At 68.0% G+C, this 52,356-nt stretch carries 46 protein-coding genes (1 of these 46 cut by a window edge); 15 read left to right on the forward strand and 31 right to left on the reverse strand.

Annotated elements, in window-relative coordinates; genetic code table 11:
- From GSQ95_RS02525 to GSQ95_RS02535, 3 genes are all read left to right on the forward strand, one after another.
- Positions 1 to 205, forward strand: the 3' end of a protein-coding gene (locus GSQ95_RS02525; RefSeq protein WP_133860378.1) for a carbonic anhydrase. Its footprint begins 503 nt before the window's first position; the window shows 205 of its 708 coding nt (coding positions 504–708); the start codon falls outside the window, past its left edge; it ends in the stop codon at positions 203 to 205.
- A 211-nt stretch (positions 206 to 416) separates the two neighbouring features.
- Positions 417 to 1,976, forward strand: coding sequence for a SulP family inorganic anion transporter (locus GSQ95_RS02530; protein ID WP_158889646.1), 1,560 nt, complete (start codon positions 417 to 419; stop codon positions 1,974 to 1,976).
- A 411-nt stretch (positions 1,977 to 2,387) separates the two neighbouring features.
- Positions 2,388 to 2,663 carry an HU family DNA-binding protein gene (locus GSQ95_RS02535; RefSeq protein ID WP_017639309.1) on the forward strand — a complete coding sequence of 92 codons (276 nt, stop codon included), beginning with the start codon at positions 2,388 to 2,390 and terminating at the stop codon, positions 2,661 to 2,663.
- A 92-nt stretch (positions 2,664 to 2,755) separates the two neighbouring features.
- Here the strand turns inward: GSQ95_RS02535 and GSQ95_RS02540 are convergent, their stop codons facing one another.
- Complete coding sequence (locus GSQ95_RS02540) at positions 2,756 to 2,923, reverse strand: rubredoxin (protein WP_158889645.1); 168 nt, start codon at positions 2,921 to 2,923, stop codon at positions 2,756 to 2,758.
- A 173-nt stretch (positions 2,924 to 3,096) separates the two neighbouring features.
- Here GSQ95_RS02540 and GSQ95_RS02545 point away from each other — a divergent pair, with 173 nt between their 5' ends.
- The 3 genes from GSQ95_RS02545 (at position 3,097) to GSQ95_RS02555 (ending at position 5,941) form a co-directional block, all read left to right on the forward strand.
- Complete coding sequence (locus GSQ95_RS02545) at positions 3,097 to 4,236, forward strand: MFS transporter (protein ID WP_158889792.1); 1,140 nt, start codon at positions 3,097 to 3,099, stop codon at positions 4,234 to 4,236.
- 107 nt (positions 4,237 to 4,343) lie between these two features.
- Entirely contained in the window at positions 4,344 to 5,669 is a 1,326-nt protein-coding gene (locus GSQ95_RS02550; protein ID WP_158889644.1) for a type II toxin-antitoxin system HipA family toxin, read from the forward strand.
- Positions 5,666 to 5,941, forward strand: coding sequence for a helix-turn-helix domain-containing protein (locus tag GSQ95_RS02555; protein WP_158889642.1), 276 nt, complete (start codon positions 5,666 to 5,668; stop codon positions 5,939 to 5,941). Before GSQ95_RS02550 ends, GSQ95_RS02555 begins: the two co-directional genes overlap by 4 nt.
- Positions 5,942 to 5,993: 52 nt before the next feature.
- On the opposite strand, the gene GSQ95_RS02560 is transcribed toward GSQ95_RS02555, so the two are convergent.
- The 4 genes from GSQ95_RS02560 to GSQ95_RS02575 all read right to left on the reverse strand — a co-directional run bounded on the left by GSQ95_RS02560 (position 5,994) and on the right by GSQ95_RS02575 (position 9,345).
- On the reverse strand, positions 5,994 to 6,770 hold the full coding sequence (locus GSQ95_RS02560) for a MetQ/NlpA family ABC transporter substrate-binding protein (protein WP_158889640.1): 777 nt from the start codon (positions 6,768 to 6,770) through the stop codon (positions 5,994 to 5,996).
- 68 nt (positions 6,771 to 6,838) lie between these two features.
- Positions 6,839 to 7,621, reverse strand: coding sequence for a MetQ/NlpA family ABC transporter substrate-binding protein (locus GSQ95_RS02565; RefSeq protein WP_371913873.1), 783 nt, complete (start codon positions 7,619 to 7,621; stop codon positions 6,839 to 6,841).
- A 51-nt stretch (positions 7,622 to 7,672) separates the two neighbouring features.
- The gene (locus tag GSQ95_RS02570) at positions 7,673 to 8,338 is read right to left on the reverse strand and encodes a methionine ABC transporter permease (RefSeq protein ID WP_017639302.1); all 666 of its coding nucleotides are present in this window, start codon (positions 8,336 to 8,338) and stop codon (positions 7,673 to 7,675) included.
- Positions 8,338 to 9,345, reverse strand: coding sequence for a methionine ABC transporter ATP-binding protein (locus GSQ95_RS02575; protein WP_158889638.1), 1,008 nt, complete (start codon positions 9,343 to 9,345; stop codon positions 8,338 to 8,340). Before GSQ95_RS02575 ends, GSQ95_RS02570 begins: the two co-directional genes overlap by 1 nt.
- Positions 9,346 to 9,628: 283 nt before the next feature.
- On the opposite strand from GSQ95_RS02575, the gene katE reads away from it, so the two are divergent.
- Positions 9,629 to 11,758 carry a catalase HPII gene (gene katE, locus GSQ95_RS02580; protein WP_158889636.1) on the forward strand — a complete coding sequence of 710 codons (2,130 nt, stop codon included), beginning with the start codon at positions 9,629 to 9,631 and terminating at the stop codon, positions 11,756 to 11,758.
- Between the two features lie 110 nt (positions 11,759 to 11,868).
- Here katE and GSQ95_RS02585 read toward each other — a convergent pair whose 3' ends face one another.
- The 8 genes from GSQ95_RS02585 to glcD form a co-directional block, all read right to left on the reverse strand.
- Positions 11,869 to 12,249, reverse strand: coding sequence for a RidA family protein (locus GSQ95_RS02585; RefSeq protein ID WP_007161463.1), 381 nt, complete (start codon positions 12,247 to 12,249; stop codon positions 11,869 to 11,871).
- A 202-nt stretch (positions 12,250 to 12,451) separates the two neighbouring features.
- Positions 12,452 to 14,611 carry a bifunctional GTP diphosphokinase/guanosine-3',5'-bis pyrophosphate 3'-pyrophosphohydrolase gene (gene spoT, locus GSQ95_RS02590; protein WP_133860374.1) on the reverse strand — a complete coding sequence of 720 codons (2,160 nt, stop codon included), beginning with the start codon at positions 14,609 to 14,611 and terminating at the stop codon, positions 12,452 to 12,454.
- Between the two features lie 3 nt (positions 14,612 to 14,614).
- The gene (gene rpoZ / locus GSQ95_RS02595) at positions 14,615 to 14,887 is read right to left on the reverse strand and encodes a DNA-directed RNA polymerase subunit omega (protein WP_017639297.1); all 273 of its coding nucleotides are present in this window, start codon (positions 14,885 to 14,887) and stop codon (positions 14,615 to 14,617) included.
- 154 nt (positions 14,888 to 15,041) lie between these two features.
- Positions 15,042 to 17,216, reverse strand: coding sequence for a malate synthase G (locus tag GSQ95_RS02600; RefSeq protein WP_158889634.1), 2,175 nt, complete (start codon positions 17,214 to 17,216; stop codon positions 15,042 to 15,044).
- 37 nt (positions 17,217 to 17,253) lie between these two features.
- A complete protein-coding gene (locus GSQ95_RS02605) occupies positions 17,254 to 17,658 on the reverse strand; it encodes a heme-binding protein (RefSeq protein WP_158889632.1) in 405 nt (134 codons plus the stop codon).
- 14 nt (positions 17,659 to 17,672) lie between these two features.
- Positions 17,673 to 18,905, reverse strand: a complete 1,233-nt coding sequence (gene glcF / locus GSQ95_RS02610; RefSeq protein ID WP_158889630.1) for a glycolate oxidase subunit GlcF — start codon at positions 18,903 to 18,905, stop codon at positions 17,673 to 17,675.
- Positions 18,906 to 18,917: 12 nt separating this feature from the next.
- Complete coding sequence (gene glcE, locus GSQ95_RS02615) at positions 18,918 to 19,964, reverse strand: glycolate oxidase subunit GlcE (RefSeq protein WP_158889628.1); 1,047 nt, start codon at positions 19,962 to 19,964, stop codon at positions 18,918 to 18,920.
- Entirely contained in the window at positions 19,964 to 21,463 is a 1,500-nt protein-coding gene (gene glcD / locus GSQ95_RS02620; protein WP_158889790.1) for a glycolate oxidase subunit GlcD, read from the reverse strand. The genes glcE and glcD overlap by 1 nt, the downstream gene beginning before the upstream one ends.
- A 208-nt stretch (positions 21,464 to 21,671) precedes the next feature.
- Here glcD and glcC point away from each other — a divergent pair, with 208 nt between their 5' ends.
- Together glcC and GSQ95_RS02630 are read left to right on the forward strand one after the other, a co-directional pair.
- Positions 21,672 to 22,439: a transcriptional regulator GlcC gene (glcC, locus tag GSQ95_RS02625; RefSeq protein WP_158889626.1), complete on the forward strand. Its 768-nt coding sequence runs from the start codon at positions 21,672 to 21,674 to the stop codon at positions 22,437 to 22,439.
- A 146-nt stretch (positions 22,440 to 22,585) separates the two neighbouring features.
- The gene (locus tag GSQ95_RS02630; RefSeq protein ID WP_158889624.1) at positions 22,586 to 23,950 is read left to right on the forward strand and encodes a hemolysin family protein; all 1,365 of its coding nucleotides are present in this window, start codon (positions 22,586 to 22,588) and stop codon (positions 23,948 to 23,950) included.
- A 12-nt stretch (positions 23,951 to 23,962) separates the two neighbouring features.
- Here the strand turns inward: GSQ95_RS02630 and GSQ95_RS02635 are convergent, their stop codons facing one another.
- Together GSQ95_RS02635 and GSQ95_RS02640 are read right to left on the reverse strand one after the other, a co-directional pair.
- Positions 23,963 to 25,864 (reverse strand): diguanylate cyclase, encoded by a 1,902-nt coding sequence (locus tag GSQ95_RS02635; RefSeq protein ID WP_158889622.1) that lies wholly within the window; start codon positions 25,862 to 25,864, stop codon positions 23,963 to 23,965.
- Positions 25,865 to 26,051: 187 nt separating this feature from the next.
- Complete coding sequence (locus GSQ95_RS02640) at positions 26,052 to 26,939, reverse strand: M23 family metallopeptidase (RefSeq protein WP_158889620.1); 888 nt, start codon at positions 26,937 to 26,939, stop codon at positions 26,052 to 26,054.
- A gap of 349 nt (positions 26,940 to 27,288) precedes the next feature.
- Here GSQ95_RS02640 and GSQ95_RS02645 point away from each other — a divergent pair, with 349 nt between their 5' ends.
- Positions 27,289 to 28,089, forward strand: coding sequence for an AraC family transcriptional regulator (locus GSQ95_RS02645; RefSeq protein WP_158889618.1), 801 nt, complete (start codon positions 27,289 to 27,291; stop codon positions 28,087 to 28,089).
- A 216-nt stretch (positions 28,090 to 28,305) separates the two neighbouring features.
- Here GSQ95_RS02645 and GSQ95_RS02650 read toward each other — a convergent pair whose 3' ends face one another.
- The 7 genes from GSQ95_RS02650 to GSQ95_RS02680 form a co-directional block, all read right to left on the reverse strand.
- Positions 28,306 to 29,205 carry a M23 family metallopeptidase gene (locus GSQ95_RS02650; RefSeq protein ID WP_158889616.1) on the reverse strand — a complete coding sequence of 300 codons (900 nt, stop codon included), beginning with the start codon at positions 29,203 to 29,205 and terminating at the stop codon, positions 28,306 to 28,308.
- Between the two features lie 76 nt (positions 29,206 to 29,281).
- Positions 29,282 to 30,202: a response regulator gene (locus tag GSQ95_RS02655; protein ID WP_158889614.1), complete on the reverse strand. Its 921-nt coding sequence runs from the start codon at positions 30,200 to 30,202 to the stop codon at positions 29,282 to 29,284.
- A gap of 72 nt (positions 30,203 to 30,274) precedes the next feature.
- On the reverse strand, positions 30,275 to 31,000 hold the full coding sequence (phoU, locus tag GSQ95_RS02660; protein ID WP_007161478.1) for a phosphate signaling complex protein PhoU: 726 nt from the start codon (positions 30,998 to 31,000) through the stop codon (positions 30,275 to 30,277).
- Positions 31,001 to 31,058: 58 nt separating this feature from the next.
- On the reverse strand, positions 31,059 to 31,886 hold the full coding sequence (gene pstB, locus GSQ95_RS02665; RefSeq protein ID WP_158889612.1) for a phosphate ABC transporter ATP-binding protein PstB: 828 nt from the start codon (positions 31,884 to 31,886) through the stop codon (positions 31,059 to 31,061).
- A gap of 15 nt (positions 31,887 to 31,901) precedes the next feature.
- Positions 31,902 to 33,614 (reverse strand): phosphate ABC transporter permease PstA, encoded by a 1,713-nt coding sequence (gene pstA, locus GSQ95_RS02670; protein WP_158889610.1) that lies wholly within the window; start codon positions 33,612 to 33,614, stop codon positions 31,902 to 31,904.
- Entirely contained in the window at positions 33,601 to 35,886 is a 2,286-nt protein-coding gene (locus GSQ95_RS02675) for an ABC transporter permease subunit (RefSeq protein ID WP_178118354.1), read from the reverse strand. Before GSQ95_RS02675 ends, pstA begins: the two co-directional genes overlap by 14 nt.
- 95 nt (positions 35,887 to 35,981) lie before the next feature.
- A complete protein-coding gene (locus tag GSQ95_RS02680; protein ID WP_158889608.1) occupies positions 35,982 to 36,953 on the reverse strand; it encodes a PstS family phosphate ABC transporter substrate-binding protein in 972 nt (323 codons plus the stop codon).
- A 276-nt stretch (positions 36,954 to 37,229) separates the two neighbouring features.
- Between GSQ95_RS02680 and GSQ95_RS02685 the strand changes: the two genes are divergently transcribed.
- From GSQ95_RS02685 to GSQ95_RS02695, 3 genes are all read left to right on the forward strand, one after another.
- Positions 37,230 to 38,537 (forward strand): MFS transporter, encoded by a 1,308-nt coding sequence (locus tag GSQ95_RS02685; protein ID WP_158889606.1) that lies wholly within the window; start codon positions 37,230 to 37,232, stop codon positions 38,535 to 38,537.
- An 11-nt stretch (positions 38,538 to 38,548) separates the two neighbouring features.
- Entirely contained in the window at positions 38,549 to 39,730 is a 1,182-nt protein-coding gene (locus GSQ95_RS02690; protein ID WP_158889604.1) for a M20 aminoacylase family protein, read from the forward strand.
- Between the two features lie 101 nt (positions 39,731 to 39,831).
- Positions 39,832 to 40,698: a hypothetical protein gene (locus tag GSQ95_RS02695; protein WP_158889602.1), complete on the forward strand. Its 867-nt coding sequence runs from the start codon at positions 39,832 to 39,834 to the stop codon at positions 40,696 to 40,698.
- A 20-nt stretch (positions 40,699 to 40,718) separates the two neighbouring features.
- Here GSQ95_RS02695 and GSQ95_RS02700 read toward each other — a convergent pair whose 3' ends face one another.
- The 9 genes from GSQ95_RS02700 to arnB all read right to left on the reverse strand — a co-directional run bounded on the left by GSQ95_RS02700 (position 40,719) and on the right by arnB (position 51,177).
- Positions 40,719 to 42,278, reverse strand: coding sequence for a glycosyltransferase family 39 protein (locus GSQ95_RS02700; protein WP_158889786.1), 1,560 nt, complete (start codon positions 42,276 to 42,278; stop codon positions 40,719 to 40,721).
- 107 nt (positions 42,279 to 42,385) lie between these two features.
- Positions 42,386 to 43,783, reverse strand: coding sequence for a UDP-glucose/GDP-mannose dehydrogenase family protein (locus GSQ95_RS02705; RefSeq protein ID WP_158889600.1), 1,398 nt, complete (start codon positions 43,781 to 43,783; stop codon positions 42,386 to 42,388).
- On the reverse strand, positions 43,780 to 44,181 hold the full coding sequence (gene arnF, locus GSQ95_RS02710; RefSeq protein ID WP_158889598.1) for a 4-amino-4-deoxy-L-arabinose-phosphoundecaprenol flippase subunit ArnF: 402 nt from the start codon (positions 44,179 to 44,181) through the stop codon (positions 43,780 to 43,782). Before arnF ends, GSQ95_RS02705 begins: the two co-directional genes overlap by 4 nt.
- Positions 44,178 to 44,519: an EamA family transporter gene (locus tag GSQ95_RS02715; RefSeq protein WP_017639273.1), complete on the reverse strand. Its 342-nt coding sequence runs from the start codon at positions 44,517 to 44,519 to the stop codon at positions 44,178 to 44,180. The genes arnF and GSQ95_RS02715 overlap by 4 nt, the downstream gene beginning before the upstream one ends.
- The gene (gene arnT, locus GSQ95_RS02720) at positions 44,516 to 46,159 is read right to left on the reverse strand and encodes a lipid IV(A) 4-amino-4-deoxy-L-arabinosyltransferase (RefSeq protein WP_256664455.1); all 1,644 of its coding nucleotides are present in this window, start codon (positions 46,157 to 46,159) and stop codon (positions 44,516 to 44,518) included. The genes GSQ95_RS02715 and arnT overlap by 4 nt, the downstream gene beginning before the upstream one ends.
- Complete coding sequence (gene arnD / locus GSQ95_RS02725; protein ID WP_158889781.1) at positions 46,156 to 47,037, reverse strand: 4-deoxy-4-formamido-L-arabinose-phosphoundecaprenol deformylase; 882 nt, start codon at positions 47,035 to 47,037, stop codon at positions 46,156 to 46,158. The genes arnT and arnD overlap by 4 nt, the downstream gene beginning before the upstream one ends.
- Before the next feature lie 11 nt (positions 47,038 to 47,048).
- Entirely contained in the window at positions 47,049 to 49,028 is a 1,980-nt protein-coding gene (arnA, locus tag GSQ95_RS02730; RefSeq protein WP_372240036.1) for a bifunctional UDP-4-amino-4-deoxy-L-arabinose formyltransferase/UDP-glucuronic acid oxidase ArnA, read from the reverse strand.
- Positions 49,029 to 49,042: 14 nt separating this feature from the next.
- Positions 49,043 to 50,032 carry an undecaprenyl-phosphate 4-deoxy-4-formamido-L-arabinose transferase gene (gene arnC, locus GSQ95_RS02735; RefSeq protein WP_158889596.1) on the reverse strand — a complete coding sequence of 330 codons (990 nt, stop codon included), beginning with the start codon at positions 50,030 to 50,032 and terminating at the stop codon, positions 49,043 to 49,045.
- A complete protein-coding gene (gene arnB / locus GSQ95_RS02740) occupies positions 50,029 to 51,177 on the reverse strand; it encodes a UDP-4-amino-4-deoxy-L-arabinose aminotransferase (protein ID WP_158889777.1) in 1,149 nt (382 codons plus the stop codon). Before arnB ends, arnC begins: the two co-directional genes overlap by 4 nt.
- Before the next feature lie 300 nt (positions 51,178 to 51,477).
- Between arnB and GSQ95_RS02745 the strand changes: the two genes are divergently transcribed.
- Positions 51,478 to 51,753: a hypothetical protein gene (locus GSQ95_RS02745; RefSeq protein ID WP_133860353.1), complete on the forward strand. Its 276-nt coding sequence runs from the start codon at positions 51,478 to 51,480 to the stop codon at positions 51,751 to 51,753.
- A complete protein-coding gene (gene zapA / locus GSQ95_RS02750) occupies positions 51,750 to 52,034 on the forward strand; it encodes a cell division protein ZapA (protein ID WP_158889594.1) in 285 nt (94 codons plus the stop codon). Before GSQ95_RS02745 ends, zapA begins: the two co-directional genes overlap by 4 nt.
- Positions 52,035 to 52,356: the final 322 nt, after the last annotated feature.

The following is a 52,356-nucleotide window of genomic DNA, read 5'->3' on the forward strand; positions in this document are numbered from 1 at the left end:
CGTGGTGGCCCAACTGGTCCACCTGCGTACTCACCCCTCGGTGGCGTCGCGTCTGGCCAGCGGTCAGCTGCAGATCCATGGCTGGGTCTATTCCATCGAAACTAGCGAGATCAAGGCGTACGACGCCCAGCAGGAGCGCTTCCTGCCGCTAGATGGCGAAAACATGCCGGTCGCCACCCCGCGTCCGCGCCTGCAACCGGCCTGATCCACCGCGGCCAGCCGGTTCGCCGGCTGGCCGTCCCGAGAAGGGTCGCTCGGCCCCTCGCCATAACAGCGCACTGCGCCGGACGATCCCACCTGGGGCTCCAATCGGGATCGCCCACCCTAGCCGCTAGCCGCCTGAATCCCGAACCGTGTCATATGACGTGATATGACGCGCGGGCACCCTTTTTCCTAGTCGCTGGAGGACCAGGACCATGCTTGGCAATCAACAGACCCCGGGGCGCAACCTGTCGCGCGACGCCCTGGCCTCACTGGTAGTGTTTCTGGTCGCCCTGCCGCTGTGCATGGGGATCGCCATCGCCTCCGGCATGCCGCCGGCCAAGGGCATCATCACCGGCATCATCGGTGGCCTGGTGGTCGGCTTTCTTGCCGGCTCGCCGCTGCAGGTCAGCGGTCCGGCCGCCGGCCTGGTGGTGCTGGTGTTCGATCTGATCAACCGCCATGGCATCGAGGCGCTGGGCCCGGTACTGCTGCTCGCCGGCCTGCTGCAACTCATCGCCGGCTTCACCCGGCTGGGCGCCTGGTTCCGCGTCACCTCACCGGCGGTGGTCTACGGCATGCTCGCCGGCATCGGCATCCTCATCGTGCTCTCGCAACTGCACGTGATGCTGGACGCCAAACCGGCGGCCTCGGGGCTTTCCAACCTGCTGGCCTTCCCGGGCGCCGCCCTCACCGCGGCGGGCCAGTGGAACGGCAGTGGCAGCGGCGCCCAGGCGGCGCTGATCGGGCTGCTGACCATCGCCTGCATGTGGCTGTGGGAGAAATTCCGCCCGCAGACGCTGCGCTTCCTGCCCGGCGCCCTGATCGGCGTGACCCTGGCGACCCTGGCCAGTCTCTGGCTGGCGCTGGACATCCGCCGGGTGGAAGTGCCCAACAACCTGGCCGACGCCATCGACTGGGTGACCTTCGCCGACCTCGGCATGCTGGCCAATGCCGAGCTGGTGGTGGCCGCCCTCGCCCTGGCCTTCATCGCCAGCGCCGAAACCCTGCTCTCGGCCGCCGCCGTGGACCGCATGCACAACGGGCCGCGCTCGCACTTCGACCGCGAACTGGGTGCCCAGGGGATCGGCAATCTGCTCTGCGGCGCCGTCGGCGCGCTGCCCATGACCGGGGTCATCGTGCGCAGCTCGGCCAATGTCCAGGCCGGCGCCACCAGTCGCGCCTCCGCCATCCTGCATGGCCTCTGGCTGCTCGCCTTCGTCGCCGCCCTACCCTTCGTGCTCAAGCTGGTGCCGGTGGCGAGCCTGGCCGGCGTGCTGGTGTTCACCGGCGTCAAGCTGGCCGATCCCAAGTCGTTGACCGGGCTCAAGCGCTATGGGCGGACGCCCATGGTCATCTACGCCCTGACCGCCCTGATGATCGTCGCCACCGATCTGCTGACCGGAGTGCTGGTGGGCTTTGGCCTGTCGATCGCCTTCCTGGCGGTCAAGGCGGCGCAGCTCAAGGTGAGCCTGAGCTATCGCGAAGACCAGCCGGACCAGGCCGATCTGCGCCTGGTGGGCGCCGCGACCTTCCTGCGCGTACCCCAGCTGACCAAGGTGCTGGAGCAGGTCAAGCCGGGCACCACCCTGCACGTACCCCTGGAGCGCGTCTCCTATATCGATCACGCCTGCATGGAACTGCTGGAAGACTGGGGCCGGACCCAGGCCAGCAATGGCATGCGCCTGGTGATCGAGCCCAAGGCCCTGGAGCGGCGCCTGGAAGGCCAGGCCCCGGCGGGTCAGCCGGTCATGCCGACCCAGGCACCGGCCTGATCCAGGTGGCGGAGCAGCCAGGGGGTGCTCCGCCACGCTTCAGCCAGCACTGGGGTCCGCCAACGGAAGGCCGGACCGCCGCATGATCGCTGATCGCGATACTGGCTTGCCAGAGCCTCGCGGCGTCCTAATGACATGCAAAGGCCACTCCATAAAGTGGACATTCTGTCCACAAAAAGCGCTGGATTTGACTGATAATTGTCCAAGTTGGCGTCGGTCATCCTACCAATGGCTAATAGTCTGCTAATTAACTTTCGCTCTTCTCGGGTTTGCCTTATAACGCTATCTGGTTCGACTTTTGTCGCACCAACGATCTTTGTGTCGGGCCACCCTCTATCTCGGGGGTAATCGCTTTGCCAGGAAAGCCATGCGACGCCCACACGGCTAAAAATGACCCCACGAGAGGTAGCTATGCGCAAGCCTGAATTGGCGACGGTGATCGCTGAAAAAGTCGGACTTCCAAAGGAACAGGCCAACGTCGTGCTCAACACGCTGTTGGACGAGATCGCGAATGCGCTGCACCGCAAGGACAGCGTTACCCTGGTCGGCTTCGGCACCTTCCTGCCGCGTCACCGCGGTGCCCGCATGGGGAAGAATCCCCAGACTGGCGAGCCGGTCAAGATTCGTGCGAGCAACACGGTGGCGTTCAAGCCCGGCAAGGCCCTGAAGGACAGCATCGAAGGCTGAACATGAGGCGGCACGGATCGCCGCTGCAGCCAAAAGGCATCGCCTCTGCGATGCCTTTTTTGTGTCCGCGTGGAGGACGCGGAGCGGGGCGATCAGCCGATGGCGATCATCTCGAAGTCGCCCTTGCCCACGCCGCAATCCGGGCACAGCCAATCCTCGGGCACATCCTCCCAGCGCGTCCCCGGCTCGATGCCGTCGTCAGGCCAGCCCAGGGCTTCGTCATAGATATAGCCGCACACGATGCACTGCCATTTCCGCATGTTCTGTTATCTCCCAACCGGCTTCAGGTAGCGCGCACGCTACGCGAAAGCCTGGCAAAGGCCAACCGTGCCGGAGCCCGACTGATACCCAGAGCGCCCTGGTTGCGCCTGGCGACTGTCCACCCCCTGTCTCCATCAGCTAGGCTGCGCCCATGAATTCCTCGTCAGCGCCCATGCCCTGGGCCATCTATTTCGCCGTGCTGGGCAGCGTCATCAGCGTCGGCCTGGCCATCGGCCTGTCGATGCCGCTGGTCTCGCTGCGGCTGGAGGGCTGGGGCTATGGCAGCTTCGCCATCGGCGTCATGGCCGCCTCGCCGGCCCTCGGCATCCTCACCGGCGCCAGCCTGGCCGGACGCCTGGCCGCGCGAGTCGGCACACCGCGGCTGATGCAGCTGTGCCTGGTGACGGGCGCCGCCTCGCTGATCCTGCTGTCGCTGCTGCCCAGCTATCTGCTGTGGCTGCTGCTGCGCCTGGCCCTGGGCGCCATCCTCACGCTGATCTTCGTGCTCGGTGAAAGCTGGATGAACCAGGTCATCACCGATCGCTGGCGCGGCCGCCTGGTGGCGCTCTATGGCAGCAGCTACGCCCTGAGCCAGCTGGCCGGTCCGTTGCTGCTGGGGGTGCTGGGGACCGAAGGCGACCAGGGCTTCTGGCTCGGCGCCCTGCTCATGCTCGGCGGCGCCACCCTGCTGCTCGGTCGCCGGGGCGCGCCAGCGGCCGGCGGCCATACCGCGGCCTGGCGGGCGCTGCTGGACTTCTGCCGCGGCGCTCCGGCCATCGCCTGGGCGGTGGCGCTGTTCGCCTGCTTCGAGGCGATGATCCTCACCCTGCTGCCGGTCTATGCCCTCAACCAGGGCTTCGGCCAGCAGCTGGCCTTGTACATGGTCAGCGCCGTGGTGGTGGGCGATGCCCTGCTGCAACTGCCGCTGGGCCTGCTCGCCGACCGCCTCTCGCGCCAGGGCCTGTTTCTCGGCTGCACCCTGGGCCTGCTGGCGGTCAGCCTGGCACTGCCACTGCTGCTGCACACCCCGGGCGTCTGGCCGCTGCTGGTGCTGTTCGGCGCCACCGCCGGCGGTCTCTTCACCCTGGCGCTGATCCTGGTGGGCGAACGCTATCGCGATGCCGAACTGGTCAGCGCCAATGCCTGCATCGCCCAGCTCTGGGGACTCGGCTGCCTGATCGGTCCGCTGGTCACCGGCGCCGCTAGCCAGTGGCTCACCGGCCATGCCGTGCCGCTGCTGATGGCCGTCGGCGCCGCCGTGCTGCTGGTGATCGTCAGCCGCCGGGGCAGCATGCCGGTTACGGTCAAATAGGCAATTTAATGCCTATATTCATCACTTAGAACTGTTTTGCGGCATTACATTGCCGATAATACGTCAAGAGCCGATACTTGCCGGCAGTATATTGCCGGAGGTCGCCCGTGAGTACGCTGGTGGTTCAAACCTATCTGACCGGGCATTGGCGGGATGCCTTGCGCCTGGTTTTCGATGATCCCAGGCAAGGCGCCCAACAGGGCGCCTGCACCCTCAGCTATCTGGCTGCCTACCTGAGCGATCATCTCGACGATTTCGGCACGCCTACGGCTGCCGCAGTGAGCGCTAACCTGCCTTTGAGCTGGGAGGTCGAGCGCCTGCCCCATTGGCCGGCGTTTCTCCATGACATTCTCCCGGCCGGCGCCGCTCGCCGTTTTCTGCTCCCTCGCCTCGGACTGAGCGCAGAGCAAGCTGCTCAGACCGACTTTCAGCTGTTATCCCGCTGCACGCCGGCGCCCATCGGCCATCTGCGAATTCGTGAGTCGCTAGATGAGCCTGCGCAGACACTCTCCGTGGGCTTTACCCGTGAACAGGTCGTCGCTCGCGATCAGGGCTTTCTGGAATATGCCTATGAGCAAGGTGCCGCCATCGGCGGTGCAACCGGCGCGGGTGGCGATGCACCCAAGCTGCTGCTGGCGGAAGATCCTCAGGGCTTGCTCCATCCGGATGCCACCCTGCCCGATGACCTGGCCTGCCGACATTGGCTGGTGAAATTCCCACGCAACAGAGCCAGCGCCACCGACCAGGACATCCTGCGCAGCGAGCACTGCTACTATCAAGCCCTGAACGCCCTAGGACTGGAGACTGTTTCCGCCAGCGGACTCGCCCTGGAAGAAGGCCGACGTCCCAGCCTCTGGATGCCACGCCTCGACCGCTGCACCAGCCCCCGAGGGGTGGAGCGTCTGGCCGTTGAATCCCTCTATTCCCTGACTCACACCCTGGTACCCGGTAGCTATCTGAATCATCTTGACGCCATCGGTGCCCTGACCAGGGTTTGGCGCGCAGCCAACCAGGACCAGGGGATACCGGCGCTGCTGGATGATTACCTGCGGCGTGACCTGCTCAATCAACTGCTGGGCAACAGTGACAACCACGGTCGCAACACCGCCATCCTGCGCGATGAGCGTGGTGTTCGTCTGGCCCCCCTGTACGACCTCGCCCCCATGGTTATGGACGAACAAGGCATCACTCGAACCAGCAAATGGCCCATGCCCGTCGAACAGGCCGGCGTTGTCGATTGGCATGCAGCCTGTCGGCTACTGGCCGAATGGGACGATCCGGAACGGCTGTGGGATGCCCTCAAGAAGAGCGCCGAGGTGCTCCGTGCCCTGCCGGACCTACTGCAACCGGTATTGCCGCAGACTACCTGGGAGCATCCGCAAATTCCGCTGCGGCGCCTGGATAGCCATCTGCGCGAGGCAGGGCTGCTATGAGTCTTGACGATCAGGAACGGCGGCAACGTACGCTGGATGATATCCGTGAGGGATTGCAGAGTGGACGCCTGAGCCTGGGCGCCGGTGTCCGGCGCCTGCGCCGCGAGGTCACTGGCCTTACCCAGACCGACTTCGCGCGCATGGCCCGTATCTCGCTGCGCACCCTACGACAATTGGAGCAGGACGAAGGCAATCCCACCCTGGCGACGCTGCAGGCGGTCTTTCGGCCCTTTGGTCTGGGAATGGGCGTCATACCCCTGAAACGCCGCTGAGCCCCATAAAAAACGCCGGCACTGGGCCGGCGTTTTTTGGCTCAGGCAGTCCTTAGAACGCCGGCACCACGGCACCCTGGTACTTCTCTTCGATGAACTGCTTCACCGCCGGGGTGTTCAGCGCCTTGGCCAGCTTCTGCACGGCGTCGCTGTCCTTGTTGTCCGGGCGGGCGACCAGGATGTTGGCGTAGGGCGATTCCTTGCCTTCCAGCAGCAGGGCGTCCTGGGTCGGATTGAGCTTGGCTTCCAGGGCGTAGTTGGTGTTGATCAGCGCCAGGTCAACCTGGTTCAGCACCCGCGGCAGGGTCGCGGCTTCCAGCTCCTTGAACTTGAGCTGCTTGGGATTCTCGGCGATGTCCTTGGGCGTGGCGAGGATGTTGGCGCTGTCCTTGAGCTTGATCAGCCCGGCCTTCTCCAGCAGCAGTAGGGCGCGGCCGCCGTTGGTGGCGTCGCTGGGGATGGCCACGACGGCGCCTTCGCGGACTTCGTCGAGCTTCTTGATCTTCTGCGAGTAGATGCCGAAGGGCTCGACGTGCACCTGGGCGACGGTCACCAGGTCGGTGCCACGGCTCTTGTTGAATTCATCCAGGTAGGGCTGGTGCTGGAAGAAATTGGCGTCCAGGCGCTTCTGGGCCACCTGCAGGTTGGGCTGCACGTAGTCGGTGAAGACCTTGATCTGCAGGTCCACCCCTTCCTTGGCCAGCTGGGGTTTGACGAATTCGAGGATCTCGGCGTGGGGCACCGGGGTGGCGGCGACGCTGAGGGTCTCGGCGGCGTGGGAGGTCAGGCTGGCGGCCAGCAGGGCGGCGGTGGCGAGCAATTTCTTCATGGCAGTTTCCTAAAGCGGGGTGGAACCGTCGGCGCCTCTGCGGGCGTCGACGGCGGTGGAGCTAAGGCTCAGAAGGCGGGAACGACGGCGCCCTGGTACTTCTTCTCGATGAATTGCTTCACCTCGGGGGTGGTCAGGGCCTTGGCCAGCTTCTGGATGGCCGGGTCATTGGCCTTGTCGGCGCGGGTGTAGAGCAGGTTGGCGTAGGGCGACTCGCCGCTCTCGATGAAGAGGGCATCCTTGGTCGGCACCAGCTTGGCTTCCAGGGCGTAGTTGGCGTTGATCAGCGCCAGGTCGACCTGATTCAGCACCCGCGGCAGGGTCGCGGCTTCCAGCTCCTTGAACTTGAGGTGCTTGGGATTCTCGACGACGTCACGCGGGGTGGCGGTGACGTTGCTCGGATCCTTCAGGGTGATCAGGCCCTGTTTGGCGATCAGCAGCAGCGCGCGACCGGAGTTGCTCGGATCGTTGGGGATGGCCACAGTGGCGCCGTCCTTGAGTTCCTTGATGTCCTTGATCTTCTGCGAGTAGGCACCGAAGGGCTCGACGTGCACCGCCACCACCGGCACCTGGTCGCTGCTCGGATTGCTCTTCTGGTAGCTGGCGTAATAGGGCTTGGTCTGGAAGTAGTTGGCATCCACCTGCTTCTGATCGGTCTGGCGATCGGGCTGGATGTAGTCGGTGAAGACCTTGATCTTGAGGTCCACGCCTTCCTTGGCCAGCTGCGGCTTGATGAATTCCAGGATCTCCGCATGGGGAACCGGATTGACCGCGACGGTCAGGGTCTCGGCGGCCTGGGCGGCGGTGGCGACACCCAGGCCGAAGGCCAGGGACAGCAGGGTACGTTTCAGCGACATCGGGGATTTTCCTTGTGCAAAACCTTCGAGTGGATGAGGCCTGAATCAACGACGACTGAAATGGGCGACGAGGCGATCGCCGACCATCTGCAGTACCTGGACCAGCACCAGCAGCAAGAGCACCGTGACCACCATGACGTCGGTCTGGAAGCGCTGGTAACCGAAACGGATGGCCAGATCGCCGAGGCCGCCGCCGCCGATCACCCCGGCCATGGCGGTGTAGGACACCAGGGCGATGGCGGTGACGGTAGTGGCCGCGATCAGCCCGGGCAGGGCCTCGGGCAACAGGGTGCGGGTGACGATCTGCCAGAGACTGGCGCCCATGGCCTGGGTCGCCTCGATGATGCCGCGGTCGACCTCGCGCAGGGCGGTCTCCACCAGCCGGGCGAAGAAGGGCGCGGCGCCCACCACCAGCGGCGGAATGGCGCCCTCGACGCCCAGCGAGGTGCCGATCAGCCAGACCGTGATGGGGATCATCAGGATCAGCAGGATGATGAAGGGCACCGAGCGCAGCACGTTGACCACGAAGGAGAGGATGCCGTAGACCAGCGGCTGTTCCAGCAACTGGCGGCGGCTGGTGAGAAACAGCAGCACGCCCAGCGGCAGGCCGAGGATCAGGGTGAAGAGCATGGACCAGCCAAGCATGGCCAGGGTGTCCTGGGTCGCCTGCCAGATCTCGGCCCAGTCGATGTTGCTGAAGAGTTCGTCCATCAGCGCAGGACCTCCACGGTGACGTCGGCGGCCTGGAAGCGAGCCAGGGCGGCGTCCAGGTCACCGCCCACCAGGGCGATGGTGAGCTGGCCATAGGGCTCGTCCCGGATGCGGTCGATGCGCCCGCCGAGAATGCTGTAGTCCACACCGGTCTCCCGGGCGACGTGGCCCAGCAGCGGTGCATAGGTGGCTTCGCCGCGGAAGGTCAGCCGCAGGATGCGGCCTTCGACGTGGGCATAGGCGTCGGCCAGTTCGGTCTCGTCCTGATGCTCGGCCTCGAACACGAAGCGGCGGGTGGTGGGGTGCTGCGGGTGCAGGAAGACATCGGCGACGGTGCCCTGCTCCACCACAGCGCCGCCATCGAGCACGGCGACGCGATCGCAGACGCGGCGGATCACGTCCATCTCGTGGGTGATCAGCACGATGGTCAGGCCTAGCTCGCGATTGAGTTCGGCGAGCAGTTGCAGCACCTGGGCGGTGGTCTGGGGATCGAGGGCGCTGGTGGCCTCGTCGCAGAGCAGGATCTTCGGCTCGGTGGCCAGGGCGCGGGCGATGCCGACGCGCTGCTTCTGGCCGCCGGAGAGTTGCGCCGGGTACTTGCGCGCCTGGTCGGACAGGCCGACCCGCGCCAGCAGTTCCTCGACCCGCTGGGCGATCTGCGCCCGCGAGCGGCCGCCGGCCAGTTCCAGTGGCAGGGCCACGTTGGCCGCCACGGTCTTGGACGAAAGCAGATTGAAGTGCTGGAAGATCATGCCGATGCGGCGGCGGAAATCGCGCAGCTCGGTCGAGCCCAGGGTGGTGACCTCGGCGCCATCGACCTGCAGGCGACCGCCACTGGGAGCTTCGAGGCGGTTGATCAGGCGCAGCAGGGTGCTCTTGCCGGCACCCGAATGGCCGATCAGGCCGAAGATCTCGCCGGCTTCGATCCTCAGGTCGACCGGCTGGAGCGCCGCGACCTCGCGACCGCGCGTGCGGTACGTCTTGTGGACAGCGTGGAATTCGATCAATGGAAAAACCTTGAGTGAATCATCAGACAACAGGAGGGTATCCAGCCGCGCAGTTTAACGCGCGCGCTTATATCTGCTTAGCACTTGTTGTCGGGTATTACGCCAATAAAGGCATATGGCCAGTCCTCGCGTCGCAACTTCCCGGGGGAACAGCCCGTCGCCTCGCCTCAGCCAGGCGGAACACCAGCTCTCGCCTGCGAGTCACTAGAGGACTGCCTGAATTCGCCCCACATTCCGTAGGGGACGCAAAGAGCGCCCTCCAGGCGCCTGATGAGGACTTTCCATGGCTACGCCCCCCAAGAGTGAACTCGCCGGTACCGACACCCAGGATCGCCAGAACACCTCGAAGAAAATCGAGCAACTGGAGCAATTCCGTTCCGATGCCACCGGCCAGGCACTGCGTACCAATCACGGCGTGAAGATCGCCGATAACCAGAATTCGCTGCGCGCCGGCACCCGCGGGCCTTCCCTGCTCGAAGACTTCATCATGCGGGAGAAGATCACTCACTTCGACCATGAGCGCATCCCGGAGCGCATCGTCCATGCCCGTGGCACCGGTGCCTATGGCTACTTCCAGCCCTACCAGGACTGGTCGGACCTGACCAAGGCCGCCCTCTTCCGCGACCCCAATCACCAGACCCCAGTGTTCGTGCGCTTCTCCACCGTGCAGGGCCCGCGTGGTTCCGGTGACAGCGTGCGCGACGTGCGTGGCTTCGCTATCAAGTTCTATACCGAGGAAGGCAACTGGGACATGGTCGGCAACAACATGCCGGTCTTCTTCATCCAGGACGCCATCAAGTTTCCCGACTTCGTCCATGCGGTGAAGCCCGAGCCGCACAACGAGATCCCCACCGGCGGCAGCGCCCACGACACCTTCTGGGACTTCGTCTCCCTGGTGCCGGAGTCGGCGCACATGGTGCTCTGGACCATGACCGACCGGGCCATCCCGGTGAACCTGCGCAGCATGCAGGGCTTCGGCATCCACACCTTCCGCATGATCAACACCGCCGGCAAGGGCGTCTTCGTCAAGATCCACCTGAAACCCGCCGGTGGCGTGCGTTCCCTGGTGTGGGACGAAGCCCAGAAACTGGCCGGCAAGGACACCGATGCCCACCGCCGCGACCTCTGGGAAGCCATCGAGGCCGGTGACTATCCAGAGTGGGAATTCGGCGTGCAGATCATCCCCGAGGAAGACGAGCACAAGTTCGACTGGGACATCCTCGACGCCACCAAGATCATCCCCGAGGAGCTGGTGCCCATTACGCCCCTGGGCAAGCTGGTGCTCAACCGCAATCCGGACAACTATTTCGCCGAGACCGAGCAGGTGGCCTTCTGCCCTGGCCATGTCGTACCCGGCATCGATTTCAGCAACGACCCCCTGCTGCAGGGCCGGCTGTTCTCCTACACCGATACCCAGATCAGCCGTCTCGGCGGACCGAATTTCCACGAATTGCCGGTCAACCGCCCTGTAGTGCCGAATCACAACGGCCAGCGCGACGCCAAATACCGCATGACCATCGACAAGGGTCGCGCCTCCTACGAGCCCAACTCCATCGATGGTGGCTGGCCCAAGGAAACCCCGCCGGCGCCCCAGGATGGCGGCTACGAGAGCTACTACGAGCGCATTGACGGCCACAAGGTGCGCGAACGCAGCGAGACCTTCGGCGACCATTTCTCCCAGGCCACGCTGTTCTACAACAGCCTGTCGGAAGCCGAGCAGTCCCACGTCGCCGATGCCTACAGCTTCGAGCTGGGCAAGGTCGAGCGGATGTGGATCCGCGAGCGGCAGGTCAACGAGATCCTCGCCAACATCGATCTGGAACTGGCGCAGAAGGTCGCCAAGAAGATCGGCGTGACCCCGCCCACCGCACCCACCGTACAGCCGCGCAAGGTGTCCATCGACAAGTCGCCGGCGCTGAGCCAGCTCAACCTGCTGTCCGGCAACATCAAGGGCTTCAAGGTGGCGGTACTGGTCGGTGACGGCGTCATCGCCAGCGAAGTGGTGGCCATCAAGCAGGCGCTCAAGGCCGAAGGTGCCCATGTGAAGGTGCTCGGCCCCACCGCCGGCCCGGTCAAGGCGGCCGACGGCAGCGAAGTGGCCGTGGATGGCTCGGCCGAGGGCATGCCTTCGGTGGCGCTGGATGCGGTCTATGTGCCGGGTGGCGCCGAGAGCGTCAAGGCCATGCTCGACGACGGCGTGATCAAGCACTACCTACTGGAAGCCTACAAGCACCTCAAGGCCATCGCCCTCACCGGCGAAGCCGAACAGCTGCTCAAGGCGGTCTATCTGAGCCCTGACGAGGCACTGCTCACCGGCGGTGACTTCAAGGCGGTGCAGCAGGACTTCTTCGCCGCCATCGCCAAGCACCGTTGCTGGGCGCGGATGCCGAAGATCAAGTCCATCCCGGCCTGATCCAAGCGGGTATGAAAAAGCCGACCGTCGCGAGACGGTCGGCTTTTTCGTTTGGGGCTATCGCGGCCATGGGTGGAGCCGCTCTGGCGTTGGCCGCGATCAGAAGGATATCAACCCAGCACCAGCACCCCGTCCATTTCCACCTGGGAGCCCTTCGGCAGGGCGGCTACGCCGATGGCGGCGCGCGCGGGATAGGGCTGCTGGAAGTAGCGACCCATGATCTCGTTGACGGTGGCGAAATGCGCAAGGTCGATCAGGAAAATGTTCAGCTTGACGATGTCGGCCAGGGAACCACCGGCGGCCTCGGCGACGGACTTGAGATTCTCGAACACCTGGACCACCTGGGCTTCGAAGCCGTCCACCAGCTCCATGCTGGTCGGATTGAGCGGGATCTGCCCGGAGAGATAGACGGTGTCACCGACCTTGATCGCCTGGGAATAGGTGCCAATGGCGGCGGGCGCCTTGTCGGTGTGGATCACTTGCTTGCTCATGGGTCGCTCCTGTGCGGGAAAGGACCGATTCTGCAAGCCGGTGGCGACCCGCTGCAACCTCAGAACCTGTTTACGATCGTGCGAGCTAGAGGCAAACAAGGCGAAAATGCCTGAGGAAGCGGAGTTTACGAGGGGTAAATGAGCATTCCGAAGGCATTTTCAACGCCGTTTGGCCGACGCGCAGCAGATCGTGAGCAGGTTCTCAGCTGCGAACCCGAGTAATACCGGCCACGCCCTTGAGCGTGCGCAGCTTCTTGATCACCCGCGCCAGGTGCACGCGATCGCGCACGCTGACCACCAGCTGGACCACGCTGACCCGGCCGTCGCGCTCGTTCATGCCGATCTTCTCGACGTTGGCGTCCACCGCGGTGACGTTGTTGGCCAGCATGGCGATCAGGCCGCGCTGGTGCTCCAGCTGGACGCGCAACTCGACGCTGAATTCGCCGGTGACGTCCTTGGCCCAGTTGAGCACGATGCATTTTTCGCTGTTGTGCCGGAATTCGGCGATGTTCCGACAGTTTTCCAGGTGGATCACCATGCCCTTGCCGGCCGACAGGTGGCCGACGATGGGATCGCCCGGAATCGGCGTGCAGCACTTGGCGTAGCTGATCACCAGGCCTTCGGAGCCGCGGATGGCCAGCGGACCCTGGGGCGTGGTGCCGGGCTGCGGCTCCAGCGGCTCTTCCTGCTCGCTGCCGGACACCAGGCGCCGCGCCACCACGTAGGCCATGCGATTGCCCAGGCCGATCTCTTCGAGCAGGTCTTCCAGCACCACGCCCTTGTACTCGCCCAGCACCGAGAGGATGCGCATCGGCGAGATCTTCGACAGCTGGGTGCCAAAGCCCGACAGCGCCTTGTTCAGCAGGCGCTCGCCAAGGCTGATGGACTCGGAGCGACGCTGCTGCTTGAGCGCGTGGCGGATGTTGGTGCGCGCCTTGCCGGTGACCACGAAGTTGAGCCAGGCCGGATTGGGCCGGGCACCGGGCGCGGTGACGATCTCCACCGTCTCGCCGCTGCCCAGCGGCTGCGACAGCGGCGCCAGGCGGCGATTGATGCGGCAGGCGATGCAGCTGTTGCCCACGTCGGTGTGCACCGCATAGGCGAAGTCCACGGCCGTGGAGCCCTTGGGCAGCTCCATGATGCGACCCTTGGGGGTGAAGACGTAGACCTCGTCGGGGAAGAGGTCGATCTTCACGTTCTCGATGAATTCCAGGGAGTTGCCCGCGCGCTGCTGCAACTCGAGGATGCCCTTCACCCACTGGCGCGCGCGCAGGTGGCTGGCGCGCGGCTCGTCGCCGCCGGCCTTGTACAGGCCATGGGCGGCGATGCCGTTGTTGGCCATCTCTTCCATCTCGCGGGTGCGGATCTGGATCTCGATGGGCACGCCGTGCATGCCGAACAGGGTGGTGTGCAGGGACTGGTAGCCGTTCGCCTTGGGGATGGCGATGTAGTCCTTGAAGCGCCCCGGGAACGGCTTGTAAAGGTTGTGGACCGCGCCGAGTACCCGGTAGCAGGTGTCGACCTTGTCGACGATGATGCGGAAGCCGTAGACGTCCATGATCTCGTTGAACGACTTACGCTTGCCGCGCATCTTCTGGTAGATGCTGTGCAGGTGCTTTTCGCGGCCGACCACCTCGCCGTCCAGGCCGTCGCGGGCCAGGCAGTTGGCCAGGGATTCCTGGATCTTGCCGAGGATCTCGCGGCGATTGCCCCGCGCGGTCTTGACCGCCCGCTGGATGCGTTCGGCGCGCATCGGGTGCATGGCGCGAAAGCCCAGGTCCTCGAATTCCACATAGAAATCGTGCATGCCCAGCCGATTGGCGATGGGCGCGTAGATTTCCAGGGTCTCCTTGGCGATGCGCCGACTCTTGTCCGGCGGCATGGCGTCCAGGGTGCGCATGTTGTGCAGCCGGTCGGCCAGCTTGACCAGGATGACGCGGATGTCCTTGGACATCGCCATGGTCATCTTCTGGAAGTTCTCCGCCTGGGCCTCGGCCTTGGTCTCGAACTTCATCTGGGTCAGCTTGCTGACCCCGTCCACCAGCTCCGCCACCGTTTCGCCGAACTGGGCGACCAGGGCTTCCTTGGCGATACCGGTGTCCTCGATCACGTCGTGCAGCATGGCCGCCATCAGGCTCTGATGGTCCATGTGCATGTCGGCGAGGATGTTGGCGACGGCCAGCGGATGGGTGACATAGGGCTCGCCGCTGCGGCGGCGCTGCCCATCGTGAGCCTGCTCGGCGTAGTAGTAGGCCCGCCTGACCAGATTGACCTGGTCGGGGGTCAGGTAGTCCGCCAGACGTTCGGCCAGCAAGTCGATGCCGGTCGGGCGGGCGTCACCATACGCAGGCTCGGCGGCCATGGCTTAGAGGGCCTCGCCGTCCGCTTCGTCGTTGACTTCGAAAGCGGCAAACAGCGGCTCTTCTTCGACGATGTCGTCCAGACGGATGACTTCCTCGTCAACCAGGCCTTCGGCGATCTCGCGCAGGGCGACGACGGTGGGCTTGTCGTTGTCCCACGGTACCTTGGGCTCCTTGCCGCCGGTGGCCAGCTGGCGCGAGCGCTTGGTGGCGAGCATGACCAGCTCGAATCGGTTGTCTACGTTGTCCAGGCAGTCTTCGACAGTAACGCGGGCCATGGTCTTCCTCGTGGCGATGATGATCCCGGGAACGGGGGACCCGATAGTATAAAAATTCGCCAGTGGCAAGGGAAGGGGCGGTGGTCGGAGGACCGCCGGCACCGCTCCGTGCAGAAGCGGCTCCCGCCCGCGCCGGACGGAAGCCCTGGCCGGATCAGGCGCCCGCTTTCTTCTTCAACCGCCAGGCGTGCAGCAGCGGCTCGGTGTAGCCGCTGGGCTGCTCGCGGCCCTTGAAGATGAGGTCGCGGGCGGCGCGGTAGGCGTAGGAGCTGTCGAAGTGGCCGGCCATGGGTTCGTAGAGCGCATCGCCGGCGTTCTGGCCGTCGACCACCCTGGCCATGCGCTGCAGGGTCTCGTCCACCTGTGCGGCCGTGACCACGCCATGGTGCAGCCAGTTGGCGATGTGCTGGCTGGAGATGCGCAGGGTGGCGCGGTCTTCCATCAGGCCGACGTCATGGATGTCGGGCACCTTGGAGCAGCCAACGCCCTGGTCGACCCAGCGCACCACGTAGCCGAGGATGCCCTGGCAGTTGTTGTCCAGTTCCTGCTGGATGGCGTCGGCGGACCAGTCCGGCGACTCGGCCACCGGCACGCTGAGCAGCCCGGCGAGCAATTCGCCACGGGCGGCGTCGACGTCGCTGCGTTCCAGTTCCTGCTGCACCTGCTGGACGTTGACCTGGTGGTAATGCAGGGCGTGCAGCACGGCGGCGGTGGGCGACGGTACCCAGGCGGTGTTGGCGCCGGCCTTGGGATGACCGATCTTCTGTTCCAGCATGGCCGCCATCAGGTCGGGCATGGCCCACATGCCCTTGCCGATCTGCGCCTTGCCGCGCAGGCCGCAGGCCAGGCCGACCAGCACGTTGTTGCGCTCGTAGGCGGTGATCCACTTCGAGGTCTTCATGTCGCCCTTGCGCAGCATGGGCCCGGCCAGCATGGCGGTGTGCATCTCGTCACCGGTGCGGTCGAGGAAGCCGGTGTTGATGAAGGCCACCCGCGCCGCGGCGGCGGCGATGCAGGCCTTGAGGTTGACGCTGGTGCGGCGCTCCTCGTCCATGATGCCCAGCTTGACGGTGTTGGCCGGCAGCCCCAGCAGGGCCTCGACGCGGTCGAACAGCTGCACGGCGAAGGCCACCTCGGCCGGGCCGTGCATCTTGGGTTTGACGATGTACACCGAGCCGCTGCGGGAGTTGCCCTGGCGCTTGAGGTCGTGCATGGCGATGGTCACGGTGACCAGGGCGTCGAGGATGCCTTCGGGGATCTCGCGACCGTCCTCCAGCAGCACCGCCGGGTTGGTCATCAGGTGGCCGACGTTGCGGATGAACAGCAGCGAGCGCCCGTGCAGGCGCAGCGGCTGGCCGTCGGCGCCCTGGTACTCGCGATCGGGGTTGAGGCGGCGGGTAAAGGTCTCGCCGCCCTTGCTGACCTCTTCGGCCAGATCGCCCTTCATCAGGCCCAGCCAGTTGCGATAGGCCAAGACCTTGTCGGCGGCGTCCACCGCGGCGATGGAATCTTCCAGGTCCATGATGGTGCTGACCGCGGCTTCCATGAGCAGGTCCTTGACCCCTGCGGCGTCGGTCTTGCCGATGCTGCTGGCGCGGTCGATCTGGATCTCCAGGTGCAGGCCGTTGTGGCGTAACAGCACCGCGGACGGCGCCGCGGCATCGCCCTGGTAGCCGACGAAGACAGCCGGATCGGCCAGTTCGCTGGTGCCGCTCCTGAGATCCACCACCAGGCGGCCGTCCTGGATGCGGTAGGCGGTGGCGTCCCGGTGCGAGCCACTGGCCAGGGGCGCCACGCCGTCCAGCACCTGGCGGGCGAAGGCCACCACCTTGGCACCGCGGGTGGGGTTGTAGCCCTTGCCGCGCTCGGCGCCCTCGCTCTCGGGCAGGGCGTCGGTGCCATAGAGGGCGTCGTACAGCGAACCCCAGCGCGCGTTGGCGGCGTTCAGGGCGTAGCGGGCGTTGAGCACCGGCACCACCAGCTGCGGACCGGCCTGCTCGGCGATCTCGCGGTCGACGCCGGCCGTCGAGGCCTGCACCTGGCCGGGGACCGGTTGCAGATAGCCGATGCCTTCGAGGAAGGCCTGGTAGGCGGGCAGATCGGTGACCGGGCCGGGATGGGCGCTGTGCCAGGTGTCCAGCTCCACCTGCAGGCGATCACGCTCGGCCAGCAGTTCGCGATTGCGCGGCGCCAGCTCGTGCACCAGGGTGTCCACGCCCGACCAGAAGGCGGCGGTGTCGAGCCCGGTGCCGGGCAGCACTTCCTCGTCGATGAAACGCTGCAGTTCGGTGGCCACCTGCAGGCGGCCCAGGGTAGTGCGGTCGGTCATGATGGCTTTCCTTGATAACGAAACTGTCGAGAGAGGGTTAACCCAGTGCCGCGATGGCGGCCTTGGCGACCTGCGCATCTTCCGCGGCCTTGACGCCGGAGACGCCGACCGCGCCAACCACCTGGCCGTCCACCAGGATGGGCACCCCGCCTTCGAGCATGCCCTGCATCAGCGGAGCGCTGAGAAAGGCGGTGCGGCCGTTGTTGATCATCTCTTCCAGCACCTTGGACTCCTTGCGCGCCAGGGCGGCGCTGCGGGCCTTTTCCGGGGCGATGTAGGCGCTGTTGGGCGCGGCGCCGTCGAGGCGCAACAGCGCCAGCGGATGGCCGCCGTCATCGGCCACGGCGATGCACACGGCCCAGCCCTGGCGTTCGGCTTCGGCGCGACCGGCGGCCAGCAGGGTGTTGATCTCGGCAAGGGTGAGCACGGCTTTGCTGTTCATGGGGCCTCCAGGGTTCAGGGTTGGGTCGGAGCGGCCAGGGCCGCGTCGAGGATTTCGATCCAGTGGCGCACCGGGGTGCGCCCGGCGCCGTCGAGATGGCTCTGGCAACCGATGTTGGCGGTGGCGATCACCTCGGGGTGACCACTTTCCAGGGCATCGAGCTTGGCGTCACGCAGCCGCCGCGACAAGTCCGGCTGGGTCAGCGAATAGGTGCCGGCCGAACCGCAGCAGAGGTGACCGTCCGGCACCGGTGCCAGCGGAAAGCCGAGGCGCTGCAGGACGCCTTCCACGGCGCCGCCGAGGCGCTGGGCGTGCTGCAGGGTGCAGGGGCAATGGAAGGCCAGCCGCGGGGTGTCCTTCAGCTGCAGCTCTTCCAGGGGCAGCTCGCGCAGCACCTCCACCAGGTCGCGGGTGCGCGCCGAGACCTCGCGGGCCTTGGCGGCATAGGCCGGGTCGTCCTTGAGCAGGCTGGCGTATTCCTTGACGAAGGCGCCGCAGCCGCTGGCGGTCTGGATGATGGCCTCGGCGCCGCCCTGCAGGGCCGGCCACCAGGCGTCGATGTTGCGCCGGGCGCGGTCGAGGCCGGCGTCCTGGGCATTGAGGTGATAGTCCACCGCGCCGCAGCAACCGGCGCGGGGCGCGGCGTCCAGGCTGATGCCGAGGCGATCCAGTACCCGCGCGGTGGCGGCATTGGTATTGGGCGACAGCCCCGGTTGCACGCAGCCTTCGAGGATCAGCATGCGCCGGGCATGGCGAGGTGCCGGCCGCACCCCGGGCGCGGCGATGCGCGCCGGCAGTTTGGCCTGGACGCTGGCCGGCAACAGCGGTCGCAGGGTTTGGCCGCTTTTCAGCAGGGCGCCGAACAGCCGTGGCTGCGGCAGCACCTGGCGCAGCCCGGCGCGGAGCAGGCGCTGGCCCAGCGGCCGCGGCACCCGGCGCTCCACCTCCGCGCGGCCGATGTCGAGCAATTCGTGATAGGAGACGCCCGAGGGACAGGTGGTCTCGCAATTGCGGCAGGTCAGGCAGCGGTCGAGGTGCTCGCGGGTCTTTTCGCTGACCTCGCCGCCTTCGAGCATGCCCTTGATCAGGTAGATGCGCCCGCGGGGCCCGTCCAGCTCGTCGCCGAGCAGCTGGTAGGTCGGACAGGTGGCGTTGCAGAAGCCGCAGTGCACGCAGCTGCGCAGCACCCGCTCGGCATCGGCGGCGCGGGGCAATTCGCGGGCGGCGGGACTCAGATTGGTTTGCATGACGTCTTTCCCCTACAGCCCGGCGTACAGCCGACCCGGATTGAAGATCCCCTGGGGGTCCAGGCGCGCCTTGAGGCGGCGGTGATAGTCGAGCAGCGCGGCGGGCAGCGGGTGCTGGGCCTCGCGCTCGGCGTCCGGCGTGTAGCACAGCGCATGGCCACCGGCACGCTCGGCGATCTCGCGCAGGACCGTGGCCGGGGCATCGCTCTTGAGCCAGTACTGGGCACCGCCCCAGTCCAGCAAGAGGCTGCCAGGCAACTCCAGCAGCGGGGTATTGACCGGTACCGACAGCCGCCACAGCGGCCTGGGGTCGTCGAAGAAGGCCAGCCGCTGTTCGTTGAGCGCGTCCCAGAAGGCCTCGCCCAGGGCTTCACCGCCCAGGCGATCGACGGCCGAGCGCACCGAGCCCTCGCCGCCCTCCAGGCGCAGCTGCAGCCGCTGCCCGTCATGGCAGGCCGCCGAGATCGGCAGGGCTTCGCGGCCCCAGACGGCCAGGCGCTGCAGGGCGCGCGCGGCGTCCAGCTCCAGGCTCAGACTCTGGCTGCAACGCGGCCGGGGCAGCACCTTGAAGGACACCTCGGTGATCACCCCCAGGCAACCCTGGCTACCGGCCAGCAGCCGGGAGACGTCGTAGCCGGCGACATTCTTCATCACCTCGCCACCAAATCTCAGGTGCTCGCCGGTGCCGGTGATCAGGCGGGTGCCCAGGACGAAATCCCGCAGGCTGCCGGCCCAGGGCCGACGCGGACCGGAGAGGCCGCAGGCCAGGGTACCGCCGACCGTGGCGCCCTCCCCCAGCCGTGGCGGCTCGCAGGGCAGCATCTGCCCCCGCTCGGCCAGGGCGGCATCGAGTTCGGCCAGCGGCGTGCCGGTACGGACCGTGGCCACCAGCTCGGTGGGGTCGTAGTGCACCAGACCGCGGTGGCCGCTGACGTCCAGCGGCTCGCCCTCGACCGCACGCCCCAGGTGGGCCTTGGTGTCGCCGCCCTGGATGCGCAGCGGCTGGCGACGGACCAGGGCCTCGCGGACCTGGTCGAGGAGCAGTTCCAGGCTGTCCATCAGAAGCGCTCCAGTTCGGGGTGAGGCAGCTGGCCACGATGCACGTGCAGGCCACCGAATTCGGCGCAGCGCTGCAGGGTCGGCACGTTCTTGCCGGGATTGAGCAGCCCGGGGGCGTCGAAGGCGGCCTTCACCGCATGGAAGAAGAGCAGTTCGCCGGACTGGAACTGGGTGCACATGGCATTGATCTTTTCGCGACCCACGCCGTGTTCGCCGGTGATGGTGCCGCCCACCGCCACGCAGAGGTCGAGGATGCGGCCACCCAGGGCCTCGGCCTGCTCCAGCTCGCCGGGCCTATTGGCATCGAAGAGGATCAGCGGATGCAGATTGCCGTCGCCGGCATGGAAGACATTGCCCACCGCCAGGCCGTATTCCGCCGACAGCGCCTCGATGCCGCGCAGGACCTGGGGCAGGGCGCGGCGCGGGATGGTGCCGTCCATGCAGTAGTAGTCGGGCGACAGCCGACCCACCGCGGGAAAGGCGTTCTTGCGCCCGGCCCAGAATTTCTGCCGCTCGGCCTCGTCGCGGGCCAGGCGGATCTCGGTGGCGCCGGCGGCGGCCAGCAGGCTGCTGACGCGCTCGATGTCGGCGGCCACGTCGGCTTCCACCCCGTCCAGCTCGCAGAGCAGGATGGCCGCGGCGTCCACCGGGTAGCCGGCGTGGATGAAGTCCTCGGCGGCTCTCAGGGTCAGGTTGTCCATCATTTCCAGCCCACCGGGGATGATGCCGGCGGCGATGATGTCGGCCACCGCCGCCCCGGCGCGCTCGATGTCGGCGAAGCTGGCCATCACCACCCGGGCACAGGGCGGCTTGGGCAGGAGCTTGACGGTCACCTCCACCACCACCCCGAGCAGGCCCTCGGAGCCGGTGAACAGCGCCAGCAGGTCGAAGCCGGGACTGTCCAGGGCGGCGCTGCCCAGGGTCAGGCGCTCGCCCTCCAGGGTGACGATCTCCACCGCCAGCACGTTGTGCACGGTCAGGCCGTATTTCAGGCAGTGCACGCCGCCGGCATTCTCGGCCACGTTGCCGCCGATGGAACAGGCGATCTGCGACGAGGGATCGGGGGCGTAGTAGAGCTCAAAGGGCGCCGCGGCCTGGGAGATGGCCAGGTTGCGCACCCCGGGCTGGACCCGGGCACGGCGACCATCGGGGTCCACGTCAAGGATGCGGTTGAAGCGCGCCATCACCAGCAGCACGCCCTGCTCCAGTGGCAGGGCGCCGCCAGAGAGACCGGTGCCGGCACCGCGCGCCACCAGGGGCACGTTCAGCTCATGGCAGAGGCGCAGGGTCGCCTGCACCTGCTCCACCGTTTCCGGCAGGACCACCAGCAACGGCGTGGTGCGATAGGCCGCGAGACCATCGCACTCATAGGGTTTGAGGTCTTCCCTGTCGTGCAGCAGGCAGTGCTCGGGCAGTTCGGCACGCAACCGCTGCAGCAGTTGCGTCTTGTCCGGGCGGGGCAAGGCGCCGTCGAGACGTTCGTCGTAGACCAGGCTCATCGGGTAACCGCCATTGTTGTTGTTCTGGCTGGAGAGGCTTTGTTGTACCCCGACTGCAACCAGGGCGTCCATGACCCAGCGCACTGGTCATACCAGTTTTTACGCTCTCTTCGACCAAAGGAGTAGCAGGTTTCAGCCCGCTTGACGGCAAATCCGGCCGGTGGCTCACTAGGATGTAACCTCGTGGTCATACCAGCAGGAAATCCTTATGTCCGCACCCGTCGCCCGCCTTCCCGTCGCCGAGAACGTCAGCCAGCAGATCGAACGGCTGGTGGTGGATGGGGTGCTCAAGGTCGGCCAGCCGCTGCCCTCCGAGCGGCGCCTGTGCGACAAGCTCGGTGTCTCCCGCACCGCCCTGCGCGAGGGCCTGGGGCTGCTGCGCGCCCGCGGCATCATCGAGACCCGCCACGGCCAGGGCAGCTTCGTCGCCCGCCTGGCGGCGCCGGCGGCGGAGAATCCGCTGCTGCACCTGTTCAGCAGCCAGCCACGCACCCTCTATGACCTGCTGGAAGTCCGCGCCCTGCTGGAAGGCGAAGCCGCGCGCCTGGCCGCGCTGCGCGCCACCACCGCCGACCTGGTGCTCATCGGCCGCCGCTACGACGAGCTGTGCGCCGCCTGCCAGGATCCGGCCAGCCTGCCAGCGGAAACCCACGCTCGCCTCGACCACGCCTTCCACCTGGCGATCAGCGAGGCCTCGCACAATCCGGTGCTGGTGCACACCCTGCAATCGCTCAACGAGCTCTTGCTGGGCTCGGTGTTCGCCTGCATCGCCAATCTCTACCATCGGCCACCGCAGCGCCGCGAAATCGACGCCCAGCATGCCCGCCTCTATGCCGCCGTGAGCCAGCGCCTGCCCGGCGAGGCCCATGCCGCCGCCCGCGAGCACATCCACAGCGTGAGGGACAACCTGCGCGAGATCGAGCAGGAAGAGCAGCGCCTGGTGCGGGCTACCATGCGTCTGGAAGGCTGGACCTAGCGAAAAAGGCCCGCCGGCAAACATCGGCGCCAGAGCCACTGTCCGTCAGCCCAGGGTGCGCCCCGTCCCTCCAGCGGGCGCAACATCTTGCAACTGCCCTGCCCCGCCCCCATGCTTAGCCGACCTTTCTGCAGCTCTCGGCCCTAATGGACCCTTCCACCAGCCTCGCCTCGACGTTGTTCGCCGATCTCGGCCTCGTGTTCTTCGCCTTCTTCCTCGTGCTGCTCAACGGCTTCTTCGTCGCCGCCGAGTTCGCCATGGTCAAGCTGCGCGCCACCCGCGTGGAAGCCATCGCCAAGAAGCACGGCTGGCGCGGGCGCATCCTCAAGAAGGTGCACAACCAGCTCGACGCCTACCTCTCCGCCTGCCAGCTCGGCATCACCCTGGCCTCCCTGGGCCTGGGCTGGGTCGGCGAACCGGCCTTCGCCGAATTGCTCGAACCCCTGCTCGGCGCCGTCGGCGTCAGCAGCCCCGAGGTGATCCACGGCATCGCCTTCTTCTCGGCGTTCTTCATCATCTCCTACCTGCACATCGTGGTCGGCGAGCTGGCGCCCAAGTCCTGGGCGATCCGCAAGCCCGACCTGCTCTCGCTGTGGACGGCGGTGCCGCTGTACCTGTTCTACTGGCTGATGTACCCGGCCATCTGGCTGCTCAACGCCAGCGCCAATGGCATCCTGCGCATCGCCGGCCAGGGCGAGCCGGGCGCGCACCACGAACACCACTACAGCCGCGACGAACTCAAGCTGATCCTGCACTCCAACCGCGCCACCGACCCGGACGCCCGGGTGCTGGCCTCGGCGGTGGAACTGGGCGAGCTGGAGGTGGTGGACTGGGCCAATTCCCGCGAAGACCTCATCTATCTGGACAGCAAGGCCAGCCTGGACGAGATCCTCACCCAGATCCGCCGCTCCAAGTACAGTCGCTACCCGGTCTATGACGAAGACAGCCAGACCTTTACCGGGGTGCTGCACATCAAGGACCTGCTCCTGGCCATCGCCGGCCTGGACAGTGAAGCGGCCTCCTTCGACCTCGACGACCTGGTGCATCCGTTGGAGCGGGTGACCAAGCACATGCCGCTGTCCGACCTACTGGAGCAGTTCCGCCGCGGTGGCGCGCACTTCGTGCTGGTGGAAGAAGCCGACCACAAGGTCATCGGCTTCCTGACCATGGAAGACGTGCTCGAGGTCCTGGTGGGCGACATCCAGGACGAACACCGCAAGACCGAGCGCGGTGTGGTCGCGTACCAGCCGGGCAAGCTGCTGGTGCGTGGCGACACCCCGCTGTTCAAGGTCGAGCGGCTGCTGGGCATCGACCTGGATCACGTCGAGGCCGAGACCCTGGCCGGGCTGATCTACGACAGCCTGAAGCGTGTTCCGGAAGAGGAGACGGTGCTGGAGGCCGAAGGGCTGCGCATCATCGTCAAGAAGATGAAGGGCCCCAAGATCGTCCTGGCCAAGGTCATCAAGCTGGATCCCAAGGACGTCCGCCGGCGCCAGCCGGAAGAGCGCTGAGGGCGCGCGGCCTCAGCCGCGTCCGCTGCCCAGCGCCGGCAGGCCATCGCTCAGGCAGACACGATTGCGCCCGCCGCGCTTGGCCGCATAGAGCGCCCGATCGGCGTCTTCCAAGAGGCCCAGGCCGTGTTCGAGATTGCTCGGCACGGTCACCGCGACCCCGATGCTGATCGACGGCCGCAGGCGTCCGTGCTCGGTCTGCAATTCCAGCGCCGCCACGTCCTTGCGGATGCGCTCCGCCAGCGTCCGGGCCGCGATCTGGTCGCTCCCGGGCAGGGCGATGACGAATTCCTCGCCTCCATAGCGCGCCGCCACCTCCCCCGCCCGCTGGACGTGCTGGCGCAACACCTCGGCCACGCACCTCAGGCATTCGTCGCCCAGGGTGTGGCCATGGGTGTCGTTGACCGCCTTGAAGTGGTCGATGTCCACCAGCAGCACCGCCAGCGGCAGTTCGGCACGGATGGCGCGGCGGATCTCCTGCTGGAAGAGTCGCTCGAAATGCCGGCGGTTGCCGAGTCCGGTCAGGGGATCGGTCTGGCTCTGGTGCAGCAGTTCGCGATTTAGTCGTTCCAGGGAGGCCTTGGCCTGCTGCAACTCGACGGTGCGCAGCGCCACCCGCAATTCCAGTTCGACAAAGGAGGCCTCGCGCTCCCGGGCCAGGGCGGTGGAGGCCTCCAGGGCCTGTCGTTGCGCCTCGATTCGCGCCCGCCGCTGCAGACTCAGGCCCTCGGTGAGCCCCAGCGACAGCATCACGAAGCCCAGGGCGAAACCGGCCATCTGCCCATGGAAGGCCGGACTGTCGGCGGCCAGCCAGCCAGCCACCGCCAGCAGCTGGATCGAGCTGCCCAGCAACAGCAGGGCCCAGGCGGCGCTGAACCACAGCGCCATGCGGCTGCCGCGCAGCGCCAGGTAGGTGGTGGTGCCCAGCAGGCCCAGGCAACTCAGCGCCATCATGCCGAGCATTTCCTGGAAGCTCAGCAGGTCCGGCCAGATCAGCGTGACGACCAGCGCCACGTTCCAGTAGCCGATCAGCAGGCGATTGCCGAAATCGATCCAGCGACCGCCGTGATAGAGACTGAGCAGATAGCGCACGAACAACCCGCCACTCAGCAAGCACAGGGCGGCGAAGGCCAGGTGCGCACGCAGGGCGAAGGCCGGGCTCTCCGGCCAGAGTTGCCAGGCGCCATAGCCGCTGGTGACCGCCTGATAGCCGATGACGCTGAGCAGATAGAGGGCGTACCAGCCAAAGCCCGAGCGGCGGCCGAAGCCCCACAGCATGAGGGTCAGCAGCAACATTGTGATCAGGCAGCCAAAGAAGCTGCCGACCAGCCAGGCATCGTGCTGGGCCTCGCGCAGATAGGTGGCCGGGGTCACCAGGCGCAGCGGCAGGACGAAGGTCTCCCGCGAATCCAGCCGCAGGTAGACCTCCTCCACGGCGCCCGCGGCCGGCGCCAGGGCGAACATCAGCTGGCGCCCGGGCAGCGCCCGTTGCGTCGCCGGCAGCGCCAGGCCGCTGCGCTGCAGCGGACTCCAGCGACCATCGGCCGCGCGGGTGCGCAGGTCCAGGCGATCCAGCACCGGCCAGGTCGGAATCAGCCACCAGGCCTGGTCGTCGCGGCCCTGGATGGCGAAGCGCAGCCAGAGGCCCTGGCGACCGTCATGGAGCAGCATTTCCAGCTCATCGGGCGCATGCCAGCCATCCTCGCCACCGCGTGGGCGCGCGGCGGCCTCGGCAAAGGTCAGACTGGCGGGCGCCTTGAGAATCTCCAGTGCCGGGCGGGGATCGTAACTGCGCGCCGGATCGTCGAGCCGCAGCACCTGCGCCTGGCCGTCGAGGGCGATCAGCAGCAGGACCAGCAGGTGCAAAGCCCGATTGCGCCCACCGGCGCACAGGGCGGCCAGGAATCCTTTCATGGGCGGCATCCGTAGCCTGAAGGAAGGAAAGGCCGCGGTAGAGCCCGCGCCCTGGAGGAAATAGCGTGGTGATAGCATAACGCCACCAGGCATGGTCCTGCCAAGGGATTTCTACCGGCGACAGGGCGCCTGGGCCCTGGAGGGGCCCGGTGGCGTCAACCGGTCTGGATTGCCCTGAAGCGCGGACTCAGCGGTCGCCCAGCGCCATGTTGGGCAGGGCCGCCAGCGGCCGCACGAAACGGAAGGGGATGGAGACCATTTCACCGCCCGTGTGGGCCTGGACGACGAAATGCAGATGGGGACCGGTGCTGCGACCGGTGTTGCCCGACTCCGCCAGGGGCGTGCCGATCTCCACCCGCTCGCCGGGTCGCACCTTGACCGAACCGCGGCGCAGGTGGAGGTAGGCGCTCTGGCTGCCGTCCTCGTGGGCGATGCGCACGAAGTTGCCGGAGGGGTTGGGACCATGGCCGAACTGGCCGTTTTCGACGTCGATCACCGTGCCGGCCCGGGCGGCGCTGATCGGCGTGCCTTCGGGCATGGCGATGTCCACGGCATAGCGGCCCTTGGGCGTGTGGTGACTGAAATCGCCGCCCGCGCCCTGGGTCACGTAGTAGACGCCCTGGCGCCAGGGCCAGGCGTAACCATAGCCGATGCCGTTGTCGGCAGCACCCGCGACATCCGTCGCCAGCGGCGGCAGGGGGCCGACCGGCAGCTGCGGACTGTAGCTGAAGGCCTGTTCGAAGTGCATGGGAAAGCCCTGCTGGCGCTTGCGGATCACCGCCAACTGCACCGTGGAGCGCGGCTCGATGACCTGGCGGATCGGGCGCTCGGCACCGGCCACGTTGACGGTGCGCTGCAGGCGCAGCTCGACCCGCACGGGTACGTCGAAATCGTTGCGAACCTCGAAGATGCGGCCTTCACTGGCATTGCGCACCTTGAGCTTGACCTGCCCCTTGCGGGCCGGGCTCTTGGCGGAGGTCTTGGTCAGGGTCGCCTTTTCGGCAGCCGGTGCGAGGGCGGGCATGGCCAGGGCGAGGGTCAGGCAGGAGATCAGGGCGGTCAGGCGTCGGTCCATGGCATAGGGCCACCATGATGGGCAAGGACAGAACCTAACAAAGCCGTGCCGGGTGGGCGATGGCCAAACCCCGGCTTTGTGAAGCCGCTGGCAAAGCATCGACGCAAATAAAAAAGCGTGGCACTCAAATCCCTGTGCCACGCTGCCACCGATCGGACGGTAGTTCAAATACAGGCCTGATGGTTCAGGCAGGTCAGCCAAGCGGCGGGTGTTCTGTGCGACACTCCCGCGAGAGGCAGGTTTGCGGCGTGCAGAGGGGTCACCCCTGGGCGCGCCCGATGCTCCGGCCATAGTGCTGCAGGTTAGGCCCTGGCACCTGGACCCGGCCCAACCGAAACGGACAGCTGTTATGCAGGAACAGACAATCGACCGAGCGCGGAGCGTGGTGGCGGATGCCCCCATCCCGCCTGCCGGTCCCCTGGTGTCCCAGCTCAGCACCTTCGCCCATGGCCAGGTGTGGCCGCCGCATGTGCACGATCAGGCGCACCTGATGTACACGGTCAACGGCGTGCTGGAGGTCACCACCCACGAAGGGGTCTGGTACGTACCGCCCAAGCAGGCGATCTGGATTCCGCCGCGCATCGAGCACCAGGCGCGGGCCAATGGCGAGGCCACCCTGCAGGTGGTGATCATCGACTTGCCGAGCGGCCTGCCCTGTCCCCAGGCGGCCACCCGCATGGTGCTCATCTCGCCGCTGCTGCGCGAATTGTTGCGCTGCCTGAGACGCGGCGGCGCTTCCTACGGCGAGGCCGAGCTGGGCAGCCACGTACGGGCGCTGATGCTGGCGGAACTGGTGTTTCTCGAAGAGACCGCCCTGCACCTGCCGGCGCTGGCCGACCGGCGGCTGCGGGCCATCCAGACCAGTCTGCACGCCGATCCCGCCGACGACACGGCGCTGGCGAGCTGGGCGCAGCAACTGCACCTCTGCTCGCGCAGTCTGGCGCGGCTGTTCCTCAAGGAAACCGGCACCAGCTTTTCCACCTGGCGCCAGCACACCCGGCTGATGCTGGCCCTGCCGCGACTGGCTGCCGGCGAGCCGGTGACCCGGGTGGCCCTGGACCTGGGCTATGCCTCGCCCTCGGCCTTTACCCGGATGTTTCGCCGGGTGCTGGGCGTCTCGCCCAGCGAGTACCTCGACGCCCAGGGCTGAAGCTGGACAAGGGTAAGAGCCTGCTCAAAGGCTCGCGAGCTAGAGCCAAACAAGCCCTGGGCGGCCCCACGAAAAGCCCTGAGGAAGCGGATCGGGCCCGCGCCCGGGTTTACCGATGGTAAATCAGCATTGCGACGGGGCCGCCCAGGCGGGGCTGGCCTTCCAGGGGCTTTTCAACGCCGTTTGGCCGATGCGCAGCAGCCTGTGAACAGGCGCTCAAGGTCCGCCGACGGCGAAGTTGGGCAGGCTGTCCACCGCCTGGGCGAAGCGGAAGGGAATGGATTCGACCGCCTCGCCGGTGTTGCGCTGGACCACGAAGTGCAGGTGCGGCCCAGTGCTGCGCCCGGTGTTGCCCGACGAGGCCAGTGCCTGACCCGGGCGCACCCACTGGCCTTCGGCGACCTTGATCGAACCGCGCTGCAGGTGCAGGTAGACGCTCATGGTGCCGTCGTCGTGGAGGATGCGCACGAAGTTGCCGGAGGGGTGATTGCCACGCCCGTTCTGGTCGTTCTCCACCTCTACCACCTGCCCGGCGCGCGAGACCACGATGGGCGTGCCCTCGGGCATGGCGATGTCCACCGCATAGCGACTCTTGGGCGTGTTGTGGCTGAAACCACCGCCGGCGCCCTGGCTGACGTTGAAGGGACCGCCCAGCCAGGGCAGCGGATAGGCGAAACCGGAGGCGAAGACCGGGGTCGCACTGCCCATCAGGGTGGTGAGCTGCGGGGTATAGCGTTGCGGACGCCCCGGATCGGGCGCGATCAGCGTCGCCAGGCGCGTCAGGCTGCGCGCCGGCAGGACCTTGCGGATGGGCGCCTCGCCCACCCCGCTGACATTCTGCAGCGCCGAGAGGCGCAGGGTGACGGTCACCGGCAGGAAGCTGTCGTTACGCACCTCCAGCACCGTGCCGCCGGCATAGTGCCGCGGCTGCAGCTTGACCCGCTGGTCGAGTCGCTCGATGGGGTCGTCACTGAAGGTCATCACCTTGGCGCCCTTCTGCGCCTTGTCGGTGTAGGTGACCACGCCGTTGGCATCCACGTACTTGTAGATGGGCGCCGCCAGGGTGGGGCCCGAGAGGGCGAGCGACAGCAGCAGCAGGCGACAGGCAAGGGGCATGGGCAAGGCGTCAGAAATCCGCGGTGTCGCAGTGCGAAGCAGTCTCCGTGCCAGGCCCTTCATCGCGCCCCCTGCCCTAGGCGCCCGGCACGTAGTGCCGCTGGGCGGTGCCCTTGGCGATCAGTCGCGACAGGTAGTCGAGCTTGGCCGGGTCGCGGTCGATGAAGCGGAAGTTGACCTGCACCCACTCGCTGGCCGGGGTCGCTTCCACCGCGCTGAGGGAATGCAGGTAGCCATTGAGGCGCGCCACGTCGCCACCGTCTTCGCCCTGCTCCAGGTCGAGCACGGCGGTTTCCAGGATCTGCGGCAGCGGATCGCCACGGCGGACCACCAGCAGGGCCTCCTTGATGCTGATGGCCTTGATCAGGCAGGCCATGCTGGCGTTGGGCAGGCGCAGCTGGCCCTGGCCGAAATTGGCGGCGGGCTTGCCGCGGGCGGGTGGCGGCGGCGCGCTGCCGGTGAGCAAGGCGGCACTGGAGGTGGCGGCCGGGGCCGCCACCGGGGCGGCGATCGGCTGGACCACGTCGCTGCGGCCGGCGGTCAGGGCGCCGAGGGAGTCATTGGCGAAGCCGGTGGCCGGGCGTGGCTGGGCGCCGGCCTGCAACTCGGCGAGCTTGCCGGTGCGCTGCAGGGCCTTCTTGACCTTGGCCGCCAGCTGTTCGTTGGAGAAGGGTTTGCCCATGTAGTCGGACACCCCGGCCTGGATGGCCTGGACGACGTTTTCCTTGTCGCCGCGGCTGGTGACCATGATGAAGGGCACGCCCTTGTGGTCCGGCTGGGCACGAAACCAGCTCAGCAGTTCCAGACCGGTCATGCCGGGCATTTCCCAGTCGCAGAGGATGAGGTCGAAGCGCTGCTTGCCGAGCAGCGTCTGGGCGCGGCGACCATCGGCCGCCTCGTCCACCACCAGGCCGGGAAACAGGTTGCGCAGGCCCTTCTTGATCAGATCGCGAATGAAGGGCGCATCATCCACCACCAGTACGTTCAACTTGCTCATCGGTCACTCCATGCCAAGTCTTCCAGCATAGCAGGCAGGTCCGGGACGCCACCCGGGGAGTGACCGGGCGGATCATTCGCGCGACCGATTGACCTCTTCGGCCATGCGCTTGAGGCCCATGTGCCGTACGTCGGTGCCCTGCACCAGGTAGATCACCAGTTCGGCGATGTTGCGCGCGTGGTCGCCGACCCGCTCCAGGGAGCGCAGCACCCAGATGATGCTCAGCACCCGCGAGATGGAGCGCGGGTCTTCCATCATGTAGGTGGCCAGTTCGCGCAGCGCAGACTTGTATTCACGGTCGATCAGCTTGTCGTACTGGGCCACCGAGAGGGCCAGTTCGGCGTCGAAGCGGGCGAAGGCGTCCAGCGCCTGATGGACCATCTTGCGCACCTGTTCGCCGATGTGGCGGACCTCGACGTAGCCGCGCGGGGCCTCGCCGTCCTCGGTCAGCTCGATGGCGCGGCGGGCGATCTTGGAGGCCTCGTCGCCGATGCGCTCCAGGTCGATCACCGACTTGGAGATGCTGATGATCAGGCGCAGGTCGGAGGCCGCGGGCTGCCGACGGGCCAGGATGCGCAGGCACTCCTCGTCGATGCCGCGTTCCATGATGTCGATCTGGTCGTCGATGGTGCGCACCTGGCGCGCCAGGCCGGCATCGGCGTCGATCACCGCGCGCACGGCGTCGCTGACCTGCTTTTCCACCAGACCGCCCATGGCCAGCAGGTGGCTGCGGACCTCTTCCAGTTCGACGTTGTATTGCTGGGAGATGTGCTGCGTGTGGCCTTCTTTGTTGATCATGCTGTCAGTCCTGCCTGAGAGGAGCGAGTCGCCGGGTGGGGCACCGGCCTGCCTGGAACTAGCCGTAGCGGCCGGTGATGTAGTCTTCGGTCTGCCGCTTTGCCGGATTGGTGAAGAGGGTGTCGGTGTCGCCGTGTTCGACCAGCTGGCCCATGTACATGAAGGCGGTGTAGTCGGACACCCGCGCCGCCTGCTGCATGTTGTGGGTGACGATGACGATGGTGTAGCGCTGTTTCAGTTCGTGGATCAGCTCTTCCACCTTGAGGGTGGAGATGGGATCCAGCGCCGAGCAGGGTTCGTCGAGCAGCAGCACATCGGGCTGCACGGCGATGGTGCGGGCGATCACCAGGCGCTGCTGCTGGCCGCCGGAAAGCCCCAGGGCCGACTCGTGCAGGCGGTCCTTGACCTCTTCCCACAGCGCCGCGCCATGCAGCGCCCACTCCACCGCCTCGTCGAGCACGCGCTTCTGCTTGATGCCCTGGATGCGCAGGCCGTAGACCACGTTCTCGTAGATGCTCTTGGGAAAGGGATTGGGCTTCTGGAACCCCATGCCCACCCGCCGCCGCAACTCGGCGATCTCGGTGCCGCGGGCATAGATGTTCTGGCCGTCGAGCAGGATCTCGCCGTCGATGCGGCAGTCTTCCACCAGGTCGTTCAGGCGATTGAAGCAGCGCAGCAGGGTCGACTTGCCGCAACCGCTAGGGCCGATGAAGGCGGTGACCCGCTGGCGCGGGATCTCCAGGGCGATGTCCTGCAAGACCTGCTTCTTGCCGTAGAACAGATTGAGCCGCGGCACCGACAGGGCCACGCCACCTTCGCTCGCCGCAGGCTGGGCGCTGGCTGCGTAGGCGGCGGCGGTTCTGAAGATGGAGGAATCGGAAGGCATGGGGTCTCCTCGGCGCTAGTCTTCCAGCAACCGATACTTTTCGCGCAGCCGGTTGCGCAGGAACACGGCGGACAGGTTCAGCCCGGCGATCACCAGCACCAGCAGCAGCGCGGTGGCATAGACCAGCGGGCGGGCAGCTTCCACGTTGGGGCTCTGGAAGCCGACGTCGTAGATGTGGAAGCCCAGGTGCATGATCTTCTGGTCCAGGTGCAGATAGGGGTAGTTGCCGTCCAGCGGCAGCGCGGGCGCCAGCTTGACCACCCCCACCAGCATCAGCGGCGCCACCTCGCCGGCGGCGCGGGCCACGGCGAGGATGAGCCCGGTCATCAGCGCCGGGCTGGCCAGCGGCAGCACCACCTTCCACAATGTCTCGGCCTGGGTCGCGCCCAGCGCCAGGGAGCCCTCGCGGATGCTGCGGGGAATGCGCGCCAGGCCCTCTTCGGTGGCGACGATCACCACCGGCACGGCGAGGATCGCCAGGGTCAGCGAAGCCCACAGCAGCCCCGGGGTGCCAAAGGTCGGCGTCGGCAGGCTGGCCTGGAAGAACAGCTGGTCCAGGGAACCGCCGAGCACATAGACGAAGAAGCCCAGGCCGAAGACGCCATAGACGATGGCCGGCACCCCGGCGAGGTTGTTGACGGCGATGCGGATGGTGCGGGTCAGCGGACCCTGGCGGGCGTATTCGCGCAGGTAGATGGCGGCGATGACGCCGAAGGGGGTGACGATCACCGCCATCAGCAGGGTCATCATCACGGTGCCGAAGATGGCCGGGAAGACGCCACCCTCGGTGTTGGCCTCGCGCGGATCGGCGCTGAGGAATTCCCACAGCTTGCTGCCATAGAAGCCGAGCTTGGCGCCCAGGCCCATGGCGTTGGGCTGGTAGGCGCGCACGATGCGCGCCAGATTGAGTTCCAGGGTGCGGCCCTCGACGTCGCGCAGCACCACGCTGTCGCGGCGACGCTCCTGGCGCAGGCCGGCCAGCTGGTCCTCCAGCTCGCCGTAACGGGCTTCGAGTTCGGCGCGGCGGGCGGCGAGATCGGCCTGGGCGGTGGCGTCGAGACGGCCGTCCAGCTCCAGGCCGCGGCCTTCCAAGCGCAGCCGCTCCAGGGCGTAGTTGACGCTGCCGATGTCCTGTTTTTCCAGGCGCTCCAGCCGCTCGCTCAGGTCGCGGGTGCGCAGCAGGCGACGCTGCAGTTCGGGCACCGCCGCGGCGCCCTTGGCCACCTGGCGTCCCGCTTCGCGCACCTCCAGCGCATAGCCGTAGAAGTTGCCCCATTCGCGGCGCTCCAGCACCAGGGCGTCGGCCGGGGTCTGGCGATCGCGCAGCCAGTCGCCGACCAGCCAGACGAAGTCGCTGCCGTAGAGGTCGCGATTGCCCAGCTTGAAGAGTTCGCGGGTCAGGGTTTCGCCGCTGTCCACCGGCAGGGTCACCCCGGCGCTGCGCAGCCGCTCGGCCGGTATCGTCTCCTGCTCCACCACCTGGCCGAGCACCAGGCGCGATTCCAGGCCCGGCGGTGTGTAGCGCGCCTGTACCACCTCGGCTGGCCAGAAATGCGCCAGGCCGCGCACGGCGAGGATGCCGATCAGGCCCAGGGTCATGAGCACGGCGATGGCCACGGCGCCGCCGCTGAGCCAGACCCCGGGCGCGCCGCCCCCCAGCCAGGCACCCAGGGAGCGCCGCTGCCCGATGCCCCGCTGTTGCGGCGCGCCGGCGCTAGAGGGCCGCATATTTTTTCCTCAGCCGCTGGCGGATCAGTTCGGCCAGGGTGTTCATCAGGAAGGTGAAGCTGAGCAGCACCAGCGCGGCCAGGAACAGCAGCCGGTAATGGGTGCCGCCCACCTCGGATTCGGGCATCTCCACAGCGATGTTGGCCGCCAGGGTGCGCATGCCCTCGAACAGGTTGGCATCCATGATCGGGGTGTTGCCGGTGGCCATGAGCACGATCATGGTCTCGCCGACGGCGCGGCCCAGGCCGATCATAAGCGCCGAGAAGATCCCCGGGCTGGCGGTGAGCAGCACCACCCGCACCAGGGTCTGCCAGGGGGTGGCGCCCAGCGCCAGGGAGCCCAGGGTCAGGCTGCGCGGCACGCTGTAGATGGCGTCTTCGGCGATGGAGAAGATGTTGGGGATGACGGCGAAGCCCATGGCCAGGCCGATGATCAGGGCGTTGCGCTGGTCGTAGGCGATGCCCAGGCTCTGGCTCAGCCAGAGGCGCAGGTCGCCGGCGAACAGCAGGGTTTCCAGCCAGGGACTGAGCCACAGCGCCAGGGCGGTGGTCAGCAGCACCACCGGCAACAGCAGCAGGCTTTCCCAGCCTTCCGGGATGCGCTCGCGCAGACCCAGCGGCAGGCGCGACCAGCCGAAACCCGCGGCAAGGATGGCCAGCGGCAGGAGCAGCAGCAGGCTGAACAGCCCCGGCAGGTGATTTTCCACGAAGGGCGCGAGGAACAGCCCGGCGAAGAAGCCGAGGATCACCGTGGGTAGGGCCTCCATCAGCTCGATGACCGGCTTGACCGTACGCCTCATGCGCGGCGCCATGAAGTAGGCGGTATAGACCGCCGCGGCGATGGCCAGGGGGGCGGCGAACAGCATGGCGTAGAAGGCCGCCTTGAGGGTGCCGAAGGTCAGCGGCGCCAGGCTCAGCTTGGGTTCGAAGTCCGCGGTGGCGGCGCTGGACTGCCAGACCCGCGCCGGCGCTTCGTAATTCTCGTACCAGACCTTGCCCCACAGCGCCGACCAGGAGACTTCCGGATGCGGATTGTCCAGGCGGAAGCCGAGCAACCGGCCATTTTCCTCCAGCAACAGCCGATCGGCGCGCGGCGACAGCGCCAGTACCCCGGCGGCGGGGGCGATCTGCTCGCGCAGCAGGGTGCGCCCGGCGGTGCTGTGAAAGACCCCCAGTTCGCCCGTGGCATCCAGCGCCACGAAGCCCTTGCGCCGCTGCTCCGGCACCAGCTGGACGATGGGCGCGCTGCCCAGCTGGAAGCTGCGGATAGGCCTCAGCACCGGTTCGCCGTCCTGGCCGCGGACCATGAACCACTGGCCGATACCGCCCTTGGCGGTACCCACCAGCAGCGACACGCCGCCCAGCAGCTGGGCGCTGGCGGTGACCTCGTCGTCGGCCGCGTCGAGCAGCTTGTAGTGGCCGTTGAGGCTGCCATCGCGCAGGTCGAAGACATCCGCCTGGGCGCGGCCATTGAGGGCATAGAGCCAGAGACCGCGGGGATCGAGGTAGAGCGCCTTGGCCGCGGCGTTGAGCGGTCCGAGGGTGAGCGAGGTCCGCACGGGAACGGCCGCGCCACCGGTCACCGGCGCGGCCAGCCCGGCCAGGCGCAGGGCCGCCACCCGATTGCCCTGGGCGCCGGCCAGCACCAGCAGGTCCTCGTCACCGGCGATCGCGACCCGCTCCAGGGCCGTACGAGCGGCGCCCAGGTCCAGCGGCTCGCGCCCGTAGGGAAAGTCCAGTTCCGGGGTGATGACCCGGGTGCCCTGGGGATAGCGGGAGACATAGCGCTTGTGCGCCACCAGCACGCGGCCATCGGACAGGCCCAGGGCGATCAGTCCGCGCGGGGCGTCCTCGGCCTGGCTGCTGATGGTGACACCGGGCGGCAGCGGCAGACGCTCGCGCATGACCGGCTGGCCGTCGGCCAGGGTGAAGAAGGTGGCCTCGCCGGCCCGGGAAAGATGCAGGCCGAGGCGATTCTGCTCGTCGATACCCAGCAGCAGCGGCACCCCGGCGGCCGCCAGCCAGTCGGGCTGGGGCAGCGGCTGGGCTTCCAGACTGGCGCCACGCAGCAGCGGCAGCACCACATAGGCCAGGTAGAAGAAGATCAGGGTAATGGTGGCCAGCACGGCCAGCCCACCGGCCAGCACCGAGCCCCGTATCAGGCGATCCTGCAGGGCCCGCCAGCGCCGCCGCCGGCGTAGTGCAGGCGTGTTGAAGTCCAGCCGAGCAGGGCCGCGAGGATCGGGCGGGGACGGGGGTACCGGGGATATCATGGCGCAGAGCCTAATCACGTCGTGTGACAGAAAGGTTACAGCGAATGGACGGCCAGAGACGCTACGCTCGGCGCGGGCGCAGGGCCTCTGGGCACTCAGTAGCCCAGGGTCTTCAGGGCCTGTTGCACCACCGCTGCCGGCAAGGGGATATAGCCATCCTTGACCACCGCCTCCTGGCCGCTGCGCGAGAGGATCAGCCGCAGGAATTCTCCTTCCAGGGGGTTGAGCGGGCGATTGGGCGCCTTGTTCACATAGACGTAGAGATAGCGCGCCAGGGGATAGCGCCCGGACAGGGTGTTCTCCTGGTTGTCCGCGACGAAGTCGGTGGTGCCCTGGCGGGCCAGGGCCAGGGTATGGACGCTGGCGGTCTGGTAGCCGATGCCGGAGTAGCCGATGCCCCCCAGGGACTGGCTGATGGCCTGGACCACCGAGGCCGAGCCCGGCTGTTCGTTGACGTTGGCGCGGAAGTCGCCGCGGCACAGCGCCGCTTCCTTGAAGTAGCCGTAGGTGCCCGACACCGAATTGCGGCCGAAGCGCTGGAGCGGGCGCTTGGCCCAGTCGCCGGTCAGGCCCAGGTCGCCCCAGGTCCTGAGTTCGTGCGGACCGCCGCAGAGCCGGGTGCTGGAAAAGATCGCGTCGACCTGTTCCAGGGTCAGCTGGCGCAGCGGATTGTCCTTGTTGACGAAGATCGCCAGGGCATCGATGGCCACCGGCACCGCGGTGGGCTGGTAGCCGAAGCGCTGCTCGAAGGCCTGGAGTTCGGCGTCCTTCATCTTGCGACTCATGGGGCCGATGCCGGCGGTGCCCTCGGTGAGCGCCGGCGGCGCGGTGGACGAGCCGGCCGCCTGGATCTGGATATTGAGATTGGGATACTGGCGCTTGTAGCTCTCGGCCCAGAGCGTGACCAGGTTGGCCAGGGTATCGGAGCCCACGCTCGACAGATTGCCGGAGACTCCGCTGACCTTCTGATAGGCGGGGATGGCCGGGTCGACGCCTTCGGCCCGAGCGGTCGTGCCACCGAGCGCCAGGGCGAGCGCCACAGCGGTCAGCGGACCTTTGATGTCCATGCCGGATTCCTCGCGAGGATGGGAGACGGGCCTGGGCCGGCGACGCTCAGGCGCAAGCCGGCACTCTAGGCGCGCATTGTGACGGATTTATGAGCAAGCGCCAGCCGCAGCGGCAGGTTCGACTAGGCTGCAAGAGGGCCGGTGCTGCACCACCCTGGCGCACGCCCGGTCTCCGGCCCCGCCACGACCGCCCAGGCACGCCCAAGCACGCGGCCCGCGCGGACCGGACCGTCATTTGCATAGCTAAGCATTCATCTCAGTGCAGAGGAACGCACCATGGCCCAGGCTCTTCCGACGTCTTCCTCCCCCGCCGACGCCACTCCCGCCAGCGCGGGCGCCACGCCCTCGCGCGCCAAGCTGATCGCCGCGGCCAGTCTCGGCAACGGCCTGGAGATGTTCGACTTCACCGTCTTCAGCTTTTTCGCCGCCATCATCGGCCAGCTCTACTTCCCCTCGGACACCCCCTATGGCTCGCTGCTGATGGCGGTCGGGGTGTTTGGCGTCGGCTTCGTCATGCGCCCGCTGGGCAGCATGGTGCTGGGCGCCTATGCCGATCGCCACGGGCGCAAGCAGGCGATGCTGCTGACCATCACCCTGATGGGCCTGGGCAGCGCCCTGATCGCCTTTACCCCGACCCATGCCCAGATCGGCCTTGCCGCGCCGCTGATCCTGCTCGTGGGCCGCCTGCTGCAGGGCTTTTCCGCCGGCGGCGAGATCGGCGCCGCCACCACCCTGCTGCTGGAATCGGCCAGTCCCGGCCGGCGCGGCTTCCATGTCAGCTGGCAGGTCATCAGCCAGGGCGGCAGTGCCCTGCTCGGCGCCGCCCTGGGCGCCCTGCTCACCCGCAGCCTGTCCGAGGCCGAGCTGCACGCCTGGGGCTGGCGCATCCCCTTCCTGGTCGGCTTGCTGATCATTCCGGTCGGCCTCTATATCCGCCGCCAGGTGGACGAGACCTGGAGCGGCGCCGGCACGGTCGAGGGCGGTCCGGTGCGCGCCTTCCTGCGCGAGCATCCGCGGCGCTTCGGCCTGGGTCTGCTGATCGTGATGTCGGCGACCCTGCTGACCTACCTGATGCAGTTCTACATGCCCACCTACATGACCCGCATCGTCGGCCCGCCGGCCACCAGCGCCTACCTGGCCGGGGTGGCCTCCAGCGCCGTGCAGATGGCCGCCGCCCTGGCCGCCGGGCTGCTGCTGGATCGCTTCGGGCGCTACAAGCCGGTGGCCCTGGTCAGCCTGGCGGTGGCCCTGCTGGGCATCTACCCGGCCTTCGTCTGGCTGAATGACCCCACCACCCAGGGCCTGGCCTTCGCCGCCCGCTTCGTGGTGATCACCGCCATGAGCGTCAACATGACCGCCGGGCTGCTGCTGATCCTCGCCGGCCTGCCGCGGCCGGTGCGCGCCACGGGACTGGCCATGACCTACGCCCTGGCGGTGACCCTGTTCGGCGGCACCGCCCAGTTCATCGTCACCTGGCTGATCGAGGCCACCGGCAGCCCGCTCGCCCCGGCCTGGTACCTGATCGTCATGCTGCTGATAGGATGGCTGGCACTGCTGAGCTATCCCGAACGCCACCTGGATTGAGAGAGATCGCCATGAGCCTTGCCACTGCTGCGGATCAAGACGCCACCGCCCGTCATATCGCCGGCTACCTGCCGGAAATGGTCGCCCTGCGCCGCGACATCCACCGCCATCCCGAACTGGGTTACCAGGAACAGCGCACCAGCGACCTGGTGGCCGCCGCCCTCGCGGGCTGGGGCTACGAAGTCCATCGCGGCCTGGGCGGCACCGGGGTGGTCGGCACCCTGCGCGCCGGCAGCGGCAGCAAGGTGCTGGGCATCCGCGCCGACATGGACGCCCTGCCGATCCTGGAAACCACCGGCCTCGACTACGCCAGCCAGCACCCGGGCCGCATGCACGCCTGCGGTCACGACGGCCACACGACCACCCTGCTCACCGCCGCCCGCTGCCTGGCCGAGACCCGCGCCTTCGATGGCACCCTGCACCTGATCTTCCAGCCGGCCGAGGAAGGCCTGGGCGGCGCCCTGAAGATGATGCAGGACGGCCTGTTCGAGCTGTTCCCCTGCGACCAGGTGTTCGGCCTGCACAACATGCCCGGTGTGCCCACCGGCAAGTTCTGCTTCGTCGACGGCGCCGCCATGGCCTCGTCCGACACCGCCCTCCTGCGCATCCGTGGCCAGGGTGGCCACGGCGCGGTGCCGGACAAGGCGGTCGACCCCATCGTCGCCAGTGCGGCCACGGTGATGGCGCTGCAGACCGTGGTCTCGCGCAACGTGGCGCCGCTGGATACCGCGGTGATCACCGTGGGCAGCATCCACGGCGGCGAGGCTTCCAACGTCATCCCCGATGCGGTGGAGATGAAGCTCACCATCCGCGCCTTCCAGGACAGCACCCGCGACCTGCTGGAGCAGCGCATCGGCGCCCTGGTGCGCGCCCAGGCGGAAAGCTTCGGCGCCACCGCCGAACTGGACTACCAGCGCGGCTATCCGGTGCTGGTCAACCACGACGGCCCCACCGCCTTCGCCCGCCAGGTGGCGGTCGAGCACTTCGGCGCCGAGGCCCTGCATCCCTTCGCGCCCATCCCGGCCAGCGAGGACTTCGCCTACATGCTGCAGCAGGTGCCCGGTTGCTACCTGTTCGTCGGCAATGGCCCGAGCGCCAACCTGCACAACGCGGCCTACGATTTCAACGACGCCCTGCTGCCGGTCGGCGCGCGCTACTGGGTCAAGCTGACCGAGGCCTTCCTCACCGCCTGAGGCGCCGCCCTGCCGGCACCCTCACCCGGGGTGCCGGCGACGGAATCTTCACGCGCGGGCCGCTAGCCTGCAGGGTCATTTCCCAATCTCGAGAGGTCGCCATGCGACGTGTTCCGCGCCTGGGCTGGCGCCAGGGCCTGGCACTGGGCGTCGCCGTGCTGGCGGCGGGGTTTGCCTATCCGGCCTGGCGACATTTCCATCCGGTCAGTGCGGCCGAGGGCTGGCGCTATCGGGAATTCGCCGCCGACATCCCCATGGTCAGCGCCCTGGCCCTGGACGCCGATGGCAGCCTGCTCGTGACCCAGGAATTCTCCAGTCGCCGCGGCAGCCTGCTGCGGCTGCTGCCCAGCGGCGAGCGCCAGCCGGTGCTGGGCGAGCTGTCCAAGCCCGATGGCCTGGTCATGTTCCAGGGCGGTCTGGTGGTCAGCCAGGAAGGCGGGCCGCTGCCGGTGTTTCTCCTGCGCGCTGGCCAGCGCCAGGCCCTGTTCGACGGCAACGACGTCGAGGGCGTCGCCACCGATGGCCAGACCCTCTATGCCATCGAGGACCTGCCGCGCGGGCGTCTGCTCAGCTACGACCCGCTGCAACGCCGCCTGGCGGTGCTGCGCGACGGCCTGGAAGAAGGCGAAGGGGTGGCGCGCTGCCCGGATGGCCGGCTGTTCTATACCGAAAAGGCCAGGGGTTGGGTCAAGCAGTGGCAACCCGGGGGTGCAGACACCCTGGTCGCCGCGGGTCTCGACGCGCCGGGCTTCGTGCAGTGCTCGGCCGACGGCCTGTGGATCACCGAAGACGCCACCCACGGCGCCCGGGTGCTGCTGGTGCAGCCCGACGGCCAGCTGGTCACGGTGCTCTCGCACCTGCGCTCGGTGCAGACCCTGATCCGCCGCGGCGACGGTCATTACCTGGTCGCCGAGCAGGGGCGCAACCGCATCCTGGAGCTTTCGCGAGAGGCCGGAGCCGACCACTAGGGCGAGCGGCTCCGGGGGCCTCAGGGCAGGCGATACACCAGGCAGGGATTGCCGTTGAGGCGGCGACCCAGCACCGGGGTGAGGTCGGCCAGCTGGGTGCCCGCCAGCAGTTCACGGTCGTCGCGGGCGAGGATGATCCAGGCACCGGACGGCAGGTGCGCCAGGTCCGCGACCTGCGGCCGGGCGATGAAGATCGGCTGCTCGTCGTGGTCCAGGTTCATCATGTAGCGGATTGCCCAGCTGTCCTGGCCGAGGCCGAAGAACACCAGGGGACCCGGCTGCTGCTGGCGCAGACCCTCCACCTGCTGGACGAAGCCGCGGGTGTCGTACTGCAGGTCCTGGGCCGGCTCCACCACCGTGACCAGCATCAGCCACTGGGCGGCCAGCGCCAGGGCGCTCAGCGTGAGCAGGCGGCGGTGGCCGTGCAGCCGGCGCCAGCTGACCAGGGCGACGAAGACCGGTACCAGCAACGCCAGGGACACATCCGGCCAGTAGCCATTGCGCTGCCAGAGGTGCCGACAGACCAGCATGGCCACCAGGGCCAGCCCCGGCAGCGCCAGCACCAGCGCCGTGTAGAGCGGCGCGACCCGGCGGAACCAGCCCTCGGCGCGCAGGAGGCCATGGGCGGCGATGGCGGCCAGGAAGGGCACCATGGGCACCACATAGTAGGCGCGCTTGAAGTGCGGGATGGACAACCCGACCAGGATCAGCAGACCGCTCCCCGCGAGGCCCAGCAGCAGGCGGCGCTGGGCGGTGTGCGGCCAGGCCAGCAGACGACGGCGCTCGGCCAGCAGCACCAGCAGCGCCAGCGGCAACACCGGCAGATAGCGATACAGCCCCAGCTGCAGATAGAACCAGAACGGCTTGCTGCTTTCGTCCAGCCGGCCGCTGACCTGCATGTGCCAGACCTCGGCGGCGAAGTCCGCCCCACCCTCGTGATGGGCCAGCTGGATCAGCGTCCACCAGCCGAGGGCGAGCAAGGCCAGACCGGCCAGGCCGTAGCCCAGCAGGCGCTGCACGGCGAGGGTGCGGCGCGCCGGCTCGCCCCAGGCGACCACCAGCCAGTAGAGGCAGACCACGCCACAGGGCTCGATCAGCCCCAGCGGGCCGCGGATGGCGAAGCCCAGGGCGAACAGCGGCAGCACCAGCAGGCGGCGCAGCGGGCGACCGTCGCGGTCGGCGCTATGGAGCAGGTAGAAGCAGAGCAGCACCACCAGGGCGACCAGCTGGTCCAGGCAGACCGAGCGGGCCTTTTCCAGCCATTGCGGGGTCAGGGCCACCAGCAGCACCGTGAGCAGCGCCCAGGCGCGACGGGTGTCGGCCAGCAGGCGATAGGTCAGCGCCAGCACCGCGGCCGAAGCCAGGGCGGTGGGCAGCACGTTGGCCAGGTGATTGGTCGCGCCGATCACCCGCGCGGCCAGCCAGCTCAGCCAGGTGGCGGTGCCGGGATAGTCCGGATAGGGCTGGCCGTAGGTGGTGGCGAAAAAGGACGGGCCATGGCGAAACATCTCACCGAGAAAGACTGCCCAGCGACCGTCGAAGCCCTGGGGCGCCTGGTTCCAGATGCCGAGGGTGAACATCAGGGTGGCGACCACCCCGAGCAGCAGGCTTTAGCGACGCAGGCGACTGGCCGCCGGCAGCGCGTAGAGGGGCGCGCTGCGTGGGGTCAGGGGCATGGGCGAGACCATCAGGCGGCATCCACGCGGCGGGCGACCTGGGGACCGCCCAGGGCAGCGCCACGCCCGATGGAGAAGTATTCGATGCCGCGGCGCTCCATGCGCTCGGGATCGAACAGGTTGCGACCGTCGAAGATCACCGGCTGGTTGAGCTGGCGGGCGATCAGATCGAAGTCCGGGGCCTTGAACTGCTGCCATTCGGTGCAGATGACCAGGGCATCGGCCCCGGCCAGAGCGGCCTCGGGGGTGCCCATCAGCGCCAGGCGCTCGTCGTGGCCATAGAGGCGCTGAGCCTCGGCCATGGCCACCGGATCGAAGGCGCGCACCTTGGCACCGGCCTCCCAGAGGGCCTCCATCAGCACCCGGCTGGGCGCATCGCGCATGTCGTCGGTGTTGGGTTTGAAGGCCAGCCCCCAGAGGGCGAAGGTGCGGCCGCGGAGGTCACCGTCGAAGTAGGTGTTGATGCGCTCGAACAGCTTGGTCTTCTGGCGCACGTTGATGGCTTCCACGGCGCGCAGCAGATCCAGCTCCACGGCGTTTTCCTCGCCGGTGCGGATCAGCGCCTGCAGGTCCTTGGGGAAGCAGGAACCGCCGTAGCCGCAGCCCGGGTAGATGAAGTGGTGGCCGATGCGCGGATCGGCGCCGATGGCCTGGCGCACCGCCTCGATGTCGGCGCCGACGTGCTCGGCCAGTTCGGCGATCTGGTTGATGAAGCTGATCTTGACCGCCAGCAGGCTGTTGGCGGCGTACTTGGCCAGCTCGGCGCTGCGCAGGTCCATGCACTGGATGCGGTCGTGGTTGCGGTTGAAGGGCGCATAGAGTTCGCGCATCACGTCGCGGGCCACCGGCGAGTCGGTGCCCACCACGATGCGATCGGGCTTCTTGCAGTCGGCGATGGCGGCGCCTTCCTTGAGGAATTCCGGATTGGAGACCACCTCCACGTGCAGGGTGCGACCCTCTTCGGCGAGCACCTCGTGGATCAGTGCGCGGACGCGGTCGCCGGTGCCCACCGGCACGGTGGACTTGTTCACCACCAGCAGCGGATCGCGGGACACCGGCTGGCCGATCAGCGGCTCGCGGCGCAGGCGGGCGATGGTCTCGGCCACGGCGAAGACGGCGGACAGATCGGCCGAGCCATCGGCGGCCGGCGGGGTGCCGACGGCGATGAACTGCACGGCGCCATGGGCCACGGCCTCGGCGGCCTCGTGGGTGAACACCAGGCGGCCGGCGGCCAGGTTGCTGCGCACCAGCTCTTCCAGCCCCGGCTCATAGAGGGTCACCTCGCCGCGCTTGAGCTTGTCGATCTTGGCGCGATCGATGTCCATGCACACCACCTGGTGGCCGACTTCCGCCAGCACGGCGGCCTGCACCAGACCCACGTAGCCGATGCCGAAAACGCTGATGTTCATAGGGTATTCCTCAGGGTGGGAGCGGCGCTGGCGCGGGGCCCGCCGACGAGGGCGACGCCGGCCACGACCAGCGCGACGCCCAGGGTTTTCCAGTGGGTGAAGGACTCGGCGGCGCCTGGCAGCCAGGCCGCGCCGAGGTGGACGAAGACGTAGGAGAGGCCGAGCGCCGCATAGGCGCGACCCAGCGGCAGGCGCGCCAGGGCGGCCAGCCAGGCCAGCAGCGACAGGCCGTAGCAGAGGATGCCCAGGGCCAGCAGCAGCCCGGCCGCGCCGAACAGCGCCGACGGCGTGCTCAGCCATGTGGCCATCGCCGGCAGCCGCACCAGGGCGGCGCGCAGAGACAGTTGCGCGAGGGTAGTGAGCAGGATGCTCAGGCCGAGCGGCAACAGGCCGTTCATAGCTGGCCCCCCAGCAGGGCGGCGCCGGCGACGATGCACAGGCAGCCGCACCAGGCGCGGGCATCCACCCGCTCACCGAACACCAGGCGCGCTAGCAGGGTCACCGCCAGGGTGTTGAGCGAGAGCAAGGGATAGGCGACGCCCACCGGCACCCGCTGCAGCACCGCGCACCAGACCAGCAGGGCCAGGCCCAGGCAGACCAGGGCGCCCCACAGCCAGGGCGATCTCAGTCGCGCGGCCAGGGCATTGCCGGCGGTCACCGCGCGCTTCTGGCCCAGTTGGCCGGCGCAGGTGAGGCCGATCACCACGGCGATCAGCAGGCCGTCGAGGGCGGTCATGGCGTCGGCCTCGGATAGACCAGCAGCACCAGGCGCTCGCTGGCGATGCTCTCGCCGGGCTCGGGCAGGCTGTCGAGCAGCTGGCGATCGCTGGGGCCGTCGACCCGCAAGAGGATGGCCACCGGACCCTGGTCGCGATGGGCGGCGAGCCAGGCGGCCAGGTCGCGCTCTTCGATCAGGCGACCGCTGGCCGGCTCGCGGGCGAAGCCGTACTTGAGCTCGCCCGGACCGCCCACCAGCACCACGTCGTCGCGGTGGGTGGCCCAGGCCAGGCTGGCGGCCACGCCGAGGTCGTTGCTGACCAGCAGGCCGGCATTCTTGAAATGACCGAGCTGGGCCTGGATGAAGCTGCTCGGCAGCTTATTGTCGACCAAGCTGTTGGGCAGGGCGATGGACAGCAGCGGCAGCAGCACCCAGAGCGCCAGGGCCGGCGCCAGCAGGGTGCGCCGCGGCCAGACCAGCGCGGCCAGGCCGGCCAGCAGCAGCGCCAGGGGCGCCAGCAGGGCCAGGGCACGGGTAAGGCCTTCGCCGCTCTCGTAGAGGCGGCCGCCATAGATCAGCAGGGCGGCAAGGCCGGCCAGGCCCAGCAGCAGATTGCACAGGCCGTTCAGGCGCAGGGCACCGGTGGCGCCGCGCCGGCCCGCCTCCAGCAGGGTGCGCGCCAGCAGCGGCACCAGGGCGGCCAGGGTCGGCAGCAGGTAGGTGGGCAGCTTGCCGCGGCTGAAGCTGAAGAACAGCAGCTGGCCGACCACGGCGATACCCAGGAAGGCGGTACCGGCGTGGCGACGCTCCTGCCAGGTCCGGCCCAGGGTACGCGGCAGCAGGCCGGCCCAGGGCAGGATGGCCAGCAGCAGCACCGGGCCGTAGAACCAGAACGGCCGCTCGTGCTGGGCGTCCTGGCCGGCGAAACGCTGGATGTGCTCGTGCCAGAAGAAGAAATTCCAGAAATCCGCATCGCGCTGGGCCACCAGCAGCGCCCAGGGGGCCACCACCAGGATCGCCACCAGTACCGCCAGGGGACCGCGGCAGAGCAACTCGCCCAGGCGCCGCTGCCAGAGGAAGAAGGGCACGGCCACCAGCACCGGCAGCACCAGGGCGAGAAAGCCCTTGGTCAGCAGGCCGCAGCCACAGGCCAGCCCCAGCAGCGCCCACTGCACCAGGGCCGCGCCGCGGGTCGCGGCGGCCTGGGCCTGCCAGAGGGCGAGCAGCGCCAGCGCCATCCAGAAGGCGAACTGGGCGTCGAGGGTCACGTAGGTGGCCAGCCCCGCCACGGCCACGCAGGAGAGATAGACCACCCCGGCGAGCAGCGCCAGCGGGCGGTCCTGCCAGATCAGCCGGGTCAGGCGCGCCACCAGGGCGGCGGTGGCCAGACTGGCCAGCAGGGGCACCAGGCGCACGCTGAACAGTGAGTCGCCGAGCCAGGCCTGGGCGATGGCCTGGGTCCAGTAGCCGCCGATGGGTTTCTCGAAATACGGCAGGCCGAGGAAGTGCGGCACCACCCAGTCGCCACGCCGCCAGAGTTCCTGGGCGATCTGCGCATAGCGCGACTCGTCCGGAATCCACAGGCCGCGCCAGGCCAGCGGCAAGGCATAGGCCAACAGCGCCAGCGGCAGCAGCATCCACAGGCGCCGCCGACTCATGCCTGCACGCCCAGCCAGCCCTGGCGTCCGGCCAGGCTGCCACGCACCAGACTGCCGGCGGGCAACTGGCGCGGGTCGGCCGGCAGGCGGTCGCCCAGGGTCAGGAACAGGACGCCCTCCTCCCGCGCCGCCTTGAGCAGGGCGCGGAAGTCCTCGGCGAAGGCGATGCCTTCCACCTCGGCGTGCAGGGTGTAGACGTTGAGCGCCCCCGGACGGAAGCGCTTGAGCAGATAGTTGTTCCAGTCACCGGCGGCCAGCTCCGGGCCGACCACCTCGTCGAAGGTCGGCATGTCCACCGGCACCTGGGGGGTGCCGTGGCTGCCGTTGCCCAGCCGCGGGCGGAACAGCGCACTGCCGCGGCAATCGCTGTTGTACCTGAGGCCGAAGGCCTCCTTGGCCAGCACCACGCGCGGATCGGCGCGCCAGCCAGCGGCGGCGGAACAGTCCACCTTGGCACCGAGGATGTCTTCCAGGGCCTGCAGGCCACGGCCGAATTCGGCGCCCAGGCGCTCCAGGCTCCAGCTGCCGGTATGGGCCTGCCAGGCGTGGTGATCCCAGGCGTGCAGCCCGACCTCGTGGCCGCGGGCGCGGGTCTCCCGCATCAGGTGACCGAGGTCGCGGCCGATCGGCCGACCCGGCCAGGCGGTACCGGCCAAGAGAATATCCCAGCCATAGAGGCTGGCGGCCTTGGAGCGGAGCATCTTCCACAGGAAGGTGGGCTTCACCAGGCGCCAGAGGTGGCGCCCCATGTTGTCCGGTCCGACGCTGAAGAAGAAGGTGGCCTTGACCCCGGCTTCGTCCAGCAGGTCCAGCAGCCGCGGTACCCCTTCGCGGGTGCCGCGATAGGTGTCCACGTCGATGCGCAGGCTGGCCGGGATCAGGGTGTTCATCAGGCCTCCCGCTGCGCCATGGCTTCGCGCAGGAAGAAGTCCAGCGTCTTGCCGACGGTGGCGGCCATGGCGGTGCTCGGCCGCCAGTCGATCAGGCGGCGGGCGTTTTCCACGCTGGGCTTGCGGTGGGCCACGTCCTGGTAGCCGTCGCCATAGAAGCTCTTGCTCTCCACCTCGCGGAAGCCGGCGAAGGGCGGGAATTCATGGCGCAGCGGATGGGCCTCGAACTGCGCCAGCAGCTCTTCGGCCAGCTCGCGGATGCTCGCTTCGTTGTCCGGATTGCCGATGTTGATGATCTGGCCGTCGCAGCGACCGCCCTGGTTCTCGATGATGCGGAACAGCGCCTCGATGCCGTCGTCGACGTCGGTGAAGCAGCGCTTCTGGGCGCCACCGTCCACCAGCTTGATCGGGGTGCCTTCCACCAGGTTGAGGATCAGCTGGGTGATGGCGCGGGAGCTGCCGATGCGCGCCGAGTCCAGGCGATCCAGACGCGGACCCATCCAGTTGAACGGGCGGAACAGGGTGAATTTCAGGCCCTTGCCGCCGTAGGCCCAGATGACCCGGTCGAGCAACTGCTTGGAGACCGAGTAGATCCAGCGCTGCTTGTTGATCGGGCCGACCACCAGGTTGGAGCGGTCTTCGTCGAAGCGCTCGTCCTGGCACATGCCGTACACCTCGGAGGTGGACGGGAAGATCACGCGCTTTCCGTACTTCACGCAGTGGCGAACGATCTTGAGGTTTTCCTCGAAGTCCAGTTCGAACACGCGCAGCGGATTGCGGGTGTATTCGATGGGGGTGGCGATGGCCACCAGCGGCAGCACCACGTCGCACTTCTTGATGTGGTATTCCAGCCACTCGGTGTGGATGGAGATGTCGCCTTCCACATAGTGGAAATTCGGATTGGCCTTGAGCCGCTCGATGGCGTCGGAGCCGATGTCCAGGCCATAGACCTCGTACTCGCCGTCGGCCAGCAGGCGCTCGGAGAGGTGGTTGCCGATGAAGCCGTTGACGCCGAGGATCAGCACCCGGGTGCGGCGCTTGGCGCGGCGATCCTGGCGGTGCAGGCGGGCACCGGCCACCAGGCCGGCTTCGCGGGCCAGTTGCGGACCGGACAGATAGAGGCCGTTGTCGCCCAGCTGGCCGGCCTGGATTTCCAGGACGCCTTCGCCACAGGCGATGCGCAGCGGCTCCAGGCTCAGCACGCTGCCGGGGGCCTGGCCATGGCTTTCCTGGCGCGCCTGGGCGCTCCAGACGATCAGCTTGCGATCACCGATCCAGCCGAAGGCGCCCGGATAGGGTTGGGTCACGGCGCGCACCAGGTTGTTCAGTTCCACGGCCGGACGGCTCCACTCCAGCTCGCCATCGGCGGCGCTGCGGCGGCCAAAGGTGGTGGCCTGGCTCTCGTCCTGCTCGCGCTCGGTCAGGCGGCCTTCGGCCAGGGCCGGCAGGCTGTCGCGCAGGAGCGTCTGGCTGGCTTCGCGCAGCTTGGCGTGCAGGGTCAGGGCGGTGTCGTCGGCGGCGATGGCGACGCGCTGCTGGGCGACGATGGCGCCGGCGTCGGCGCGCTGGACCATGCGGTGCAGGGTCACGCCGGTCTCGGTCTCGCCGTTGACCAGCACCCAGTTGGCCGGGGCGCGACCGCGATAGCGCGGCAGCAGCGACCCGTGCAGGTTGTAGGCGCCGCGCTTGGCGCAGGCCAGGACGTCGTTGGACAGCAGGTTGCGATAGTAGAAGGAGAAGATGAAATCCGGCTCCAGGGCGCGGATGCGCTCGACCCAGATCGGGTGGTTGACGTCTTCCGGGGCGTGCACCGGGATGCCGTGGCGGGCGCAGAGCTGGGCCACCGAACCAAAGAAGCGGTTCTCGCTCGGGTCATCCGGGTGGCTGAAGACGGCGGCGATGGGATAGCCGGCCTGGATCAGCGCGGCGAGGCCGGCGCAGCCGATGTCGTGGTAGGCGAAGACGATGGCGGTTTTCATCAGGGGCTTTCCTGTTACTGGACCTGGCGCAGCGGCGCCGGCGAAGGAGAAAGGGTGGCGGCGCGGATCACTTGTTCCACGTGGAACCGAGGCCGGGCACGGACGTCGTGGTACACCCGGCCGAGGTACTCGCCGAGCAGACCGAGGCCGACGAACTGGGCGCCGGTAAAGATGAACAGCACGGCGAACAGCGAGAACACGCCATCGGCCGCCCACTCGGCGCCGTGGGTGACGCGCAGCACCAGCAGCAGGGCGGCGAAGAGGAAGCCGAAGATGGCCAGGCCACCGCCGAACAGGCTGAGCATGCGCAGCGGGGTGGTGGTCATGCAGGTCAGCAGGTCGAACATCAGGTTGATCAGCTTGAGGAAGCCGTACTTGGAATCCCCGTGTTCGCGCTCGGCGTGGGCCACCTCGATCTCGGTGGTGTGGCGGGCGAAGCTGTTGGCCAGGATCGGGATGAAGGTGCTGCGCTCGTGGCAGGCCAGCATCGACTGCACCACCTGGCGGCGATAGGCGCGCAGCATGCAGCCGTAGTCGCGCATGGCGACGCCGGTGGAGCGCTGCACGGCGCGATTGATCAGCCGCGACGGCAGGGTGCGCAGGTAGGAGTCCTGGCGCTGCTGGCGCACGGTGCCGACCACGTCGTAGCCCTGGGCGGCGGTGTGCACCAGGCGCGGGATCTCTTCCGGCGGATTCTGCAGATCGGCGTCCAGGGTGATGATCAGATCGCCGCGGGCCTGCTCGAAGCCGGCGAGGATCGCCGAGTGCTGGCCGTAGTTGCGATTGAGCAGCACCGCCACGACCGGGCTGTCCGGCTCGCTGGCGGTCTGCTGCAGCAGTTCGGCGCTGCGGTCGCGGCTGCCGTCGTCGACCAGGATGATCTCCACCTGGCAATCCAGCAGGCGGCAGGCGGCGCGGGTGCGGCGCAGCAGTTCCGGCAGGCTGGCTTCTTCGTTGTAGACGGGGATCACCACGGATACCCGGTCGATGGCATAGGGCTTCATGCGCCTTTCTCCAGCAGGTCTTCGATGGCGCCGACCACGCGGTCGACGTCGGCGAGGGTCATGTCGGGAAACAGCGGGATGGAGCACAGCCGGGCCGAATTCCATTCGCTGTTGGGCAGCGCCAGCGCCGGCCAGCGCTCGCGGTACCAGGGGTGCAGGTGGGTGGCGGTGAAATGGATGCCAGTGCCGATGCCGCGCGCCTTGAGGCCGGCCATGAAGGCTTCGCGCTCCATCCCGCACCGCTCGGGGCAGATGCGCAGGATGTAGAGGTGCCAGGCGTGGGTCTGGGCGTAGTCGGGCAGCGAAAGAGGGGCGACCGGCAGGTGCGCCAGGCGCTGGGTGTAGGCCTGGGCCAGCAGCCGCCGGCGACTGTTGATGGCGCCCAGGCGATCCAGCTGCACCAGCGCCAGGGCGGCGTGGATGTCCGAGAGGTTGTACTTGAAGCCGGGCTCCTGCACTTGGGCCTGGGGCTTGCGGCCCAGGGCGTGACGGTCGAAGGCATCCACCGCCAGGCCATGGAATTTCAAGCGGCGCACCCGCTCGGCCAGGGTGGCGTCGTCGGTCACCAGCATGCCGCCTTCGGCGCAGGTCAGATTCTTGATGGCGTGAAAGCTGAAGATGGCGGTGCCGCGCTGGCCGATGGACTCGCCCTGGTAGCGGGTGCCGGCGGCGTGGGCGGCGTCTTCGATCAAGGCCACGCCATGCTCGCGGGCCAGGGCGCGCAGCGGGGTCAGGTCGCAGCTGGCGCCGGCATAGTGCACCGGCACGATGGCCTTGGTGCGCGGGGTGATGGCGGCGGCCACCTGCTCGGCGGAGACCATCAGGGTGTCGCGGTCGACGTCGACGAACACCGGGGTGGCGCCGATCAGGGTGATCATGTTGGCGGTGGAGACCCAGGTCAGCGAGGGGGTGATTACCTCGTCGCCGGGGCCGATGTCCAGCGCCAGCAGGGTCACGTGCATGGCGGCGGTGGCCGAGCACAGGGCCACGGCGTGGGCGGCGCCCACCGAATCGGCGAAGCGCTCTTCCAGCAGGTTGGCCTGGGGCCCGGTGGTGATCCAGCCCGAGGTCAGCACCTTGCTTACCGCGGCCACTTCCTCGGCGCCGATGCTGGGCCGGGAGAACGGCAGGAAAGGCTCGTCCAGCTGACGCGGGGCGGTGCTCTGGGACAGATCGGTCATGGCGGCTCATCCGAAGCGAGGGGCGCCGGGACAGGACAGCCGACGCGATGAGCCCAGGCTAAGGCGTATTGCCTTAAGGCCCCCTTAGCGCAACCTGACAACTGCCTGACAGCCGGTCAGCTCGCTCGCCACCCTCGTGAACCTCTTGGCAAAACAAGGGCTTAGCCCGTGACGAAGGGGGTGCCGGTGGTCGGTGAGAGGCCTAGAATGCTGACCCCTGCCGCCTTGGCAGTCCCGAACCTGACACGAGAGACGACCGCGCCCATGCTGGACAACACCCTGAGCGAACTGGAAACCGCCATCCGCGGCCTGCTGCAGCACAACCAGCGCCTGACCGCCCGCACCCAGGAGCTGGAGCAGGCCCTGCTGGCCGCGCGCGAGGAAAACGACACCCTGCAACTGAGTCTGCTGGAGCAGGAAGAACACGGCGCCAGCACCCGCCAGCGCGTGGAAGGCCTGCTGGCCCTGCTGTCTGCCCAGTCCGTCGAGCAGGCGGTAGCCGCCGACGCCGAGCAGCGCCACGCGGCCAGCGTCGAGTGACGACCGCCAACGCGGACGACGAGGTGGAGGTGCTTGGTCGCCGCTACCGTTTCAAGGTGGCCGAAGGCGACCGCGCTGCCCTGCAACAGGCCGCCGCCCGCCTGCGCGACGAACTGGTCGCCATCCAGGGCGATCGCCGCCGCGGTGATGCCATCGAGCTGCTGGTGCTGGCCGCCCTGCGCCTGAGCCTGGACACCGCCGCCGACGCCGGCGCCCTGACCGCCCTCGACGCCCGCCTCCAGGCCCTGACCGCCGAGGTACGGGCGACGCAGGAGGCCTAGCCTCATCCACAGAGGCACGGCACCCGCGTGGAAAACGCTCCGCGGTTTTCCACCCTACGCCGGACGCTCGCTCCGCCCCCTCTCCCCCTGGGAGCGGGTTGGGGTGAGGGAACCCCTCCGCCCGAAGCCACCGGCATAGGCTCGACTCCGCCAGAACCTACCGCCTGCGATCGATCCCGTAGCGTGGATGACGGCGCAGCCTCATCCACGGAGGCACGGCACCCGTGTGGAAAACGCTCCGCGGTTTTCCACCCTGCGCCGGACGCCCGCTCCGCCCCCTCTCCCCCTGGGAGAGGGCTGGGGCTGTCTCTTATACACATCT

Source organism: Pseudomonas sp. BAV 4579, assembly GCF_009765395.1.
GTDB lineage: Bacteria > Pseudomonadota > Gammaproteobacteria > Pseudomonadales > Pseudomonadaceae > Chryseomonas > Chryseomonas aestiva.

Coding starts and splice junctions, on each gene's coding strand:
- GSQ95_RS02530 (WP_158889646.1), top strand. CDS start 417: ATGCTTGGCAATCAACAGACCCCGGGGCGCAACCTGTCGCGCGACGCC.
- GSQ95_RS02535 (WP_017639309.1), top strand. CDS start 2,388: ATGCGCAAGCCTGAATTGGCGACGGTGATCGCTGAAAAAGTCGGACTT.
- GSQ95_RS02540 (WP_158889645.1), bottom strand. CDS start 2,923: ATGCGGAAATGGCAGTGCATCGTGTGCGGCTATATCTATGACGAAGCC.
- GSQ95_RS02545 (WP_158889792.1), top strand. CDS start 3,097: ATGCCCTGGGCCATCTATTTCGCCGTGCTGGGCAGCGTCATCAGCGTC.
- GSQ95_RS02555 (WP_158889642.1), top strand. CDS start 5,666: ATGAGTCTTGACGATCAGGAACGGCGGCAACGTACGCTGGATGATATC.
- GSQ95_RS02560 (WP_158889640.1), bottom strand. CDS start 6,770: ATGAAGAAATTGCTCGCCACCGCCGCCCTGCTGGCCGCCAGCCTGACC.
- GSQ95_RS02570 (WP_017639302.1), bottom strand. CDS start 8,338: ATGGACGAACTCTTCAGCAACATCGACTGGGCCGAGATCTGGCAGGCG.
- katE (WP_158889636.1), top strand. CDS start 9,629: ATGGCTACGCCCCCCAAGAGTGAACTCGCCGGTACCGACACCCAGGAT.
- GSQ95_RS02585 (WP_007161463.1), bottom strand. CDS start 12,249: ATGAGCAAGCAAGTGATCCACACCGACAAGGCGCCCGCCGCCATTGGC.
- spoT (WP_133860374.1), bottom strand. CDS start 14,611: ATGGCCGCCGAGCCTGCGTATGGTGACGCCCGCCCGACCGGCATCGAC.
- rpoZ (WP_017639297.1), bottom strand. CDS start 14,887: ATGGCCCGCGTTACTGTCGAAGACTGCCTGGACAACGTAGACAACCGA.
- GSQ95_RS02600 (WP_158889634.1), bottom strand. CDS start 17,216: ATGACCGACCGCACTACCCTGGGCCGCCTGCAGGTGGCCACCGAACTG.
- GSQ95_RS02605 (WP_158889632.1), bottom strand. CDS start 17,658: ATGAACAGCAAAGCCGTGCTCACCCTTGCCGAGATCAACACCCTGCTG.
- glcF (WP_158889630.1), bottom strand. CDS start 18,905: ATGCAAACCAATCTGAGTCCCGCCGCCCGCGAATTGCCCCGCGCCGCC.
- glcE (WP_158889628.1), bottom strand. CDS start 19,964: ATGGACAGCCTGGAACTGCTCCTCGACCAGGTCCGCGAGGCCCTGGTC.
- glcD (WP_158889790.1), bottom strand. CDS start 21,463: ATGAGCCTGGTCTACGACGAACGTCTCGACGGCGCCTTGCCCCGCCCG.
- glcC (WP_158889626.1), top strand. CDS start 21,672: ATGTCCGCACCCGTCGCCCGCCTTCCCGTCGCCGAGAACGTCAGCCAG.
- GSQ95_RS02630 (WP_158889624.1), top strand. CDS start 22,586: ATGGACCCTTCCACCAGCCTCGCCTCGACGTTGTTCGCCGATCTCGGC.
- GSQ95_RS02635 (WP_158889622.1), bottom strand. CDS start 25,864: ATGAAAGGATTCCTGGCCGCCCTGTGCGCCGGTGGGCGCAATCGGGCT.
- GSQ95_RS02640 (WP_158889620.1), bottom strand. CDS start 26,939: ATGGACCGACGCCTGACCGCCCTGATCTCCTGCCTGACCCTCGCCCTG.
- GSQ95_RS02645 (WP_158889618.1), top strand. CDS start 27,289: ATGCAGGAACAGACAATCGACCGAGCGCGGAGCGTGGTGGCGGATGCC.
- GSQ95_RS02650 (WP_158889616.1), bottom strand. CDS start 29,205: ATGCCCCTTGCCTGTCGCCTGCTGCTGCTGTCGCTCGCCCTCTCGGGC.
- GSQ95_RS02655 (WP_158889614.1), bottom strand. CDS start 30,202: ATGAGCAAGTTGAACGTACTGGTGGTGGATGATGCGCCCTTCATTCGC.
- phoU (WP_007161478.1), bottom strand. CDS start 31,000: ATGATCAACAAAGAAGGCCACACGCAGCACATCTCCCAGCAATACAAC.
- pstB (WP_158889612.1), bottom strand. CDS start 31,886: ATGCCTTCCGATTCCTCCATCTTCAGAACCGCCGCCGCCTACGCAGCC.
- pstA (WP_158889610.1), bottom strand. CDS start 33,614: ATGCGGCCCTCTAGCGCCGGCGCGCCGCAACAGCGGGGCATCGGGCAG.
- GSQ95_RS02675 (WP_178118354.1), bottom strand. CDS start 35,886: ATGATATCCCCGGTACCCCCGTCCCCGCCCGATCCTCGCGGCCCTGCT.
- GSQ95_RS02680 (WP_158889608.1), bottom strand. CDS start 36,953: ATGGACATCAAAGGTCCGCTGACCGCTGTGGCGCTCGCCCTGGCGCTC.
- GSQ95_RS02685 (WP_158889606.1), top strand. CDS start 37,230: ATGGCCCAGGCTCTTCCGACGTCTTCCTCCCCCGCCGACGCCACTCCC.
- GSQ95_RS02690 (WP_158889604.1), top strand. CDS start 38,549: ATGAGCCTTGCCACTGCTGCGGATCAAGACGCCACCGCCCGTCATATC.
- GSQ95_RS02695 (WP_158889602.1), top strand. CDS start 39,832: ATGCGACGTGTTCCGCGCCTGGGCTGGCGCCAGGGCCTGGCACTGGGC.
- GSQ95_RS02700 (WP_158889786.1), bottom strand. CDS start 42,278: ATGTTCACCCTCGGCATCTGGAACCAGGCGCCCCAGGGCTTCGACGGT.
- GSQ95_RS02705 (WP_158889600.1), bottom strand. CDS start 43,783: ATGAACATCAGCGTTTTCGGCATCGGCTACGTGGGTCTGGTGCAGGCC.
- arnF (WP_158889598.1), bottom strand. CDS start 44,181: ATGAACGGCCTGTTGCCGCTCGGCCTGAGCATCCTGCTCACTACCCTC.
- GSQ95_RS02715 (WP_017639273.1), bottom strand. CDS start 44,519: ATGACCGCCCTCGACGGCCTGCTGATCGCCGTGGTGATCGGCCTCACC.
- arnT (WP_256664455.1), bottom strand. CDS start 46,159: ATGAGTCGGCGGCGCCTGTGGATGCTGCTGCCGCTGGCGCTGTTGGCC.
- arnA (WP_372240036.1), bottom strand. CDS start 49,028: ATGAAAACCGCCATCGTCTTCGCCTACCACGACATCGGCTGCGCCGGC.
- arnC (WP_158889596.1), bottom strand. CDS start 50,032: ATGAAGCCCTATGCCATCGACCGGGTATCCGTGGTGATCCCCGTCTAC.
- GSQ95_RS02745 (WP_133860353.1), top strand. CDS start 51,478: ATGCTGGACAACACCCTGAGCGAACTGGAAACCGCCATCCGCGGCCTG.